The sequence below is a fragment of the Serratia sp. SA088 genome (assembly GCF_049065515.1).
Lineage (GTDB): Bacteria > Pseudomonadota > Gammaproteobacteria > Enterobacterales > Enterobacteriaceae > Serratia > Serratia nematodiphila.
The window spans coordinates 1-55909 of sequence record NZ_JBAKGW010000007.1 but is presented as its reverse complement, the minus strand read 5'-3'; the positions used below and the strand labels follow the sequence as shown (position 1 = coordinate 55909).

General features: G+C 60.0%; 56 protein-coding genes and 1 pseudogene (1 of these 57 cut by a window edge). 35 read left to right on the top strand and 22 right to left on the bottom strand.

All coding sequences use genetic code 11. The features are described 5' to 3' along the window. On the bottom strand, positions 1 to 734 hold the 5' portion of the coding sequence (gene ddlA, locus ACOWVD_RS17820) for a D-alanine--D-alanine ligase (protein WP_325994827.1). 370 nt of this gene lie to the left of the window's left edge; the window shows 734 of its 1104 coding nt (coding positions 1-734); it begins with the start codon at positions 732 to 734; its stop codon lies off the left edge, out of view. Positions 735 to 902: 168 nt separating this feature from the next. On the opposite strand from ddlA, the gene ACOWVD_RS17815 reads away from it, so the two are divergent. The 3 genes from ACOWVD_RS17815 (at position 903) to dld (ending at position 3728) form a co-directional block, all read left to right on the top strand. Continuing rightward, complete coding sequence (locus ACOWVD_RS17815; RefSeq protein ID WP_006324220.1) at positions 903 to 1106, top strand: ParD-like family protein; 204 nt, start codon at positions 903 to 905, stop codon at positions 1104 to 1106. Next, a complete protein-coding gene (map, locus tag ACOWVD_RS17810; protein WP_033642282.1) occupies positions 1103 to 1897 on the top strand; it encodes a type I methionyl aminopeptidase in 795 nt (264 codons plus the stop codon). Before ACOWVD_RS17815 ends, map begins: the two co-directional genes overlap by 4 nt. Positions 1898 to 2021: 124 nt before the next feature. Next, positions 2022 to 3728, top strand: a complete 1707-nt coding sequence (dld, locus tag ACOWVD_RS17805; protein ID WP_164095280.1) for a D-lactate dehydrogenase — start codon at positions 2022 to 2024, stop codon at positions 3726 to 3728. 63 nt (positions 3729 to 3791) lie between these two features. Here dld and ACOWVD_RS17800 read toward each other — a convergent pair whose 3' ends face one another. From ACOWVD_RS17800 to ACOWVD_RS17790, 3 genes are read right to left on the bottom strand one after another with little or no spacing between them, the layout of a single operon-like run. Then, positions 3792 to 4799: a FecCD family ABC transporter permease gene (locus ACOWVD_RS17800; RefSeq protein WP_015377058.1), complete on the bottom strand. Its 1008-nt coding sequence runs from the start codon at positions 4797 to 4799 to the stop codon at positions 3792 to 3794. Continuing rightward, complete coding sequence (locus tag ACOWVD_RS17795; protein WP_049239943.1) at positions 4796 to 5752, bottom strand: ABC transporter substrate-binding protein; 957 nt, start codon at positions 5750 to 5752, stop codon at positions 4796 to 4798. Before ACOWVD_RS17795 ends, ACOWVD_RS17800 begins: the two co-directional genes overlap by 4 nt. A gap of 16 nt (positions 5753 to 5768) precedes the next feature. After that, a complete protein-coding gene (locus ACOWVD_RS17790; protein ID WP_044031702.1) occupies positions 5769 to 6485 on the bottom strand; it encodes an ABC transporter ATP-binding protein in 717 nt (238 codons plus the stop codon). 598 nt (positions 6486 to 7083) lie between these two features. Here ACOWVD_RS17790 and ACOWVD_RS17785 point away from each other — a divergent pair. Beyond that, positions 7084 to 7935 (top strand): DMT family transporter, encoded by an 852-nt coding sequence (locus tag ACOWVD_RS17785; protein ID WP_049239944.1) that lies wholly within the window; start codon positions 7084 to 7086, stop codon positions 7933 to 7935. A gap of 56 nt (positions 7936 to 7991) precedes the next feature. Here ACOWVD_RS17785 and ACOWVD_RS17780 read toward each other — a convergent pair whose 3' ends face one another. After that, complete coding sequence (locus ACOWVD_RS17780) at positions 7992 to 8582, bottom strand: Yip1 family protein (RefSeq protein ID WP_004939641.1); 591 nt, start codon at positions 8580 to 8582, stop codon at positions 7992 to 7994. A gap of 205 nt (positions 8583 to 8787) precedes the next feature. Between ACOWVD_RS17780 and ACOWVD_RS17775 the strand changes: the two genes are divergently transcribed. The 6 genes from ACOWVD_RS17775 (at position 8788) to ACOWVD_RS17750 (ending at position 13143) form a co-directional block, all read left to right on the top strand. Further along, positions 8788 to 9255, top strand: a complete 468-nt coding sequence (locus tag ACOWVD_RS17775; RefSeq protein WP_325994829.1) for an acyltransferase — start codon at positions 8788 to 8790, stop codon at positions 9253 to 9255. Further along, positions 9255 to 9797 carry a GNAT family N-acetyltransferase gene (locus ACOWVD_RS17770; protein WP_015377053.1) on the top strand — a complete coding sequence of 181 codons (543 nt, stop codon included), beginning with the start codon at positions 9255 to 9257 and terminating at the stop codon, positions 9795 to 9797. Before ACOWVD_RS17775 ends, ACOWVD_RS17770 begins: the two co-directional genes overlap by 1 nt. A gap of 104 nt (positions 9798 to 9901) precedes the next feature. Beyond that, the gene (locus ACOWVD_RS17765) at positions 9902 to 10744 is read left to right on the top strand and encodes a DUF1460 domain-containing protein (protein WP_421105711.1); all 843 of its coding nucleotides are present in this window, start codon (positions 9902 to 9904) and stop codon (positions 10742 to 10744) included. A 130-nt stretch (positions 10745 to 10874) separates the two neighbouring features. Further along, positions 10875 to 11687 (top strand): MetQ/NlpA family lipoprotein, encoded by an 813-nt coding sequence (locus tag ACOWVD_RS17760; protein WP_015377051.1) that lies wholly within the window; start codon positions 10875 to 10877, stop codon positions 11685 to 11687. A gap of 152 nt (positions 11688 to 11839) precedes the next feature. Beyond that, entirely contained in the window at positions 11840 to 12289 is a 450-nt protein-coding gene (locus ACOWVD_RS17755) for a type II toxin-antitoxin system PemK/MazF family toxin (RefSeq protein ID WP_049239947.1), read from the top strand. 314 nt (positions 12290 to 12603) lie between these two features. Beyond that, the gene (locus tag ACOWVD_RS17750) at positions 12604 to 13143 is read left to right on the top strand and encodes a GNAT family N-acetyltransferase (RefSeq protein ID WP_197798573.1); all 540 of its coding nucleotides are present in this window, start codon (positions 12604 to 12606) and stop codon (positions 13141 to 13143) included. A gap of 229 nt (positions 13144 to 13372) precedes the next feature. Here the strand turns inward: ACOWVD_RS17750 and ACOWVD_RS17745 are convergent, their stop codons facing one another. The 3 genes from ACOWVD_RS17745 to ACOWVD_RS17735 form a co-directional block, all read right to left on the bottom strand. Then, on the bottom strand, positions 13373 to 14293 hold the full coding sequence (locus tag ACOWVD_RS17745; protein ID WP_004939666.1) for a DUF808 domain-containing protein: 921 nt from the start codon (positions 14291 to 14293) through the stop codon (positions 13373 to 13375). A gap of 102 nt (positions 14294 to 14395) precedes the next feature. After that, positions 14396 to 15322 (bottom strand): alpha/beta fold hydrolase, encoded by a 927-nt coding sequence (locus ACOWVD_RS17740; protein WP_273875082.1) that lies wholly within the window; start codon positions 15320 to 15322, stop codon positions 14396 to 14398. A gap of 116 nt (positions 15323 to 15438) precedes the next feature. Beyond that, a complete protein-coding gene (locus ACOWVD_RS17735) occupies positions 15439 to 15843 on the bottom strand; it encodes a VOC family protein (RefSeq protein ID WP_015377047.1) in 405 nt (134 codons plus the stop codon). A gap of 76 nt (positions 15844 to 15919) precedes the next feature. Here ACOWVD_RS17735 and ACOWVD_RS17730 point away from each other — a divergent pair, with 76 nt between their 5' ends. Further along, positions 15920 to 16375, top strand: a complete 456-nt coding sequence (locus ACOWVD_RS17730; protein ID WP_004939676.1) for a GNAT family N-acetyltransferase — start codon at positions 15920 to 15922, stop codon at positions 16373 to 16375. 34 nt (positions 16376 to 16409) lie between these two features. On the opposite strand, the gene pbpG is transcribed toward ACOWVD_RS17730, so the two are convergent. The 3 genes from pbpG to ACOWVD_RS17715 form a co-directional block, all read right to left on the bottom strand. Further along, positions 16410 to 17339 carry a D-alanyl-D-alanine endopeptidase gene (gene pbpG / locus ACOWVD_RS17725; protein ID WP_048322449.1) on the bottom strand — a complete coding sequence of 310 codons (930 nt, stop codon included), beginning with the start codon at positions 17337 to 17339 and terminating at the stop codon, positions 16410 to 16412. Between the two features lie 151 nt (positions 17340 to 17490). After that, a complete protein-coding gene (locus tag ACOWVD_RS17720) occupies positions 17491 to 18594 on the bottom strand; it encodes an adenosylhomocysteinase (RefSeq protein ID WP_049239950.1) in 1104 nt (367 codons plus the stop codon). A 45-nt stretch (positions 18595 to 18639) separates the two neighbouring features. Then, entirely contained in the window at positions 18640 to 19584 is a 945-nt protein-coding gene (locus ACOWVD_RS17715; RefSeq protein ID WP_049239951.1) for a GlxA family transcriptional regulator, read from the bottom strand. 91 nt (positions 19585 to 19675) lie between these two features. On the opposite strand from ACOWVD_RS17715, the gene ACOWVD_RS17710 reads away from it, so the two are divergent. Together ACOWVD_RS17710 and ACOWVD_RS17705 are read left to right on the top strand one after the other, a co-directional pair. Further along, the gene (locus tag ACOWVD_RS17710) at positions 19676 to 20353 is read left to right on the top strand and encodes a DJ-1/PfpI family protein (RefSeq protein ID WP_049239952.1); all 678 of its coding nucleotides are present in this window, start codon (positions 19676 to 19678) and stop codon (positions 20351 to 20353) included. Between the two features lie 50 nt (positions 20354 to 20403). Next, a complete protein-coding gene (locus tag ACOWVD_RS17705) occupies positions 20404 to 20967 on the top strand; it encodes a DedA family protein (RefSeq protein WP_421105710.1) in 564 nt (187 codons plus the stop codon). Between the two features lie 16 nt (positions 20968 to 20983). Here the strand turns inward: ACOWVD_RS17705 and ACOWVD_RS17700 are convergent, their stop codons facing one another. Beyond that, positions 20984 to 21877, bottom strand: coding sequence for a LysR family transcriptional regulator (locus ACOWVD_RS17700; RefSeq protein ID WP_004939692.1), 894 nt, complete (start codon positions 21875 to 21877; stop codon positions 20984 to 20986). A 112-nt stretch (positions 21878 to 21989) separates the two neighbouring features. On the opposite strand from ACOWVD_RS17700, the gene ACOWVD_RS17695 reads away from it, so the two are divergent. Together ACOWVD_RS17695 and ansP are read left to right on the top strand one after the other, a co-directional pair. Continuing rightward, on the top strand, positions 21990 to 22427 hold the full coding sequence (locus tag ACOWVD_RS17695; RefSeq protein WP_004939694.1) for a PACE efflux transporter: 438 nt from the start codon (positions 21990 to 21992) through the stop codon (positions 22425 to 22427). Positions 22428 to 22859: 432 nt separating this feature from the next. After that, positions 22860 to 24326, top strand: a complete 1467-nt coding sequence (gene ansP / locus ACOWVD_RS17690; RefSeq protein WP_049239954.1) for an L-asparagine permease — start codon at positions 22860 to 22862, stop codon at positions 24324 to 24326. Positions 24327 to 24364: 38 nt separating this feature from the next. Here ansP and ACOWVD_RS17685 read toward each other — a convergent pair whose 3' ends face one another. After that, a complete protein-coding gene (locus ACOWVD_RS17685; RefSeq protein ID WP_015377040.1) occupies positions 24365 to 25144 on the bottom strand; it encodes a HalD/BesD family halogenase in 780 nt (259 codons plus the stop codon). Positions 25145 to 25261: 117 nt separating this feature from the next. On the opposite strand from ACOWVD_RS17685, the gene ACOWVD_RS17680 reads away from it, so the two are divergent. Then, entirely contained in the window at positions 25262 to 26155 is an 894-nt protein-coding gene (locus ACOWVD_RS17680) for a LysR substrate-binding domain-containing protein (RefSeq protein ID WP_049239955.1), read from the top strand. A gap of 203 nt (positions 26156 to 26358) precedes the next feature. Continuing rightward, positions 26359 to 28179 (top strand): hypothetical protein, encoded by a 1821-nt coding sequence (locus ACOWVD_RS17675; protein WP_197763665.1) that lies wholly within the window; start codon positions 26359 to 26361, stop codon positions 28177 to 28179. Between the two features lie 32 nt (positions 28180 to 28211). Here ACOWVD_RS17675 and ACOWVD_RS17670 read toward each other — a convergent pair whose 3' ends face one another. Then, positions 28212 to 28964 (bottom strand): SDR family NAD(P)-dependent oxidoreductase, encoded by a 753-nt coding sequence (locus tag ACOWVD_RS17670; RefSeq protein ID WP_325994838.1) that lies wholly within the window; start codon positions 28962 to 28964, stop codon positions 28212 to 28214. Between the two features lie 304 nt (positions 28965 to 29268). Between ACOWVD_RS17670 and pyk the strand changes: the two genes are divergently transcribed. From pyk to ACOWVD_RS17655, 3 genes are read left to right on the top strand one after another with little or no spacing between them, the layout of a single operon-like run. Continuing rightward, a complete protein-coding gene (gene pyk / locus ACOWVD_RS17665; RefSeq protein ID WP_015377038.1) occupies positions 29269 to 30702 on the top strand; it encodes a pyruvate kinase in 1434 nt (477 codons plus the stop codon). Next, positions 30702 to 31436: a TSUP family transporter gene (locus ACOWVD_RS17660; protein WP_015377037.1), complete on the top strand. Its 735-nt coding sequence runs from the start codon at positions 30702 to 30704 to the stop codon at positions 31434 to 31436. Before pyk ends, ACOWVD_RS17660 begins: the two co-directional genes overlap by 1 nt. Before the next feature lie 7 nt (positions 31437 to 31443). Then, positions 31444 to 32376: an AEC family transporter gene (locus ACOWVD_RS17655; RefSeq protein WP_421105709.1), complete on the top strand. Its 933-nt coding sequence runs from the start codon at positions 31444 to 31446 to the stop codon at positions 32374 to 32376. Here ACOWVD_RS17655 and ACOWVD_RS17650 read toward each other — a convergent pair. Then, positions 32336 to 32956, bottom strand: a complete 621-nt coding sequence (locus ACOWVD_RS17650; protein WP_021503991.1) for an HD domain-containing protein — start codon at positions 32954 to 32956, stop codon at positions 32336 to 32338. The two genes, ACOWVD_RS17655 and ACOWVD_RS17650, sit on opposite strands and share 41 nt — an antisense overlap. A gap of 158 nt (positions 32957 to 33114) precedes the next feature. Here ACOWVD_RS17650 and ACOWVD_RS17645 point away from each other — a divergent pair, with 158 nt between their 5' ends. The 8 genes from ACOWVD_RS17645 (at position 33115) to ACOWVD_RS17610 (ending at position 43004) form a co-directional block, all read left to right on the top strand. Next, positions 33115 to 33879, top strand: a complete 765-nt coding sequence (locus ACOWVD_RS17645; protein ID WP_015377034.1) for an arylamine N-acetyltransferase family protein — start codon at positions 33115 to 33117, stop codon at positions 33877 to 33879. Positions 33880 to 34699: 820 nt separating this feature from the next. Further along, a complete protein-coding gene (locus tag ACOWVD_RS17640; protein ID WP_015377033.1) occupies positions 34700 to 35329 on the top strand; it encodes a response regulator transcription factor in 630 nt (209 codons plus the stop codon). Continuing rightward, on the top strand, positions 35329 to 36870 hold the full coding sequence (locus tag ACOWVD_RS17635) for an MASE1 domain-containing sensor histidine kinase (RefSeq protein ID WP_015377032.1): 1542 nt from the start codon (positions 35329 to 35331) through the stop codon (positions 36868 to 36870). Before ACOWVD_RS17640 ends, ACOWVD_RS17635 begins: the two co-directional genes overlap by 1 nt. 66 nt (positions 36871 to 36936) lie before the next feature. Beyond that, complete coding sequence (uhpC, locus tag ACOWVD_RS17630) at positions 36937 to 38259, top strand: MFS transporter family glucose-6-phosphate receptor UhpC (protein ID WP_274852001.1); 1323 nt, start codon at positions 36937 to 36939, stop codon at positions 38257 to 38259. Further along, positions 38256 to 39287 (top strand): ABC transporter substrate-binding protein, encoded by a 1032-nt coding sequence (locus ACOWVD_RS17625; protein WP_033633861.1) that lies wholly within the window; start codon positions 38256 to 38258, stop codon positions 39285 to 39287. The genes uhpC and ACOWVD_RS17625 overlap by 4 nt, the downstream gene beginning before the upstream one ends. Positions 39288 to 39354: 67 nt before the next feature. Further along, positions 39355 to 41433 (top strand): ABC transporter permease, encoded by a 2079-nt coding sequence (locus ACOWVD_RS17620; RefSeq protein WP_421105708.1) that lies wholly within the window; start codon positions 39355 to 39357, stop codon positions 41431 to 41433. Positions 41434 to 41444: 11 nt separating this feature from the next. Beyond that, entirely contained in the window at positions 41445 to 42491 is a 1047-nt protein-coding gene (gene fbpC, locus ACOWVD_RS17615; protein ID WP_049239959.1) for a ferric ABC transporter ATP-binding protein, read from the top strand. A 246-nt stretch (positions 42492 to 42737) separates the two neighbouring features. Next, positions 42738 to 43004, top strand: a complete 267-nt coding sequence (locus ACOWVD_RS17610) for a hypothetical protein (RefSeq protein ID WP_033642249.1) — start codon at positions 42738 to 42740, stop codon at positions 43002 to 43004. 41 nt (positions 43005 to 43045) lie between these two features. Here ACOWVD_RS17610 and dusC read toward each other — a convergent pair whose 3' ends face one another. The 3 genes from dusC to rhlE form a co-directional block, all read right to left on the bottom strand. Next, positions 43046 to 43978, bottom strand: coding sequence for a tRNA dihydrouridine(16) synthase DusC (gene dusC, locus ACOWVD_RS17605; protein WP_164095272.1), 933 nt, complete (start codon positions 43976 to 43978; stop codon positions 43046 to 43048). A gap of 84 nt (positions 43979 to 44062) precedes the next feature. Beyond that, positions 44063 to 45022, bottom strand: a complete 960-nt coding sequence (locus ACOWVD_RS17600; protein ID WP_049239961.1) for a D-2-hydroxyacid dehydrogenase family protein — start codon at positions 45020 to 45022, stop codon at positions 44063 to 44065. Between the two features lie 115 nt (positions 45023 to 45137). Continuing rightward, positions 45138 to 46493: an ATP-dependent RNA helicase RhlE gene (gene rhlE, locus ACOWVD_RS17595; RefSeq protein ID WP_048322434.1), complete on the bottom strand. Its 1356-nt coding sequence runs from the start codon at positions 46491 to 46493 to the stop codon at positions 45138 to 45140. Between the two features lie 297 nt (positions 46494 to 46790). On the opposite strand from rhlE, the gene cecR reads away from it, so the two are divergent. From cecR to ACOWVD_RS17570, 5 genes are read left to right on the top strand one after another with little or no spacing between them, the layout of a single operon-like run. Continuing rightward, positions 46791 to 47489, top strand: coding sequence for a transcriptional regulator CecR (gene cecR / locus ACOWVD_RS17590; RefSeq protein WP_015377023.1), 699 nt, complete (start codon positions 46791 to 46793; stop codon positions 47487 to 47489). An 18-nt stretch (positions 47490 to 47507) separates the two neighbouring features. Then, the gene (gene hlyD / locus ACOWVD_RS17585; RefSeq protein WP_234722040.1) at positions 47508 to 48494 is read left to right on the top strand and encodes a secretion protein HlyD; all 987 of its coding nucleotides are present in this window, start codon (positions 47508 to 47510) and stop codon (positions 48492 to 48494) included. An 8-nt stretch (positions 48495 to 48502) separates the two neighbouring features. Continuing rightward, entirely contained in the window at positions 48503 to 50239 is a 1737-nt protein-coding gene (locus ACOWVD_RS17580) for an ATP-binding cassette domain-containing protein (RefSeq protein WP_021503997.1), read from the top strand. Next, entirely contained in the window at positions 50236 to 51390 is a 1155-nt protein-coding gene (locus tag ACOWVD_RS17575) for an ABC transporter permease (protein WP_049239964.1), read from the top strand. Before ACOWVD_RS17580 ends, ACOWVD_RS17575 begins: the two co-directional genes overlap by 4 nt. A gap of 12 nt (positions 51391 to 51402) precedes the next feature. Next, a complete protein-coding gene (locus ACOWVD_RS17570; RefSeq protein ID WP_044031722.1) occupies positions 51403 to 52509 on the top strand; it encodes an ABC transporter permease in 1107 nt (368 codons plus the stop codon). Between the two features lie 6 nt (positions 52510 to 52515). On the opposite strand, the pseudogene ACOWVD_RS17565 reads toward ACOWVD_RS17570, so the two are convergent. Beyond that, positions 52516 to 52716, bottom strand: a pseudogene (locus ACOWVD_RS17565) (transposase); the annotation flags it as partial. A 310-nt stretch (positions 52717 to 53026) separates the two neighbouring features. Between ACOWVD_RS17565 and ACOWVD_RS17560 the strand changes: the two are divergent. Both ACOWVD_RS17560 and ACOWVD_RS17555 read left to right on the top strand, forming a co-directional pair. Beyond that, positions 53027 to 53623 carry a hypothetical protein gene (locus ACOWVD_RS17560; RefSeq protein WP_049239965.1) on the top strand — a complete coding sequence of 199 codons (597 nt, stop codon included), beginning with the start codon at positions 53027 to 53029 and terminating at the stop codon, positions 53621 to 53623. Positions 53624 to 53687: 64 nt separating this feature from the next. Next, positions 53688 to 54197: a hypothetical protein gene (locus ACOWVD_RS17555; RefSeq protein WP_075201871.1), complete on the top strand. Its 510-nt coding sequence runs from the start codon at positions 53688 to 53690 to the stop codon at positions 54195 to 54197. Positions 54198 to 54492: 295 nt separating this feature from the next. Here ACOWVD_RS17555 and ACOWVD_RS17550 read toward each other — a convergent pair whose 3' ends face one another. From ACOWVD_RS17550 to ACOWVD_RS17540, 3 genes are all read right to left on the bottom strand, one after another. Beyond that, a complete protein-coding gene (locus tag ACOWVD_RS17550) occupies positions 54493 to 54669 on the bottom strand; it encodes an RHS repeat domain-containing protein (RefSeq protein WP_233494381.1) in 177 nt (58 codons plus the stop codon). A 205-nt stretch (positions 54670 to 54874) separates the two neighbouring features. Continuing rightward, complete coding sequence (locus tag ACOWVD_RS17545; RefSeq protein WP_049239966.1) at positions 54875 to 55102, bottom strand: hypothetical protein; 228 nt, start codon at positions 55100 to 55102, stop codon at positions 54875 to 54877. 6 nt (positions 55103 to 55108) lie between these two features. After that, the coding region (locus ACOWVD_RS17540; protein ID WP_421105707.1) for an RHS repeat-associated core domain-containing protein at positions 55109 to 55909 on the bottom strand (801 nt) is incomplete at its 5' end.

The following is a 55909-nucleotide window of genomic DNA, read 5'->3' as shown; positions in this document are numbered from 1 at the left end:
CCGCATACGCTGGCCTGCGGATCGTCGTTGCCCAGCACCGCACACTCGATCTCGCGGCCGACGATCGCCGACTCCACCAGCACCTTGTGATCGAAACTGAAGGCCAGCGCCACCGCCGCGTCAAACTCGGCGCGGTTTTCCACCTTGCTGACCCCGACCGACGAGCCCTGGTTGGCCGGCTTGACGAACAGCGGCAGGCCGAGGCGCTCGCTCAGTTGCTCAAACGTGAACCCGGCGCGATTGGCGCGCGTCAGGGTGACGAACGGCGCCACCGCCAGCCCGGCGTCGCGCAGCAGGCGCTTGGTCACGTCTTTATCCATGCTGACCGCCGAGCCGAGCACGCCGGTGCCGACGAACGGCATATTGGCCATGCGCAGCAACCCCTGCAGTGAGCCGTCCTCTCCCAGCGTGCCGTGCACGATCGGGAAGATGACGTCGAGCTGGCCCAGCGCGCCGGCGCTGCCCGCTTCGATCAGCTGCTGTTTTTCCTGGCCCGGGATCAGCGCCACGTTCTTGTTCGAGCGGTTCAGCGCGATCAGCGCCGGGTTCTCGGCATTGAGCAGATAGTTGGAGGCGTCGTTGATGTGCCACTGCCCCTGTTTGTCGATCCCCAGCAGCGTGACGTCAAACTTCTCTTTGTCGATTGCATCCACAATGTTTTTGGCCGACTGCAGCGACACCTCATGCTCCGCCGATTTACCGCCAAAAATCACCCCAACACGTAGTTTAGTCACGCCTTAAATCCTTCTGAAAAATCATGGCAAAAAAGTCGTTTATCACAATAAACGCATTGCCTGGCGGCGGCAATCGTTGTTGCCAGAATCTTCTTACGCCACAGAATGCCACATCGCGACCATCCAAAACGTATACACTTCGTATATTGTTCATTTATGGAGACGCCGATGGGCATCGTAAAAATTTCGGACGCGCTGCATGACGATCTGCGCCTCGCCAGCCTGACCATGACGCGTTCGATCAACGCGCAGGCCGAGTACTGGATCAAGATCGGCATGCTGGCGGAGTTCCATCCGGAACTGACTTACCCGCAACTGGTAAAAAAAATGATGAAAGATAACGCGCTGACGCTGAAGGAGATTGTCGGGTGAAACAGATTGTGATTAAAACGCCGGAAGAGATTGCCAAAATGCGCCATTCCGGCGCTCTGTTGGCTAAAGTGTTTGCTATGCTCGATGAGGTCATCGTCGAAGGCATCTCCACCATGGAGATCAACGACCGCGCCGAGGCGTTTATCGTCGAAGAGCTGAAGTCGCGCCCGGCCAGCAAGGGGCAGTATGATTTCCCCTATGTGCTCAACACCTCCGTGGACGACGTGGTGTGCCACGGGGTGCCGTCGGCCAGCAAAATCCTGCGTTCCGGCATGATCGTCAACGTGGATATCACGCTGGAAAACGGCGGCTACATCGCCGACTCCAGCAAAATGTACTGCATCGGCCAGGTGACGCCGCTGGCCAAACGGCTGGTGAACAACGTCTATGAATCGATGTGGCAAGGCATTCGCGCAGTCAAACCGGGCGCCACTCTGGGGGATATCGGCCACGCCATCCAGCGACACGCCGAACAGGCCGGCTACAGCATCGTGCGGGAATATTGCGGCCACGGCATCGGCCGCGACATGCACGAAGAGCCGGCGGTGCTGCACTACGGTCAACCCGGCAGCGGCATGGCGCTGCAGGAAGGCATGGTGTTCACCATCGAGCCGATGATCAACCAGGGCGACCGCCGCATCAAGCAGAAGAAAGACGGCTGGACGGTGGTGACGCGCGACAAAAAACTGTCGGCGCAGTGGGAGCACACCGTGGCGGTCACCGCCGACGGCGTGGAAATCCTGACGCTGCGCGACGAAGAGCGCCGGGCCGGCTACGCCGAGCGCTACTAAACCCACAAGCCATTAGCTTAATAAGCTGATGGCTTAATAAGTTATTTAATTGATAGCCTCTTAGCTTATTGCGCGGCACCGGCGCCGCGGTTAAGGCGACGGGGATGACAGGGAGACAGGCAGCATGCAGTCAGGCAATCAGACGTTTATCAATCAGCTCAAGGACATCGTCGGCGGCCCGCAGCTGTTGACCGGCGATCGCAACACCGAACGGTATCGCAAGGGCTTCCGCTCCGGCGAAGGCCAGGCGCTGGCGGTGGTGTTTCCCACCAGCCTGCTGCAGCTGTGGCGCATTCTGCAGGCCTGCGTGGCCGCCGACAAAATCGTCATCATGCAGGCCGCCAATACCGGCCTGACCGAAGGCTCAACCCCCAGCGGCAACGACTATGATCGCGATATCGTCATCGTCAGCACCCTGCGCCTCGATCATATTCAGGTGCTGGACAACGGCAAGCAGGTGGTCGGTTTTCCCGGCAGCACCCTGCACCACCTCGAGAAATTGCTCAAACCCTACGGCCGCGAACCGCATTCGGTGATCGGCTCTTCCTGCATCGGCGCCTCGGTGATTGGCGGCGTGTGCAACAACTCCGGCGGCTCGCTGGTGAAACGCGGCCCGGCCTATACCGAAATGGCGCTGTACGCCCAGTTAGGGGAAGACGGCCAGCTGCGCCTGGTGAACCATCTGGGCATCCGGCTTGGCGACACGCCGGAAGAGATCCTCACCCGGCTGGAAAAAGGCGACTATCGCCCGGAGGACGTCGAATACGGCGAGCTGCGCGCCTCGGATAACGAATACGCCAGCCGGGTGCGCGACGTCGATGCCGACACCCCTTCCCGCTTCAACGCCGACAAACGCCGCCTGTACGAGGCCTCCGGCTGCGCCGGCAAGCTGGCGGTGTTCGCGGTGCGGCTTGACACCTTCGAGAAAGAGGGCAAAGAGCAGGTGTTCTATATCGGCACCAACGACACCGCGGTGCTGACCGAACTGCGCCGCCACATGCTGAGCAAATTCGAAAACCTGCCGGTGGCCGGTGAATACATGCACCGCGATATCTTCGACATCGCCGAGGTGTACGGCAAAGACACCTTCATGATGATCGACAAGCTCGGCACCGATCAGATGCCGCGCTTCTTCACCCTGAAAGGCCGCATGGACGCCAGTCTCAACAAGCTGCCGCTGCTGCCGCACAACCTGACCGATCGGCTGATGCAGGGCCTGAGCCATCTGGCGCCGAGCCACCTGCCGAAACGCATGAAGGAATACCGTGAACGTTTCGAACACCATCTGCTGCTGAAGATGGCCGGCCCCGGCGTGGAAGAGGCCCAGCGCTACCTGACCGACTATTTCGCCCAGGCCGAAGGCGCCTTCTTCGCCTGCACGCCTGACGAAGGCAAAAAGGCCTTCCTGCACCGCTTCGCCGCCGCCGGCGCCGCGGTGCGCTACCACGCGGTGCACGCCGACAAGGTGGAGGATATTCTGGCGCTGGACATCGCCCTGCGCCGCAACGACACCGACTGGTTCGAAACGCTGCCGCCGGAGATCGACAGTCAGTTGGTGCATAAGCTGTATTACGGCCACTTTATGTGCCACGTCTTCCACCAGGACTACGTGGTGAAAAAAGGCGTGGACAGCCATGCACTGAAAGAAAAGATGCTCGAGATCCTCAACCGGCGCGGCGCCGAGTACCCGGCGGAGCATAACGTCGGCCACCTGTACCACGCCAAACCGGATCTGCAGGCGTTCTACCGCACCGCCGATCCGACCAACAGCTTCAACCCCGGCATCGGCAAAACCAGCAAACGCAAAGGCTGGGCCGAAGACCCCCGCTAAGAGCGCCCGATTGGCCTGCCGAGGCGGGCCACCTCACCTTCCTGTTGACCTTCAATGGCCCATTCAGCGTTCCGCACGCAGCAGCAAGGAGACGATGAACGCGCCCCCCAGCCCCGCCGTAATGATGCCGATGGGCAGCTCCTGATTGGGGATCAGGCTGCGGCTGAGCATGTCGCCGCCGGTCAGCAGCATCGCCCCCAGCAGGCCGCACATCGGCACGGACAAGCGGTGGCGCACGCCCACCAGGCGCCGTGCCAGATAAGGCACCATCAGCCCGACAAAACCGATCACGCCCGTCAGCGAAACGAGAAACGCCGTGGACAGTGCGCAGCACAGAAAGGTCTCGGTGCGCAGGCGCGCGACGTTGACCCCCATCGAATGGGCGGTGTGCTCGCCCGCCAGCAGCGCGTCCAGCGCCCGCCAACGCAGCGCCGTAAACCCGGCCAGCAGCACGAAACTCGCCAACGGAATGAACAGATTATCCCAACGCGCCAGCCCCAGCCCGCCCAGCGACCAGAACAACACCGAGCCGGCCGCCCGCTGATCGCCGGAAAACACCAGGTAGCTGGTGAGCGCGCTGAACAAAAACGAGACCGCCAGGCCGCAGACGATCAGCTGCTCGGCGCGCCTGACCCGGCTGACGCGAAACAGGATCATCACCGCCATCGCGGACAAAATGCCGCCGGCGAAAGCGGACAGCGGCAACGTCAGCGCGCCCAGCGCATCGCCGAAGCGCGTGATGACCAGCACCGCGCCGGCGGAGGCGCCGGAGGAGAGCCCAAACAAAAAAGGATCGGCCAGCTCATTGCGGGTGGTAGTCTGCAGCAACGCGCCGGTCATCGCCAGCCCGGCGCCGGTCAACGCCGCCAACAGGGCTCTGGGCATTCGCAGTTGCACGACGATGGTATCCAGCATGCCGGAGAGGGGCGCCGAACCGAGCCCTAACGCCGCCAACGCCTGCCGCCATGACAGCGCGACACTGCCCAGCTGCAGGCTCCAGATCATTAGCCCACACAATACCGACAGCGCCAGCGGCGCGAGCAGCATAAATCGCCGGGTCGGCGAGTTCATTCAGCCTCCGGCGCGTACAGCGCCCGCGCCAGCTTTTCCACCGCGCCGATGTTGGCCGGCCCCGGCGTCAGCTCCGCATACTGCAGTTTCAGATAACGGTGGTGCCGTACCGCGGGGGTCAATTTCATCAACGGGTGAGACTCGAGGAAACGCCGCAGCGCATCGGCCCCCGAACCGGTCTGGTAATCCAGCAGAATAATGAAGTCGGGCTCGGCCGCCGCCACCGCCTCCCAGGACGCCGTCGTCCAGCTCGCCGGCAAACCGTCCATCACGTTGCGGCCGCCCGCCGCTTCGATGATCGCCGTCGGCATGGCGTATTTGCCGCTGGTAAAAGGCTTCTCCTCCCCCGAGTCATAGACGAACACCTTGAGCGGCGTCTGACCCGCCGTCCTGACTGGCAGCGCAGCCAACCGGCGGCGCCAGCCTTCAACCAACGCGGCTGCCTCTTGCGGCTTGCCGAAAATCTTGCCGAGCTTTAGCTCATCGTCATACAGCAGGTTCATATCGGCCTTCTGCGGCCGCCCGCCGGCCTGCACGCAGCTCTCGCTCAACACCAGCGTTTTGATGCCGAACGGGGCGAGCTTCTCCGGCGTGACGTCGCCGCCGATCTTCATACCGTAATTCCAGCCGGCGAAGAAGAAATCCGGCTGCGCCGCCAGCAACGTTTCCAAAGCGGGATATTTCGGCGCCAGTTCAGGAATGGCGCCCATCGCCGCCTTGAAGTCGGGCGTCAGTTTGTACCAGCCGGTGATGCCGGTCAGCCCGACAATGCGATCCTGCAGATGGAGCGCAAAGACCATCTCGGCCATGTTGATGTCGTTGATGACGGCGCGTTGAGGCGCCTGGTTGAAGGTGATCGGCGAACCGCAGCTGTCTACGGTGACGGGAAATTTTTCGGCCGCCGCCGCCCCGCCGGCCAGCAGCAGGAGCAGGGGGAATACGCGTGTGTTCATATTTCTCTCTGGTTTATCAAGCGCAATGGGGAACGTCAAAAATACGCAGCGTTTTCCCGCTGACGGGGTGCGCCACCTTGAAACTGTTCATGCCGAACACCGGCAAAATCACCGGGGTCTGCAACACCGCCTCGGGCGTACCACAGGCTACCTGGCGGCTTTCGTTGAGCACCAGGATCCGATCGGCAAACGCCTCCGCCACGGGCAAATCGTGCAGCACCGCAATCACGGCGATATCTTTATTTTTCACTAACGACAGCAGCGCCGAGCGCCCGGGCGGATCGAGGTGATTGGTCGGTTCATCCAGCAACAACAAGTCGGGAGACTGCGCCAACGCCCGGGCCAGTGCGGCGCGCTGGCGCTGGCCGCCCGAGAGCCGCCCCAACGGGTGGTGCCTGAGCGGCGCCAGCCCGGTTTCCCCGATGGCCTCATCAACGATGCGCTTTCCCGTCGCAGAGCGTTCGCCATGCGGTAAACGGCCCAACGCCACGTAATCCTCAACCGACAGCCGCAAATCCGGCAGATCGTTTTGCGCCAGAAAGGCGATGCTTCTGGCGCGCTCCGCCGCCGGCCACGCGGACAAGGCGCGCCCTCGCCAGTAAATGCCGCCGCTGTCCGGCCGCGTTTCGCCGATCAGGGTGCGCAACAGGCTGGACTTGCCGCTGCCGTTGGGGCCGATCACCGCCAGCTTCTCACCGGCGCGGAGCGCGAAATGGATGTTGTCGAGTATCAATGCCCCGCCGTGTCCGGTCAGGCTAACTCCATCAACATGGAGGATGTCGTGAGCTGAATTCATCATGCACAAATTGTTACATTATAACATATCAGTATTTTTACCACGATTGCTCGCCTTCTGCAAAAGCGAATCGCAAACTCTTATGCCGCACGCGCTGCGTGAAGCAAGGCAGAGGGCAAGCCGCGCCCTGCGTCAAAACGGCGTGGTTAAAGCAACATAGCACACCTTTTTATTAATGATAATGATTTTCATTATCATTAATGTCTCTGTGATTTCCGATTGCACGCCCCGCTGAACTTGGTTATGTTTAAAGCGACTGGTTTCATTCACGGTTTTCAGGAACTCACATGACCTATCTGGCGCACAGCACAGATCCGACAAACGCGACCGTTCCGGCCGTCGTTTTGCTGTGTGCTTCCTCCGCCCCACCCGCCGTTTCTTCTGTCGTTTCTGCGGTTGCCGCTTACCCGCCACGCCTTGTGGTTGTGCGTTAAGCCAAACCGACTTTTTACCTCCGGCTTAGTGATCTGTTGCGTTCAGGCGTAGACCGCCGCGCGCGCCGGAGCCTGTAATTTTCACGACAGGTGAAATTGATATGCGATTACCTTCTCTCTGGGCCAATGCCGGCCTGGCTACGCTGTTCGTCCTGCTCTGGAGCAGCGGCGCGATCATCTCCCGTTGGGGGTTGGAGCACGCCTCCGCCTTCGCTTTTCTGTTCTTCCGCTGCGCCATCGCGCTGGCGGTGCTGTTGGCCATCGGCCTGTGGCGGCGCCAGTGCCTGCCCGCCGCCGGCACCCGCCGGCGCGTCGCGCTGATCGGCGTGTTGATGATCGGCAGCTATCAGATCTGCTATCTGCTGGCGTTGGAACAGGGCATTACGCCCGGCGTGCTGGCCACATTGCTCGGCGTACAGCCGATCCTCACCCAGTTCATCACCGAACGGCGCTGCACCGGGCTGCGCGCATTCGGGCTGGCGCTGGCGATGGCCGGGCTGACGCTGGTGGTGTACCAAAGCCTGATGGTGGCCCATTTCTCGCCGAGCGGCATGCTGTTCGCCTTTATCGCATTGGGGAGCATGACCGCCGGCACCCTGCTGCAAAAGGGCATGACGCAGCCGCCGCTGGCGGTCTTGCCGCTGCAGTATGCCATCGGGCTATTGATGTGTACGCTGGCGCTGCCGTTTGAGCCGCTGCGGGTCGACTGGCGGCCTGAGTTCGTGCTGCCGCTGCTGTGGATGGCGGTGGTGATCTCGGTGCTGGCGACGTTCTTGCTGTATCGCCTGATCCAGCGCGGCAACCTGGTGCAGGTCACCAGCCTGTTCTATCTGATCCCGGCGGTGACCGCCCTGCTGGATTATCTGCTGCTCGGCCACGCGCTGGCCGCGCTGAGCCTGTTGGGGATGGCGGGCATCGTGCTCGGCGTGATGCTGGTTTTCCGCCGCGCATAAAAGCAAAAGCCCCCGCGCCGTTCCACCGGCCGGGGGCGACAACAACAGCCGTTAACTCAGAATAACCAGGAACCGTACCCCCACAGCAGCACCGTCACCCCAAGCAGCAGCTCGAGCAACAGAATGCCGATAGCGAAGGTCGAGCTGGAGAAGATGAACCCTTCCTTACTGTCGATATTCAGGAAGTGCGGGATCCCCAGATTCAGCAGATAGCCCGAATAGCACAGGCCGATAATGCCGACAAACAGACACAGCCAGACGACCGGATAGAGCGCCACAATCCCGCTGAGGAACATCGGGGTCGCCACATAGCCGGCGAACACCATGCAGCGGTGCAGGCTGGGGCGCGATTCATAACGCCGCGCCATCCAGTGAATGACTTTCCCCATGGCCGCTACGCCCGCCAGCATCAGCAGGTAGAACGCCACGGCGGTATAAAGCGCGGTAAACATGTCGAGCCTGATGGCATGTCCCTCGCCGGAGAGCCAGCCCAACTGGGTGGTGCCGATAAAGGCGCAGACCACCGGGATGGCTGCCAAGAGCAACACGTGATGGGTGTATAGGTGCGAGACGCTTTCATTCTCGCTTTTGATCTGTTCGAACTCGGCGCTGGGATGCGCCAGAAGTCCCCAAACATGACTGACCATGAGACACCTCCAATCTCGCCGTAGGCCGCGATCGGCGAACGAATTTCACACCTCTGACGGACTGCTACCCGTGCGAGGATTGCGGCCACGGGGCTCTCTCCCCTGTACTCATTATAGTCTTTCGGCGAAAAAACGTGCGGAAAGCGCAACGCCGCGGCGCTTTGTCTTATACTCCCACCATGAAAACCAGGCTGTGAGGAAGGTCATGTCATCCGTTATCACCACCCGCCAGGCGGGGATCGTCGACGTCGAAGCCGGGCGCAACGTTACCGTGATCGAACCCTGCAATCTGTACGGTTGCCGGCTCGGTGACGATGTCTTCGTCGGCCCGTTCGTCGAGATCCAGCGCCACGTCAGCATCGGCGCGCGCAGTAAAATTCAATCGCACAGCTTTATCTGCGAATACGTCACCCTCGGCGAAGCGTGCTTTGTCGGCCACGGCGTCACCTTCGCCAACGATCTGTTCAAAGACGGCGCGCCCAATGCCGATCCGGCCTGCTGGGGGCGCACCTGCATCGGCGATCGGGTGTCCATCGGCTCCGGCGCCACGATCCTGGCGGTGGAGATCTGCAGCGATACGGTAATCGGCGCCGGGGCGGTCGTGACCCGCGACATCACCCGCAAGGGGATTTATGCCGGCAATCCGGCGCGCCTGCTGCGGGAGCTGCCGTAATGATCCCGGCCATCCGCATCGCGGCCATTGAGGCGCTGCCCGATGATTACCTGACGCGCGGCGATTTCGGCTTTACCATCGCCTGTTACGCCCTGCCGCAGTTCGACAGCCCGGTCGACAGCTGGCCAACCCGCCCGGTGGCGCCATTTCGCAAGCAGTATCCGCTGGCGCCGTTCGCCAACGAAGACAGCGTGACCTTCCTGGCGTATCGCCAGGACGACGCCGTTGGCCATATTACGCTGAGCAAAAACTGGAACGGCTACACCCTGATCGACGAGATCGCGGTCAGCGCTGACGCGCGCCGCCAGGGCATCGCCGGGGCGCTGCTGGACTGCGCCAAACAGTGGGCGCGGCAGCAGGAAACCTCGGGTATGATGCTCGAAACGCAGAACAACAATCTGGCGGCCTGCCGCTGCTACCAGCATTACGGGTTTATTCTCGGCGGCATCGATCGTTTGCTGTACCGCGCCGAGCCGGAGATCGCCGATCACGAAATCGCGCTGTTCTGGTATTTGCCGTTCAATAGCGAAATCGGTTACTGATTTATCGATTGCCATTGAGGCTATGTTTACTTTTTAACCCCTACCATCGGATGAGAACTGTTATCACTTACTCTGATAAGCCAGCGACACCCAGGGAGGGCCGTATGAACCAGAACAAGGCTGTTTTACTGATGTTAGCTATCGCCATGAGCGGATGCGCCGAGCGCCCCACCCCGGCAACGCCGCCGACCGACGCCGCCGTTGCGCCGCCGAGCGTGCAGCCGGAGATGGACGCCAGCACCCGCAGCAAGCTGCGTGAAATCCTCGCGCTGCGCGCCGGTTGGCCCGCCGCGCAGCCGCATGGCCGCACCGTCGATTTGATTTCGCGCGAGTTTCTCGGCACCCCCTATCTCGCCAATCGCCTGATCGGCTCGCAGAACACGCCCGAGCAGCTGGTGATCGACTTCCGCGGGCTGGATTGCTTCACCTACATCGATTATGTGGAAGCGCTCAGCACCGCCCACAGCGAGGGCGAGTTCGTACAGCGGCTGATAGACATCCGCTACGTCGACGGCAACATCGCCTTCCCGCAACGCAAGCACTTCTTCACCGACTGGGCGCAGCGGCCGCACCAGGTGGCCGAAGACATCACCGCGCAGCTCAGCCCGCACGCCGTCACCCTCGTGAAAAACCTCAACCAGAAGGCGGACGGCAGCAGCTACCTGCCCGGTTTGCCCAACGTACAGCGCAGCGTGACCTACATTCCCAGCGACCGCGTCGACGACAAGGTGCTGGCCCAACTGCGCACCGGCGATTACATCGGCATTTACACCAACCTCGCCGGGCTGGACGTGACCCACACCGGCATCTTCGTGATGACCGACAACGGCCCGGTGCTGCGCAACGCCTCTTCGCGCAAAGCCAACATGCGGGTGGTCGATTCGCCCTTTATGGATTACGTGATGGCTACGCCGGGCATCGTGGTGCTGCGTTCACTCAGCCGATAATCCCCCATCGCATAACGGCTATAAGCTATAGCCGTTTATGCTGAACGAGCGTTTGACTTCATCGGCGGTTCAGGCTTAGCTGTAAGAACAAAAACCAACTGATTTTATTGTTCTTTTCAGGGAGACTTCGATGACCTTACGCTGGCGTATCACCCCTCTGGCGGCGGCCTTCGCCGCCGTATTGGCGCTGCAGGGCTGCGATCAAAAAACCGACCAAAACCATATCAAAGTCGGCGTCATCAACGGCGCGGAACAGGACGTGGCGGAAGTCGCCAGGCAGGTGGCGAAAGAGAAATATGGGCTGGACGTCGAGCTGGTCGGCTTCAGCGGCTCGCTGTTGCCGAACGACGCCACCGACAAGGGAGAACTGGACGCCAATGTGTTCCAACACCGCCCATTCCTCGAACAGCAAAACAAAGATCACGGCTATAAGCTGGTGGCGGTCGGCAATACCTTCGTCTTCCCGATGGCCGGCTACTCCAAAAAGATAAAATCGCTGAAAGAGCTGCCGGACGGCGCGGTGATCGCCATCCCGCTCGATCCGACCAACCTGGGGCGCGCCCTGCTGCTGCTGGAAAAAACCGGGCTGATTAGCCTGAAGCCTGGTAAGGGGCTGCTGCCTACCGCCCTGGACATCAGCGCCAACCCGCATCGTTATCAGATCATGGAGCTGGAAGGCGCGCAGCTGCCGCACGTGCTGGACGATCCGAAAGTCACCGTCGCCGTCATCAGCACCACCTACATCAACCAGACCGGCCTGTCGCCGACCAAAGACGGCATCTTCATCGAGGATAAAGACTCGCCGTACACCAACATCATCGTCACGCGCGAAGACAACAAGGACGCGCCGAACGTGCAGAACTTCATCAAGGCCTATGAGTCGGATGAAGTGGCCAAAGCCGCCGAAAAAATCTTCAACGGCGGCGCGGTGAAAGGCTGGTAAATTCGGCCACCATCAAGGCGGATTCTGCATACGAATCCGCAATATTTCACTTCCATTCCCCGTTTCCTTACGCCACACCTTTCTCTAAAAGCAAAACGCCCGCATGCTCATTCCTCCATAACACGGATTGTTCACAACAAAGGAGTGTCTCGATGCCGATCAAATTTGCCCCCAAGGTCGGGGAAATTCTTGAGTGCAACTATGGCAACTATCCCCTATCAGTCTGCCAACCGCATGAAGCCGGCTTTTATGATGGCCACATTCCACCAGAAATGGTGAAGAACCGTTCAGTTGTTGTGTTAAATGGCAAAATTAACGGCAACGCCTGCATTATCGTACCGCTGTCGACCACCAGAGATTCGAGTAAGATCGAACGGGGATTGCACATCGAAATTACGCGTGAACTCATCGAAGATATGAGATTCTTTCATCCGCAAACCCGCTGGGCAAAGGGCGATCTGGTGCAGCAAGTCAGCCGCCAACGGCTGAACAGAGCCCGTAAAGAGAGAGGCTTTCTTACCCAGTGTCTGTCGCGCGAGCTTGTTGCTGACATACAACGCGCCGTCATTAAGTCGATCAACGCCAAAAATATGCTGTTCTGACCAGTACGCTGTTGTTGACAAAACAGACAAATCAGGTGAAATTGTCGCCGTAGCCGATAAAGGCTCTTATGCTATACCCTCCCTTTCAGGGACCTGCGAAGCCCAGCCATCCAGCTGGGCTTTTGCCTATCAAGCGCCCACCGATTTCTTATCTTTCCGCTCTTGCCCCCTCAGCCTTTCTACCCTGACCGATGCGCGGCGAACGTTCCCATAGGGTTTTCTTATCTCACCATAAGAAAACCCGATTTACCCCGGCGGCGAGCGGCGCGCATAATGCCGTTTATCCGCTGATTTTCAAGGTGAACAGACCCGCCATGACGCTCTCCGCTCCCGTACTCAGTCTCCTTGACGCCACGCCGGACGATATGGCCGCCGTGCAGCATATTTACACCCACCACGTGCTGCACGGAGCGGCCTCGTTTGAAGAACAACCGCCGACGCGGGCGGAAATGCAGCTGCGCCTGAGCAAGGTGCGGGAGGCCGGCCTGCCCTGGCTGGTGGCGAAAAGCGAAGGCCGTATTGTGGGCTACTGCTATGCCACGCCGTATCGCCCCCGGCCGGCCTATCGCTTTACCGTGGAAGACTCGGTGTACATCGCCGAAGGGCAGCAGGGCAAAGGCGTCGGCAAGGCGCTGCTGAGCGCGCTGATCGCCCGCTGCGAGCAAGGCCCCTGGCGCCAGATGCTGGCGATCGTCGGCGATTCCGCCGCCAACCGCGGCTCGCTGGCGCTGCACCAGTCGCTCGGCTTTACCAGCGTCGGGACGTTAAAGGCCGTGGGATTCAAGCTGGGGGAATGGCGCGACACCCACATCATGCAGCGCGCGCTGGGCGCGGGCGACAATCAGCATCCTTGAAGGCATGGCGACGCACGATAAGGAGTTAGCGTCTATAGTGAAGAGTGATTTCATTGAGTTAGCGCCAATCGCGCGCCACCTTTAACCGGTAAGGGAGAATCAAATGAAAATTATTCTGTGGATAGTCGCCATCATCTTTATCGTGGGTTTGTTGACGATTACCGGCGTTCTCAAACTGATCTTTTAATGCGCTTAATACGTCCCGCCCCTTCCGGGGCGAGACTTTTCATCATGCCTTGAAACGCGCGCGTACCGCCCCCAGCGCCGATACCACCGCCAGCACCACGCCGCCGGCCACCAGCCCGAACGCCACGTTCAGCAGGGCCGGAACCACACCCTGCAAAAGATGGCCAAACGTCGGCACCACGGTGGTGTATGAGGCCCAATCTTCGAACAGGTGATGCACCGGCGGCAAACCGTGGGTCAGAATACCGCCGCCGACCATAAACATGGCGACAGTGCCGACGATCGACAGCGTTTTCATCAGATAAGGCGCGGCGCGCACGATGCCGCTGCCGATGGCGCGCGCCAACGCGCTGCCTTTGCGGCTCAGATACAGCCCCAGATCGTCCAGCCTGACGATGCCGGCGACAATGCCGTACACGCCGAGCGTCATCACGACGGCGATGCCGCACAAGACGATCACCTGCTGGCTGAAGGTGGCGCCGGCGACGGTGCCCAAGGTGATGGCGATAATCTCGGCGGACAGCACAAAATCGGTGCGTATCGCCCCTTTCACCTTGCGCTTCTCATAGGCTGCGGCATCCTCATTGGCGCCGGGCCCGTCCGATTTTTCCTCCTGCGCCGCCTTGCCGTGGCTCAGGCTGTGAAACACCTTTTCGAACCCTTCGTAACACAGGTAGGCGCCGCCCACCATCAGCAGCGGCGTAATCGCCCAGGGCGCGAAGGCGCTGATCAAGAGCGCCAACGGCACCAGGATCGCCTTGTTGATCAGCGAGCCTTTGGCGACGCTCCACACCACCGGCAGCTCGCGGTCGGCTTTAACGCCGGTGACCTGCTGCGCGTTGAGCGCCAGATCGTCCCCCAGCACCCCGGCGGTTTTTTTCGCCGCCATCTTGCTCATTAAAGAGACATCGTCCAACAACGAGGCGATGTCGTCGATAAGGGTAAGTAAACTACTTCCTGCCAAAATGATTCATCCTTTTCATATTCACGGGCCATTCTATGTTTAGCATAGCGGTAAAGCGTCATAAAAGGATATGGGAGGATCGCGGAAAACGCCGGGTGGACGTTAAAACCTCTCGCCTGGCAGCCCCTCATCGGATCCGATAGCGAACGCGCGCGAGATATGTTGAAGGACAAGGCGATGGGCATCAAAGACGCACGATAAATGCGTACTCCCCTCAAGCAAACCCAATGCCACATGCACGCTGCCATGCTGTTCAACGAAACGCTGCATCGCTTGCGCATTGAACAACTCGTCCTGCGCGGCCGCCAGCAGCAAAGTCGGTAATCGCAGCGCCGCCAGTTGCTTGGCCGGGGCGCGAGGCGTCAAGGCGTTAGCCATATTGACGCTGTATTGGCAGACAAAATCGGGGGAGGTGGCCAGCACGGCCGGGGGAAAATTCAGGCTGACCGCCCGAGATTGCCCGAACCATCGCCCACCGCTGAGCGCATTGGCCACAAAAGGCCATTGACGCACCTGGGCAAAACGAGCCGCCGCCAGATCGCGGGCTATGCCGGAAAATGGCCCCAGCTCGGGCGCCAGCAGGATCAGGCTATCCGCCTGCTGCTCGCAAGGATAGCGGGTCAGGTAGTTGAGCAACATCCCGGCGCCGCTCGAATGGCCCAGCAGGTGCCTGCGCGCCAACGGAAACCGGCGGCGCATTTCCGCCAGGATGACATCGACATCGCGCCAAATACGCTCAGGCCGCTCAACCGTCCCCCGCTCTCCCGTGGAATCGCCATGTCCGCGAATATCGACCAGGCACACCGCGAGCGTTGGCTCGGCCGCCAACTGGCGCGCAAGAACGTCATACCCGGCGGCGCTGTTAACCCCGCCGCCGTGATACACCACCATCACGTCTGCACTCGCGGCAGTTTGCCGATACAGGAGATAGCTCAATCCCTCAACGCGACCGGACGACATCTCCACGTGCCCGCCCGGCCACTCGCCGTAAGACTTCGCTTGCTCAACATAGCGGTCAAAATCAATCAAAGCGCACCTTTCCATGAATGTTGTCGGTATTGCCCACGGCAGAATTCCCTGCCACCACGGGGGTAAGCATATGAAACAACCGCAGGCGCTACCATCCCTTTTGCACGCCCTTGGCGTCAGGGCAGATCCCCCGCCGGCACATTGAGCTGCCAAGAGAGGCCGAAACGATCGTTCAGCCAACCGAACCGGGCGCTGAAGCCGTAGTCATCGAGCGGCATCAGCACCTTGCCGCCTTCCGCCAGCCGGTGGAACGCCCGCTCCAACGCTTCTTCGTTAGGCAGGTTGATGAACAGCGACACCGCCGGGGTGAAGCTGAAGTCATGGCTGATCGGGCTGTCGATGAACACCAGGTTCTGCCGGTCGAAATCGATGGACGCATGCTTGATCAACCGCCGGCCGTCCGGCGTCGGATCGTAATGCTGCACCTGCATGAGCCGAAAACGCTCGAACACCTGGCTGTAAAGGTCGATCGCCCGCTGCGCCTCTCCCTGGAACATGACAAAGGTCGAAACCTGACTCATAACATCCCCTCCGACAATCGTTGTGGTATTAATGGAGGATAGCGGATTACCGTTGAAGCGGCGGAAAGGAGCAATCATGAGCATCATTCATCGCCTGGCGCAGCCGGACGATCTCAACGGCCTGTTAGCCTTGTATCGCGAGCTGCGCCCGCAGGACGCGCCGCTGCGCGCCGACGACGCGCGCCGCGCCCTGCAACGCCTGCTGGACGATCCGGCGATCCGCCTGGTGGTAGCGGCGGACGAGGAACAGCCGATCGCCACCTGCATGCTGGCGCTGATCCCGGGGCTGGCGCACCAGGCGCAGCCGTTCGGCGTCATCGAACACGTGGTGACGGCGGAGCCCTACCGCGGCCACGGCGTAGCGCTCGCCATGATTGAATACGCGCTGCAGCTGGCCTGGCGTAAAGGCTGTTACAAGGTGATGCTGCTGTCGGGGCAGCAACGCACCGGCGCGCACCAGCTTTATCTCAAAGCGGGTTTCGACGGCGATCGCGAGCGGGGATTTGTCATCAGACGGCCCGAGGGCCGATAGCGGCCTGCTGCAAACGAGCAGGCCGTCAGGCGGGTTATTCGCTGTCGTTCTTCGCCAGACGGGCGTCTTTTTGGCGGCGATAGTCACGGGCGGCGGCCGGGATCGGCGTCACCTTGCCGGTTTCAATCCAGCTGCGCAGACGGTTGGCGTCGGCGAAATGGGTGTATTTGCCGAAGGCGTCCAGCACCACCAGCGACACCGAGCGGTTACCGATCACGGTGCGCATCGCCAGGCAGTGCCCCGCCTGGTTGGTGAAGCCGGTCTTGGTCAGCTGAATGTTCCATTTCGGGTTGTACACCAGGTGATTGGTGTTGCGGAACGGCAGCGTGTAGTTCGGATCCTTGAAGCTGGCCATGCGCTCAGTGGTGGTGCTGAGCTGGCCGATCAACGGATATTGCTTGGTGGCGATCAGCAGTTTGGTCAGATCGCGCGCCGTCGACACGTTATGAATAGAGAGCCCGGTCGGTTCCACGTAATGGGTGTTGGTCATACCCAGCGCCCTGGCCTTGGCGTTCATCGCTTTGATGAAGGCGTTGTAGCCGCCCGGATAGTGGTGCGCCAGGCTGGCGGCCGCGCGGTTTTCCGACGACATCAGCGCCAGCAGCAGCATATCCTTGCGGCTGATTTCGCTGTTCAGCCGCACCCGTGAATACACCCCTTTCATCTCCGGCGTCTGGTGGATGTCCACCGACAGCATCTCGTCGAGCGGCAGGTGCGCGTCCAACGTGACCATGGCGGTCATCAGCTTGGTAATCGAGGCGATCGGCACCACTTCATCCGGGTTGCGCGCGTACATCACCTTATGGGTTTGCATATCGACGACCATCGCGCTGCCGGAGGCCAGCTCAGGCTGGGTGGCGTGCAGGGCGGCAGCGTTGTCGCTGGCCAGCGCGCGCGGCGCAAAGCCTGCGCCCGCCTGCAAAGCGAGCAGGGTCAGAACCAAAACACGTATTTTCACAGGCATTACTCTGAAATGGGGGCTTGAACTCAGCGAATTATATGTGAGGGTTCAGCGCTTGGCACTGGGATTATAGGGCGGATTTGTGACAAATTCTGTCGGCCGAAAAACGACGCAGCCCGCGGGCGCTCTGGGATGAACGCCCGCGTAGAAAAAGTTACAGCGCCGGCTGCCACGCCGATTGCGGCAGCAGGTACAGCCCCGGCGTTTGCCGCGCCCCTGCGCCGACGATATGGCCGATGCCGGCCGCCATCACCGCCAGCGTGACGTCGAAGGCGTTGAGGCTGTCGCCGTAGCCGGCGGTCAGGTTGAACATCGAGCCGTTGGCCAGCAAATAAACCGTCTTCTCATTGAGTTGGTAAGCGTTCACATAAGGCATCGGCTCGTGGTGCTGCAGGCCCTTGAGGAAGCCGACGTCGATCTCTTCCGCCACGTGGCCGACGTTGAGGATAAATACGCCGTCCTGCGCCTGTTGCAGATGCTGCGCCGAAAGCACGTTTTTCGCGCCGGTCGCGGTGGCGATCACGTCCGCCTGCGCGACCCCGCTCGCCAGATCCACCACCTGCCAGCCGTCATAACGCGCCTGCAGCGCACGCGCCGGATCGATTTCCGCCACCATCACCTGGCCGCCGTAGGCCCTGGCCGCGGCCGCCGTCCCCTGCCCGACCAGGCCGTAGCCAATCACCAGCACGCGCTTTTCATGCAGCGTCAAATGGGTGGTCTGGAAGAAGGTGTGCCAGGCGGTCAGCCCAACCATATGCCGATTGTGCAGCCCTTCTTTCACCGGCAGATCGTCCCAGTTGAAGATCGGGTAGCGCGGCGCCACGCCGTTTAACCGATTGATGCCCGATCCGGTGGCCTCCAGCCCGGCGACGATCTGCGGGCCGTTCGGCGATTGGTGCAAACGGGTGGTCAAATCCGCTCCCATTTCGCACAGGTGGGTCGGCTGCCAGGCCAACGCGCGATCGAAAGATTCCGACCATTCGCCGGCGCTCATGTCACGCCAGGCATAGGCCTGCGCGCCCCGCCGTTCCAGCCAGGCCACCACGTCGTCCTGCACCGTAGTGGGATTGCAGGTGGTCAGGAAGATCGCTGCGCCCTTGTCCAGCAGGCCGGCCACCAGCGGCGCCATTTTCAGATCCAGGTGCATATTGCACGCCAGCCGCACCCCGTGCAGGTCCGGCAACGCCGCCACCGCCGCCCGGGTGCGCGGCATATGACGCGTCGCCCAGCTCAATTCACTGTCAAAATCCTGATACATCCGTTGCTCCTCTGGTGCGCCCCGCCGCCAGGCGTGGCAAAAAAGTTATCCCGCGCGGCCGAGCCGGCGGATCGCCTGCGGCGACAGGCCAAATACGCGGATAAACGCCCGCCTCATGCGTTCCGGATCGCTGAACCCCACCGAACGGGCGATCGCTTCCAGCGGCTCGGCGCTCTCTTCGATGCGCACCCTGGCCGCCTCGACCCGCAATTGCTCGACCACCTTGGCCGGCGTCTGCCCGGTTTCAGCGCGGAACAGCCGGCCGAACTGACGCTCGCTCAGGCACGCGGCGTCGGCCAGATCCGCCACCGACAGCGGCTGGTGCAAATGCTCGCGCGCGTACGACAGCGCGGCGCGCATGCGATCCGACGACGGATTCAGCGCCAGCAACAGCGAATACTGCGACTGCCCGCCGGGGCGTCGGTGATAGACCACCAGCTGCCGCGCCACGGCCGCCGCCAGGGTGGCGCCCAGGTCGTCTTCGATCAGCGCCAACGCCAGATCGATGCCGGCGCTGATCCCGGCCGAGGTCCAGATATCCCCGTCGCGAATGAAGATGCGGTTGCTGTCGACGCGAATGCGCGGGTAGTTCTGCTGCAGCCGCGCCGCATGATACCAGTGAGTGGTGGCGCGCTTGCCGTCCAGCAGCCCGCAGGCCGCCAGAATAAACGCGCCGGTACATACGCTGGCGATGCGCCGCGCTCGTCGGCTTTGCTTGGCCAGGAACGCCGCCAGCGCCGGTGATTGCGCCGCCATCACATTGCCGCTGCCGCCGGCCACCACCAACGTATCGAAACGCTCGCCGCCGCACGGCTGCGTGGCGATTTCCACCCCGGCCGAGCTGGCGACCATGCCGCCCTGCGGCGAGATCGCCACACAGCGGTAGGCCGGCGGGTCGGTGAACTGGCTGACGTTATCGAACGCCGCCAGCGGCCCGGCAAAGTCCAGCAGGTTAAAACCGGGAAAAACCACAAAACCGATCGTTTTCATGATGGCGCTTTTTGAGGGTTATCTGTCATATCAGCCAAAAACAGGGCGGCTATTATGGCCCAGGTCCAACGATAAAAATGAGGCGAATATCATGTCTGAATCACTGGTGATTGTATTTCCCATCTATCAAGGCGTCACCCAGCTCGACTTCACGGGCCCACTGCAGTTCCTGCGCCGCATGCCAGGCGCGGAAATCATCGTCGCCTCGGTAGACGGCGCGGATGTCGAGTCGGAAGGCTTGCACTTCACCCAGCTGCGCCCGCTGCCGGAGATCGCACGCTGCGATGTGCTGTGCGTGCCGGGCGGCAGCGGCTGCACCCAAGCGCTGCAGGATAAAGCATTCATGCAGCAAATCCGGCGGCTGGGCGCCGATGCCCGCTATCTGACTTCGGTATGCACCGGTTCGCTGATCCTGGCCGCCGCCGGCCTGCTGCCGGGCAAACGCGCCGCCTGCCACTGGTCGATGCGCGACAGCCTGAAGCTGTTCGGCGCCATACCCAGCGCTGCACGCGTAGAGCGTGACGGCAACGTGATCAGCGGCGGCGGCGTTACCGCCGGCATCGATTTCGCGCTGGCGCTGATCGCCGAACTGCACGGCGAAGACACTGCCCAAACGATCCAACTCTATCTGGAATACGCCCCGGCCCCGCCGTTCACGGGCGGCACGCCGGAACTGGCCCCGCCGCACATTTACGCCAGGGTACAGGCACAAATGGCGGAAAGTCTGGCGCAGCGCAGAGCGTTGGTGGCCCAGATCGCCCAAGGCTAGCGATCGGGCGTATACTTGCCCTTATGCGTCAGCCACATAAGGAGTAAGGAATGACCGATTTGGCTCACTACATTACGGACTATGGCTACTGGGCGTTGTTTATCGGCTGCCTGGCTGAGGGGGAAACCATCACGCTGCTGGGCGGCATCGCCGCCCATGAAGAGCTGCTGCACTGGCCGTGGGTGATCGCAGTAGTGGCGCTGGGCGGCACGCTGGGGGATCAGTTGCTGTACTTCGCCGGCCGCCGGTTCGAAGGCCGCGTCATCTCGCGGCTCAAGGGGCAGGAAAAGCGCATCGCGCGCGCCAGAAGGCTGATCGCCCGCCACCCGATGCTGTTCGTTATCGGAGTGCGTTTCATGTACGGTTTCCGCATCATCGGCCCGGTGCTGATCGGCGCCAGCCGCCTGCCGCCGTCGCGCTTCGTGCCGCTGAACATCCTCGGCGCCATTCTCTGGGCGACGATCTTCGTCATGCTCGGTTATTTTGGCGGCCAGGCGCTCGAACGCTTCGTTACCGGCTTCGACAAAAAGCTCTCCAGCCTGCTGTTTGTCGCGCTGGCGATCGCCGCTATCCTGCTGGTGCGTTTCTGGTGGCGTAAACGCCACCCGGAGTAAGCAAACGCAGCGGGCGTCAGCTTTCCTGCGGCGCCGCGCGCATCAGTTCGACCAGCTCGCGCGCCGCCTTGTCCAACGGGCGATTCTTCAGCCAGATCAAATGCATCGGCAAGCGCAGCTCGTTCTTGGTGTTTTTGAATTTCAGCCGCACCAGACGCCCCTGCGCCAGCAGCGGCTCGGCCAGCGACAGCGGGAAGTTGCCCCAGCCCAGGCCCGCCTCCACCATGTTCAGCGCCATCGGCAGGCTGTCGGTGCGCCAGTACGCCTCCGCCACCTGCGGACGCAGATCGCCGATCGGCAGATCGCGGCTGGCCACCATGATCTGCCGCACGTTGACCAGATCCTCGAGAAACAGCTCACCCGCCGCGCCGTCCAGCGCCGGGTGCTGCGGCGACAGCATCGCCACCAGCGACTCCGCGCCGACGAAGTGGAACTGCTCCGCGCTATTGACGTTCAGCCCGCCGAACGCCAGACAAACACCGATGCGCCCCTCGTGCAGCATGTGCAGCACGTCGTCCTGCGGCGCGCTGAGCACTTCGATGTTCAGCAGCGGATAACGCTGCGACAGCGTTTTCACCGCCGCCAGCAGGCCGGCGCCGTTGATATCCGACGCCACGCCGATCGAAAGCCGACTCTCCAGCCCCTGAGACAGTTCGATGGCGTGCACCTGCAGCTGCTTGAGCTGCCCGGCGATCAGGCGGGCGTGCGGCGCCAGGGCCAACGCCAGCGCGGTCGGCGTCGGTTCACGGTGAGAACGGTCGAACAAGGCGAAACCGAGCTCCGCCTCCATGTTGGCGATGGCCATGCTGACGGCGGAGGGCACGCGCCGCAGCGCGCGGGCGGCGGCGGAAAACGAGCCGCGATCGAGCACCGCCAAAAACAGTTCGATATTGTCGCTGGAGAAATTCATTGTTTTATCTGTCAGTAAAACTGACAACTCCTGACTTTTTCTATCAATGTGGTTGACGTTATCTTAGCCGCCGTCGCCACAGAGGCAACTAAAAACAGATCGGGAGAAAACGATGCAAGGCGTCAAACGCAAACTGGTGTATGTCACCGCTTATGAAATCATCGGCATGGCGATCTCGGCGCTGGGGTTGGCGCTGCTGTCGGGCCATGCGCCGAGCAGCACCGGGCCGCTGGCGGTGGTGATCACCACCATCGCGGTCAGCTGGAACTTTATTTACAACTATTTATTCGAGTGGTGGGAAAGCCGCCAGGTGTCGCGCACCCGCACGCTCAAACGCCGCATTTTGCACGCCGTCGGCTTTCAGCTAACGCTGGTGGTGTATCTGATCCCGCTGATCGCCTGGTGGATGGGCATCACGCTGTGGCAGGCGCTGCTGCTGGATATGGCGCTGATCGTTATCATTCCTTGCTACACCTTCCTGTTTAACTGGGCGTTCGACAAGCTGTTCGGCCTGCCCGCATCGGCACTGCCGGCCGGTGAATCGGCCTAAGACTCGTTACGCGCCAACCGACCCGCTGCTTTATCCCATTTTCTGCGCGGGTCGCCATTTCCTTCCTCTTATTTCTCGCCGCGAAATATAAGAACAACACCCTGTAATTTGCACGGTAATTATTATTTTGTGATTTTAATCACTTTTTATTCCTCGATATTTCCGTCTTGATAAAACATCACATCTTTTTGAATAATATATTCTTTTATATTTGGATTAAAAAATAAACACACTTGTTCACGTTTTATGCGCAGTATTTTTTGCCACCATTACGGAGAAAAGGTAGCATGCTTCGCCGTTATTTTAATGATGGCTGTATACACAATAAACAGCGGAATGATGCCACGACCTCATTCTCATAACGATTGGTCATAGCAATCGTTTGCTCTCATTAAGAGCAGGGTTAACATAGACAGGTAAACAGGACGGATAATGCACTCACAAAAAAAGTCGGCGGATGACAAACACGCCGCCAGAAGACGCTGGCTAGACTCTCATGAATCCGGTTATCACAAAAGCATGGGCAACCGGCAAATCCAAATGATCGCCATCGGCGGCTCCATCGGCACCGGTTTGTTCCTCGGGACCGGGGGCCGTCTCGAACTGGCCGGGCCGGCGCTGGCGCTGGTCTATCTGGTGTGCGGGATCTTCTCTTTCTTCATCCTGCGCGCGCTGGGCGAACTGGTGCTGCATCGCCCTTCCAGCGGCAGCTTCGTTTCTTACGCCCGCGAATTCCTCGGTGAAAAAGCCTCTTATGTCGCCGGCTGGATGTATTTCCTCAACTGGGCAATGACCGGCATCGTCGACATCACCGCCGTGGCGCTGTACATGCACTACTGGGGCACCTTCGCCGACGTGCCGCAATGGCTGTTCGCCCTCGGCGCGCTCGGTATCGTCGCCACCATGAACATGATCGGCGTGAAGTGGTTCGCCGAGATGGAGTTCTGGTTCGCGCTGATCAAGGTCGCCGCCATCGCGCTGTTCCTGATTGTCGGCGTCGTCTTCCTCGGCACCGGCACCCCGGTCGCCGGCCACACCACCGGCATGCACCTGATCACCGAAAACGGCGGCATGTTCCCGCACGGCCTGCTGCCGGCGCTGGTGCTGGTGCAAGGGGTGATCTTCGCCTTCGCCGGCATCGAGCTTATCGGCACCGCCGCCGGCGAGTGTAAAGATCCGGCCAAAATGATGCCCAAAGCGATCAACAGCGTGATCTGGCGTATCGGTCTGTTCTACGTCGGCTCCGTGGTGCTGCTGGTGCTGCTGCTGCCGTGGAACGCCTATCAGGCCGGCCAAAGCCCGTTCGTCACCTTCTTCAGCAAGCTGGGCGTGCCTTACATCGGCACCATCATGAACATCGTGGTGTTGACCGCCGCGCTGTCCAGCCTCAATTCCGGCCTCTACTCCACCGGCCGCATCCTGCGTTCGCTGGCGATGGGCGGCTCCGCGCCGAAGCTGATGGCTAAAATGAGCAGCCAGCAGGTGCCTTACGCCGGCATCCTGGTCACCTGCGGCATCTATGTGATCGGCGTGGTGCTCAACTACCTGGTGCCGGCGCAGGTGTTCGAGATCGTGCTGAACATCGCTTCGCTGGGCATCATCGCCTCCTGGGCGTTTATCATCGTTTGCCAGATGCGCCTGCGCAAAGCCGTGCGCGAAGGCCGCGCGCAGCCGGTGTCGTTCAGAATGCCGGGCGCGCCGTTCACTTCGTGGCTGACGCTGGCGTTTCTGCTGATCGTGGTGGTGATGATGGCCTTCGACTACCCGAACGGCACCTGGACCATCGCCACCATTCCGGTGTTGGCGGTGCTGCTGACGCTGGGCTGGTTCGGCCTGCGCAAACGCGCGCAGGAAGTGAAGCTGGAACAGCAGGCTCACGAAGAACAGAGCCAACGCTGAATCGACAAACCGCCCTCCGGGGCGGTTTTTTTTATCCGCTATAACCGCCCGTAGAACGTCATTCTGGCGCTTTCCGACAGCATCACGTCCGGCTGCGCATTGTAGGCCAACACCACCAGCATGCGCGTGGTGTCGCCTTCGGTCGGCGTCACCCGGTGCATGGCGTTGCGCCCGCGAAACAGCACCAAATCCCCCTCCTCCATCGCCAGCCGTTTGACCGCCCGCTCGCCGTCCAGCACCTGCGTGACCCCGGCATAGTTCATCTCGCCGCGATCGGCGTCGCGCAGGTTCTCCACGTATTCGAAGCGCCCGCCCGCCTGCGGTTTCTGGATCAGCAGCGTGATGGCGAACGAGGAGTTGTCAAAATGCCAGCCCAGCTCCTGACCGGTATGGGCGTAATGCAGATTGATCGACGACAGCCGATCGGCGTAGGGGTAGAGCTGCGCCTCGCCCAGCACCGCACACAGGAACGCGCGAAACGCCGGGGCGTCGTACAGCGCGCGCAGCGGCGACTGCGGCGGAATATCCTCGTCGGTAATGCACCCCTTGGACGACACCACCAGCCGGTTGCGCGCGTGATCGGCCGGCAGCGCGTCGTCCTGCGGCCGTAGATACACGTTGTGTTTGCTGGTGGCGTAAAACGCCGCATGGTGCTGTTCAGCGCCCTCCAGCCGCACCGTCGCCAGCGCGGCTTCACGCAGAAATCCCGGCAGCACCAGCGCGCCGGCGCGCGCCAGCGTTTGTCGGCAGCGGGCGCGGAACGCGGCGTCATCGATGGGATGGGCGGACAGATCGATAATATCGGCAAGTGGCGGCATGACGTTCCCCTCGTGTGCGAAAGCCGGATGCCTCTCACTGTAGCGAATGCCGCATTGCCGCCATAACAAAAATACGTTATGGATAAGCTAACGAATTATTAGCGATAAGCCCTGCTCATGCACTCACCGTCCCGTGCGCGCTTGCCCAAGCTGAGCGCCATTCTGGCGTTCGAAACCGCCGCTCGCACCGGCAGCCTGGCCCGCGCAGCGGATGCGCTGGCGCTGACCGCCGCCGCCGTCAGCCAACAGATCCGCCAGCTCGAACAACATCTGGGCATCACATTGTTCATTCGCGCCAAAAGCGGCGTCACGCTGACCGAACAGGGCTCGGACTACCTGGCCTACGTGCAGGAGGCGTTTGAAACGCTGCGCGTGGCGCAGCAACACGTCGAACGCCAGCGCGGCAAGCAGACGCTGACGGTGTTCACCTTGCCGGCGTTGGCCTCCAAATGGCTGAACCCGGCGCTGGGCGACTGGCTGGCGCAGTGCCCCGACGGCGATCTGCGGCTGCACGCGACCCATGCGGCGGTCGATTTCGCCCATTCGGCGGCGGATTTCGCCCTGTGCTTCGGCGATCAGGATTACCCGCTGCTGGAAAAGGTGCAGCTGTTTCAGGATCGGGTGCAGCCGGTATGCAGCCCGGCGCTGCGCGATCGCGGCGACTGGACGCAGCTGCCGCTGATCCACGTCGACTGGGGCAAGGAGAGCCAGTTTCTGCCGGGCTGGCACGAGTGGTTCACCGCCGCCGATCGGTCGCCGCCGCCGCGGCGCGGGCTGACCTATAACCTGACCTCGCTGGCCATCGACGCCGCCGTACAAGGGCGCGGGGTGCTGCTCGGCCAGCGGCGGCTGATCGCCCGTGAACTGGCGGAGGGCCGGCTGGTCACCCTGGCCGAACCGGCGCTGCCGCTCAGCAAACCCTACTACGTGGTTTACCCGCCGCGCACGCTGGAAAAACCCGGCGCAGCGGCGTTTCTCCGCTGGCTGCAAACCCTCGCACCTACAGACTAAGCCGGAACCCCGGCGGCGATGTTTGCTAGCGTCAGGCACAACCCCGCACGCTTAAGCCTCTTGCCTTAGCCTGTTAATTTATCTCTGCCGACCGGGATCGCGAACCGATTCGCCCTGCGGTCGCACTGCCATTTCCCTATGCCGTCGCCTCTGCAATCGCCACATTGCACCGGCCTCTTATTGTCCAAAACGAGGGTTATTCCATGATTTCATTAAATGATTACGCCAACCTACGCAGCTATGCCGGTAGCGAAACCGCAGTGATGCTCGAAAACCGCTACCACCACGGCGTATTTGCCCGAGACGATGCGGATGTCACCAGCCAGGACAATGGCGTCACCCTGCTCGTCGACGCGCAGAACCGCCGCTGGAAGCGCATCATCAATGACGGTGACTACAGCATCGATTGGTGGCACCTGCCGGGTGACGAACTGGATTACTCTCTGACCATCACCCGCGCATGCAACTTCTTGCAGGTCAAAGGCGAAGAGTGGTGGCAACTGCCGATCCCGACCACCCCGGCGGGGATCACCCTGGTTGGCCCCGGCGGCGTTCGCCCTTGTAAAACCACTGCCAACCTGAAGCTGTGGAAAAACGCCGTCGATTTTAAAGGCACCATTCTGGATTTCAGCGGCGCCGCCAACATCGAGTGCGTGCGCGTGCAATACTCTCTGGGAGCGCCGGCGATTTATAACCTGCGCATCGTGGGTGCCCCTGGCGCGGCGGCCAACCTGCGCGGTCTGTGCGTCTACAGCGATGCCTCAAACATGCATGGCCTGCCGGCCTGCCAGCTGCTGGTGCAAAACGTCTGGCTAACCAACCTGTACAAAGGCATCGTCTTCGGCAATAACGCCTATATCCAGAGCTGGCACAGCATCATGGTGCGCGGCTGTTTCTGGCCGATCTGGTCTGAAACCACCGCCAACGCCGGCGAAAAAATCGTCTTCTACAAATGCCTGTTCGGCGACAGCAGAAACTATTATCAGGGGGTGCATGCCCTGGCCTTCCGCGATTGTTCGTTCGACTACAGCGGTTTTAGCAATGAAACCGAACAGTTGGCCAACACCGACTATGGCTTGTTCGATCTTAAAGGCGGCATGCTAGACTTTAAAAACTGCCACTTCGAATGGGGCAACGCCAACTGCCGCAACTACCGGCCGGTCTTTACCAGCGACAACGGCGGTACGGTAAAAATCAAAGACAGCCAATGGCACAGCGTGATGACCAACAACACCGATGCCGGCAGCAGCGTGCCTTACCAATACGTCGAGTATTTCTACTTCGACAAATCCAGCGACCTGATCGGAAAATGTTATATCGACGGTTTCGATCTGGTGAACGCCGACATTAAAAAAGGCTGGTCCAACAACCATATTGAGATGAAAAAGATCGTCGCGCCCGGCTACATCAACATGTGGCGCCTGCTCTATCTGGGCGATGGCGTCAACCATCTGCCGGAGCCCACCTGGAAAGAGAGCAGTGCGCTGGCGCTGAATAATGTCTACGCCTTCGACGGCGCACGCGTTTCACAAACGGAAACCGCCGATTTGGCGGTAACGCTGCAAAACGGCGTGCTCACCGCCACCACCAAAACGGCGACAACGGCCGACAAGCGCATCGAGATCTACTTCCCCATCGCGAAAAACGATCTGGTGCTGTGGCGCGCCACGTTAGCAAACCTAAAAGGCCAGAACAGCCTTGATGTCACAATCGGCACCTACCAAGGAAAGTATGTGCTGAACGGCGATGCCGGCGTCACTACCCTACTGGAAAAAGCTTGCCAGTGGGGGCGCACCGGCACGGTAACGCCGGCCGCTTCGGCAACGATGACCTCGGATCGCATCACTGCGCTTAACTCGTCGGAATATTTGCCGTTGCCTGAGGGCTATGTCAATTATGCTCGCATCGCCATCGTACTGAAAAACTTTGTCGGTAGCGCCGCTCAGCCCACCTCGGTGGACATCACCCAACTGTTGTGCCAAAAGATCGATATCGTCTCCCGCAACCCGCGTAAATCCTGGTAACCGAACGGGCCCCGTCAGGGGCCTGTTTTCCATTAACGCGCGGTATAACCGCCGTCGATGCTGTAAAACGCACCGGTGGTGAAACTGGTGTCGTCCGAAAGCAGGAAAGCCACCGTTTTCGCCACTTCTTCCCGCGTCGCCATTCTCCCCATCGGGTGCGAAGCGGCCATCTGCGCCCGCGCCGACGCCGGCAGTTCCCCCATCGCCGGCGTATCCACATAGCCCGGCCCGACGGCATTAACGCGCACGCCGCGCGTAGCGAATTCCAGCGCCGCCGAGCGCGTCAGGCCCAGCACGCCATGCTTGGCGGCGGTATAGGGCGCAATCCCGGCAATGCCCACCACGCCGTTGGCGGAAGAGAGGTTCACCACTGCCCCGCCGCCGCCGGCGACGATCGCCGGCAGGCCGTACTTCATGCCGAAAAACGTGCCGCTCAGGCAAGTGGCGATCACCTCATGCCAATCTTCGACCGCGTACCGATCGATATCCACCTCGTGCGGGCCGGTGATCCCGGCGTTGTTGACCAGCAGATGCAGCGCGCCGCAGCGCCGCACGATCTCTTCAATACCCTGTTGCACCGACTGCGCGTCGCGCACGTCCATTCGCAACGTCATCAACCGCCGGCCGTCGGGATCGAGCCGCGCGGCGGCGGCGGTGAGAGGCGCTGTGTGGCGGCCGGTCATCACCACCGTGGCTCCGCGCCGAAACAGCTCGGCGGCGATCGCTTCGCCAATGCCGGTGGACGCGCCGGTCACCAGCGCCACCCGATGTTTGAAATCTTGCATAGCCGTTCTCCTGCAACGTTGAACTCAGGGGGACAGGCTAGCGCCGGCAAGTGACAGTTTGCGGCAGCAGTGATGCCCAACACGGCGAGGAATAAAAGGAATAATTCTTATCAATATTTTATCTATACGATGGAAGTAAATTGTATAACCATTTTATTTTCATCATTAAATGTATAAGGCGCACCCGATCTGACGCCAAAACTCATTATAACTTTTTATATATTAGTTAGATTAAACCCCTATTTTCCCCGCTGTCACAAAACTGTCATAGATAAATGCATCTTAACTTTTCGGAGCATTTATCATGGCAAAGACTCGCATTATCGCTACCATTGGCCCCGCCTCTCGCCATATCAACACGTTGGCAGCGCTGGAAAAAGCCGGCATGTCCGTCGCCCGATTGAACGGTTCGCACAACACGCTCGACTGGCATGCGGAAACCATCGCCCTGCTGCGTAAAACGTTGCCGGATACGCCGGTGCTGTTGGACATTCCCGGTAGAAAAATCCGCACATTGCAACTGAAACACGAACCCTCATTCACTAAAGGGCAAACGCTGATCCTCACGACCGATACCTCACATAACGGGGAGGAAAAAGTCCCGGTGGGGTACGGCCGGTTGCATGAACGGCTGACGGTGGGTGATAAGGTTTTCGCCGATGATGGCACCCTCTCGTTCCAGGTCGTTAACATCGTCGATCGGGACATCTACCTGCAGGCCGACATGGACGGCCAACTGAAAAGCCGCAAAGGCATCAATGTGCCTGGCATCGATCTCGGGCAGGCGCTGATAACGGAGAAAGATCGCGACATGATCGCCTTCGCCAAAGCGCATCAAGTGGACTACATCGGCATAAGCTTCGTCGAAAGCGCGGCACACATCAACGCGATCAGAACGCTGATCGGAGGCGATACGCCCCGCATCGTGGCGAAAGTGGAAAACAGCGGCGGCATAGAGCATCTGGAGGAAGTCATCGCCGCCGCCGACGTTATCATGATCGATCGCGGCGATCTGGCGGTGGAAACCTCGATCGACCGCGTTTCTCTCTACCAAAAACAGATCCTCCGAGCCGCCTCCCATGCGGGCAAACCCACCATCGTAGCGACGGAATTGCTGCACAGCATGATAGAGAACCCGCTGCCAACCAAAGCGGAGGTCAGCGATATCACCAACGCGGTGCTGGATGGCGCCGCGGCGGTGATGCTCTCCGGTGAAACCGCCGTAGGCCGCTATCCTCTGGAGGCCGTTGCCCGTATCGCCAGCGTAGCCCATCAGGCGGAACAGCATTTAGCGCATGCGCCCCACTCATCCCCCCCTGCGCAGGTTGACGATATTCGACAGGCTGTCGGCGCCCTTATCCGCGCCTTGCCGATCTCCCGGGTGGTGGTGTTTTCTCGCACAGGTTACAGCGTGCGCATCGCCGCCATGGCCAACATCGGCATCCCGATCGTCGCATTCGGCAACGATGCGGCGACGGTGCGCAGCTGGAATATGCTGCCAGGCATCACCGGCCTGACATTGCCTCGGATCGATCTGACACAGCCGGAAACCGAACGTTTGGCTCTGAATGTCCTGTCAGACAATGGATTGATAAATCGGCACGATGTTTTGCTGCTGGTCAGCGCCCAGCAAGACAATCAGCATATCAGCGGGAATATCTTGCGCACGCTCAGCGCCGATGCCTACCTGCAATCTGACGCGGCGCGGGAACCCTACCGGAAAGAAGAGGTGGCCTGATGGATAATCATGCGTTGTTCTATCTGGTGATTGCGCTATTTGCCGTGATCCAATCGGTTTTCGGCATGGGCATCTTGGTATTCGGTACACCGACGCTATTAATGCTGGGCGTTGATTTCTCCTCCGTACTTGGGCTGCTGCTGCCGTCGTCGGTGCTGATCTCTCTGACGCAGACGCTTGGCGCCCGACGAATTGCTTTTCCCGCTCGCGAAAAGGTCAATATGCTGATTTGCGCCATTTTCGTCATTCTGGCGCTGAGCCTGGTCTTGCATTCGACGGTGAAGATGAATGTCGATCTGCTGGTGGGCGCCATCCTGCTGTTTTCCGCCTTGATGCGCTTTCGTCTGTCACTGCAGGAAACCGTGAAGCGTTATCTCGGCAAACATCAGCGCGCTTATATCGCAGTCATGGGCCTGATACATGGCGTCACCAACATGGGTGGCGCCTTGCTGGCACTCTACGCTACCGCCAGCCATCGCGAGAAACTGGAGATAAGAACCACCGTCTCCCGTTATTACCTGATGTTCGGTTTAATCCAATTAGCCACGCTGGCCTGCATTAAATGGCAAGCCCTGAACCTCGACGGTTTCGCCGCGGCACCGCTGGCTCTGCTGGTGTATCTGGTCGTCGGCAATCTGCTGTTCAAGAGAACCAGCGCTCCCGTTTATGAAAAAATGGTAACCGGCTTTATTGCCTTCTATGGCGTGGCCGTTCTCACTAAAGGCTATTTATAGGCTCCCCATGACGACGACTCTCTTTTCTCTGATCCCGGTGATATTTTTAATCGCCATGGGATTCACTCTGCGGCACAAAAACCTGATCGATCGGGCTTTCTGGCTGCCCTGCGAGAAGCTGAACTACTTTTATCTCTTCCCGGCGCTGATGTTTATTCAGGTCGGCAAAGCCGACCTGAGCCAGTTTCCGGTACGGCCGATCGCCCTGTCGGTCCTGGGCGCCGTGTTGATCGGCGCCTTGTCGTTGTACCTCTGGCGAATCTGGCTAAAACAGCCCGGGCCGGTTTTCTCTTCCGTCATACAGGGCGCTCTGCGCCCCAATACCTACATCGGGGTTGCCGCAGCGGCGGCGACTTTCGGCCACACCGGCCTGACGGTGACCTCAATCAGCATCGCCGTCGCCATCCCGCTGTTGAACGTGGCCTCGATTGTCATACTGATGCATTACGGCCAGGGCTCCCGCCCCGGCGGCAGACAGATCGCCAAAGCGCTGGGGAAAAACCCAGTGCTCCTTTCGGTCTTGGCCGGTCTGGCCTTCAATGCCAGCGGCTGGTCGCTCGGCACGGCGCTGGAGAACATTCTCACCATTCTCGGCGGCGCCTCTCTGCCGTTGGGGTTGCTGGCGGTCGGCGCGGGGCTGGATATCAAAGCGGCGCGTACGGCACAGGGCCCCGTACTGCAATCGACCTTCGTCAAGTTACTGCTGGTACCGCTGTTGACGCTGGGAATCGGCATCACCCTGGGCATCTCCGGCCCGGTGCTGGCGACTATCGTCCTGTTTAACGCCTTACCCTGTACACCTTCCGCCTACATCATGGCGAAACTGCTGGGCGGCGATCATCGCTTGTCGGCCGGTATCATCACGATCCAAACGTTGCTGGCGGCGGTCACCATTCCTGTTATTTTGCTGCTGACCCAGTTTTCAGCTCATCCAGCTTAAGATGGGCCTCATACTTCCGCCACAACGCGTCGAACCAGCCGTCGTCTCCATGACGATCGTTGATGCGCTCGATCGCTTCCGCACACTGTCGGCGGGCCAAGGCCAACAGGCCGGCCTCGCCCGCCGATAAAACAGCCAATAAGCGCGCCATTTCCACCAGATAGTGACGGGCAAAGGAGACATCGTAATCGGTAATGTTTTTGCTGTTGTCAATCAAGTCGCACAGTTTGATGGTCTGCGCTTCCGCACAGGCCTGCGCGCTGTGCTGCAGATTGGCATTTTTACGGTGCAGACGCTCACCGCCGTAGCTGCGAGGCTGCACGTCGGTCAACATTTCCACATAACGCTCGACCGTCGGACCGAATTCTCGCCGGATATCCGCCAGGGTCACCGCCGTATCTTCTACCGTATCATGCAGCCAGGCAGCGGCGACCATTTCTGGCGTCGGCTCAGCCCGCTGCAGCAAATCCACCACCGCCGCGGGGTGCACGATATACGGCTCCCCGGTGAACTTGCGCCGCTGATTGCAGGCATGGTGAGCGTCATTGGCAAATCGCTGCGCTTTCAAGGTTAAATCCATACTTTCTCCTTATCCATATCGATTCAGTGTAACGGCAGCCATGCTGACATCTGAGTCGATTTGGTTATGAGTTATGCCAACAACGCAGCACGTAATGCGCTCACAAACGCCGCAAAGCCCGCTATTTTATGCCTACTTTTTCTCATGCGAGACACCCTGTGGATACCCAACGCTACCTGCAGCATATCGGCTTTGCCGGCACCGCCCGCCCTGACCTCCCCACGTTGCAACAGCTGCACCATCGCCACATGCTGAGCGTACCGTTCGAGAACCTGAGCATTATTTATCATCAGGGCATTCAGCTGGCGCCGGAGGCGCTGTTCAGCAAGGTGGTCGAGCGTAACCGCGGCGGTTTCTGTTATGAGCTGAACACGCTGTTCGCCCTGCTGTTGCGGGAGATCGGTTTCAAGGTGAGCTTCATCTCCGGCGAGATCCGCACGCGCGACGGCCATTTCGGCCCGCCCTACGACCATCTGGCGCTGCGGGTGGATCTGGCGGGGCAGGCCTGGCTGGTGGATGTCGGTTTCGGCGATTCCTTCCTGACGCCGCTGAAGATCGTCGTCGCCGAGCCGCAACCGCAGGCCAGCGGCACCTTCCACCTGGAGCGGGAAGGCGAGTATTACCTGCTGGAGCGCCGCAACGGCGACCAACGCTCGCATGCCAAAACGCTGTATCGCTTTACCGTTCAGCCGCGCGAGTTGCACGAGTTCGATGAGATGTGCCGATTCCACAGCACCTCGCCGCAGTCGCACTTCACCCAGCGCCTGGTGTGTTCACGGCCGACGGACCACGGCCGGGTGACCCTCAGCGACATGAAGCTGATCGTGACCGAAGATCACCAGCGCCACGAAACGACGTTGCATTCGGAAGAGGAACGGCGCGCCGTACTGTGGCAGCATTTCGCCATCGATGTGGATCGTTAACGCCGCCAGCGGCGTAATGCTGATCAGTTAGCGTTTTTCTGAACGTATTTGTGCAGTTTTCGGTCGATAAAGGTGAGATGCGCCATGAGGCTCATACGCCTCGACCGAGCCAGGGGCCGAAGGCGCGGCCCCTGGCAACCCGCGCCTTTGCCCTATCAGACGGTTGGCTTTGCCAACGTCCCTCTCTCCGCCATACCGCATTGAGGCCGGTTGCGACAGGCGTCCCTGCCTGTCTCACCTGAAACCGCCGTCCATGGCGGTTTCGCCTAATACGCTATGCCTGCGTTCGGCGTCTTCAAGGGCATCCAATACCGCGCTCATCTCCGATTCCTCTTCTCTGCCATGACCTCATAAAGGGCGGGAGCTGCTAGCACGGGGTTGACCTTTGGCGCGCATCACCGGCTGCCGAGCAAGACAGCATTGTCAGGGGCAACCGGCCAGGGAAGGCCGGTTGAGGCGAGACTAACAGGGACGTTTGTCGCAGCCGACCCGCCCGACAATGCAGACGCTGCGAGGGTATCCGCGCAGCGGACAGACGGTGTTAAGCGAAGGCGCGGGTGGAGGGGCCGCGCCTTCGGCCCCTCCAATTGCCGTTCATTGTGGTAACAGAAAAATTCAGGGTATTTACGGCAATTCATCCTGCACATCACGTAAAGATACTGGATAAAAAATACCAGTCAGGCTTAAGTAACCAGCATTACACCGGCGGCGCCCTTTTATTACGATTCTGTTACACCGATTGCATAACCGCGCTTGGCTGATTGCCAGCACCGCGGCGGCAGGCATCATAGGGCCATGATTCGGCAACAGAGTGCGAAAAATGATCCGTGTGATACTGGTGGATGACCATGTGGTGGTGCGCTCCGGCTTTGCGCAATTGCTCAGCCTCGAGGACGATCTCGACGTGGTGGGGCAATACAGCAGCGCGGCGGCGGCCTGGCCGGCATTGCTGCGCGACGACGTCAGCGTCGCGGTGATGGACATCGCCATGCCGGATGAAAACGGCCTGAGCCTGTTGAAACGCCTGCGGGCGCAGAAGCCGCAGTTTCGCGCGATCATCCTCAGTATCTATGACTCCCCGACCTTCGTTCAGAGCGCGCTGGATGCCGGCGCCAGCGGCTATCTGACCAAACGCTGCGGGCCGGAAGAACTGGTGCAGGCGGTGCGCTCCGTCGATATGGGCGGCCATTACCTGTGCGCCGACGCGCTGCGGGCGCTGCGCGGCGGCGAGCAGCCGGCCACGGCGCTGGAAGCGTTGACCCCGCGCGAGCGCGAGATCTTCGATCTGCTGGTCAAAGGCGACAGCGTAAAGGAGATCGCTTTCAAGCTCGATCTCAGCCACAAAACGGTGCACGTGCATCGCGCCAACGTCCTGGGCAAGCTGCAATGCAGCAGCACCATTGAACTGGTGCATTTCGCCCTCGACCATCAGCTGCTGGCGGGGCATTGATGTCGCCCCGCTTCCGGCCCTGGGTTATCTCGCTGTTTATCCTGTTGGCCTGGGGCAGCGGCTGGCTGATGCTGTGGACGCTCGGTTTCTACCTGACCCACAACGGCAATCAGGCGGCGCTGTTTCTGCCTCACGGCGTCTATCTCGCGCTGCTGATCCTGCTGGCGCGCCGCTATTGGCCCGCCCTGATAATACCGCCGGTGCTGCTGCTGTTCTGGCTACACGGCGAACGCCTGCTGAGCGGCTACAGCCTGCTGGCCGCGCCGTTCATCACCCTGCTCCCGGCCGCGCTCGCACAGCGATTCTGGCGCCGTTTTCCACTCTACTGGCAGCGGCTGACGCTGCTGCTGGCCGCAGTGACCGCCGCCTCGCTGCTCAATACCGCCCTGCTTGCGCCTTTCGCGCACAGCCCGGCGATGCTGCTCGGCCTGGCGTCATTTACCGGCGGCGTCTTGCTGACCCCGTTCGTCTACCTGATTTTTGAATTTCTGCGCCAGCAGCACCGTTACCATCTGCTGGGGCTGGACACCAGCAACCCGCCGCTGCGCGCGTCCTTAATCATCTGGTGCAGCCTGTTTTTCGTTATCGGCATCGGCACCCAGATGGTGCTGTCGCCGGAAATCGAACGCCTGCTGCTGATCGTGGTGTTTTTGCCGAACGTAGTGATGGCGTGGAAATTCGGCTGGCAGGGCGGCGTGCTGTCCGGCCTGCTCGGCAGCATGATGATCACCCTCGCGCGGCAGGTCGGCGTGGGGTTCGGCAATCTGGTCGAGCTGGAAATCTTTCTGGCGACGCAGGCGCTGCTCGGCATCGGTCTGGGCATCGCCATCAGCCGTCAGCAGCACCTGGCGCAAAACCTGCACCACTATCGCCGACGGCTGGAAGAAGAGCTGGCGGCGCGGCGGGCGTTGACCGAAAAACTGATCCACACCGAAGAAGACACGCGAAAGAACCTGGCGCGCGAGCTGCACGATGAAATCGGCCAGAACATCACCGCGATTCAAATTCAGTCGCAGCTGGTCAAGCGGGCGCGCGATCCGGCGCAAACCCAGGCCGCCGCGAACCAGATTGCCGATCTCGCCCGGCGCATACATCACTCCACGCGCCAGCTGCTGCGCCAGCTGCGCCCGCCCGCGCTGGACGAGCTGGCGTTCAAAGACGCGCTTCACCACCTGCTGAATGAATTCGCCTTCAGCGAACGGGGCATCCGTTGCCGTTTCGACTACCGGCTCATCGACACGCCCGCCGGCGAGACGGTGCGCTTCACCCTCTACCGGCTGCTGCAAGAGCTGCTCAACAACGTGTGCAAACACGCCGAAGCCAGCGAAGTCGCCATCGTTTTGTATCAACAGGGGGCACTTTTGCACCTCGAGGTACGGGACAACGGCATCGGCATCCGGGCGGACAAGGCGCCCGGCCTCGGCATTCAGGGGATGCGCGAACGGGTCAGCGCGCTCGGCGGCGAACTGACGCTGGACACGCAGCGCGGCACGCGGGTAATTGTTAACCTGCCCACAAATTTGCAACAAACCGCCGACTAACTAGGAAAAAGTCTTAGCCAGTCCGGACTTTCTCTCATCCCCTTTCCCTCTCACCTTCTTATAGTCATCACCAGGGAGACGGCTATGCAGACACGCTCGGCATCTGAAATCGATCATCGTTACCGCGCGCTGCGCCCGCGACTGCTGCTGTACATGGTCATCGGCTACGCCGCCTTTTACCTGACGCGCAAAAGCGTGAATTACGTGCTGCCGGCGCTGCAAATGGATTTGGGGCTGGATAAAGGGGACATCGGCCTGCTCGGCTCGCTGTTTTATCTGAGCTACGGCCTGTCGAAATTCAGCGCCGGGTTGTGGCACGACGGCCACGGGCAGCGCGGGTTTATGGGGATCGGCCTGTTCGCCACCGGCGTGCTGAACGTGGCGTTCGCCTTCGGCGAATCGCTGACGCTGCTGTTGGCGGTCTGGGCGCTGAACGGCTTCTTTCAGGGCTGGGGCTGGCCGCCCTGCGCGCGGCTGCTGACCCACTGGTATTCGCGCAACGAGCGCGGCTTCTGGTGGGGCTGCTGGAATATGTCGATCAACCTCGGCGGCGCGATCGTGCCGCTGATCAGCGCCTTCGCCGCCCAGCGCTGGGGCTGGCAGGCGGCGATGTTGATCCCGGGGGCCGTCAGCATGGTGTTGGGCCTCTGGCTCACGCGGCGGCTGACAGGCACGCCGCAGGAAGAAGGCCTGCCGTCGGTCGGCCGGTGGCGCCACGATCCGCTGGAGCTGCGCCAGGAACAGCAAAGCCCGCCGATGGGGCTGTGGCGGATGTTGCGCACCACGATGCTGAAGAACCCGATGATCTGGCTGCTGGGCGTCTCTTACGTGCTGGTCTACCTGATCCGCATCGCCTTGAACGACTGGGGCAATCTGTGGTTGACGGAAAGCCACGGCGTCAACCTGCTCAGCGCCAACGCGACGGTGATGCTGTTCGAGATAGGCGGCCTGCTCGGCGCGCTGTTCGCCGGCTGGGGATCGGATGTGCTGTTCGGCGGGCAGCGCGCGCCGATGATTTTGCTGTTCACGCTCGGGCTGATGGTTTCCGTCGCCGCGCTGTGGCTGGCGCCGGTGCATCACTACGCGCTGCTGGCGGGCTGTTTCTTTACGGTGGGCTTTTTTGTCTTCGGCCCACAGATGTTGATTGGCCTCGCCGCCGTGGAATGCGGGCACAAAGGCGCCGCGGGCTCCATCACCGGCTTTCTCGGCCTGTTCGCCTACCTGGGGGCGGCGCTGGCGGGCTGGCCGCTGTCGCGGGTCATCGAAGGCTACGGTTGGTCGGGCATGTTCAGTTTGCTGTCCATCGCCGCCGTTCTTATGGGTTTATTGCTGATGCCGCTGCTGATGGCGAGCGTTACCACCTCTACCGAGAGAAGGATAAAACAATGAAAAAAACGTGGGTCACTACCCTGATAGCGTCCGGCATCGCGCTGGCGACTCTGAGCGGCGGCGCGCACGCCAAGGGCCGCCTGGTGGTCTACTGCAGCGCCACCAATGAAATGTGCGAAGCGGAAACCAAAGCCTTCGGCGAGAAATATGACGTGAAAACCTCGTTCATCCGCAACGGATCCGGCAGCACGCTGGCGAAAGTGGATGCCGAGAAGAAGAACCCGCAGGCGGACGTCTGGTACGGCGGCACGCTCGATCCGCAATCCCAGGCCGGTGAAATGGGGCTGCTGCAGCCGTACAAATCGCCGAACCTCGAACAGGTGATGACGCAATTCCGCGATCCGGCCAAGCTGAAAGGCAACTACTCCTCGGCGGTCTACGTCGGCATTCTCGGCTTTGGCGTCAACACCCAGCGCCTGAAAGAGAAAAACCTGCCGGTGCCAAAATGCTGGAAAGACCTGACCAAGCCGGAATACAAGGGCGAGATTCAAATCGCCGATCCGCAAAGCTCCGGCACCGCCTACACCGCGCTGGCGACCTTTGCCCAGCTGTGGGGAGACGATCAGGCGTTCGATTACCTCAAGCAGCTGAACGCCAACGTCTCGCAGTACACCAAGTCCGGCATTGCCCCGGCGCGCAACGCCGCCCGCGGTGAAACGGCGATCGGCATCGGTTTCCTGCATGACTACTCGCTCGAAAAGGAACAGGGCGCGCCGCTGGAGCTGATCTCGCCTTGCGAAGGCACCGGCTATGAAATCGGCGGCGTCAGCATCCTCAAAGGCGCGCGCAACCTCGACAACGCCAAGCTGTTCGTGGATTGGGTGCTGTCGAAAGAGGCGCAGGAGCTGGCGTGGAAGCAAGGCAAATCCTATCAGATCCTGACCAATACCACCGCCGACACCTCGCCGAACTCGCTGAAGCTCGACGACCTGAAGCTGATCAACTACGACATGGACAAGTACGGCTCGACCGAGGTCCGCAAGGCGCTGATCAACAAATGGGTCAGCGAAGTCAAGATGGGTAAATAAGCCCACATTCTGCGCCTGTTGCCGGGTAAGCCTCACGGTTTGCCCGGCCTGAACATCCGGGAAACTTATGTCACATACACATGCACTCCATCTCGTGAAAAAACGAGATGCGATATTCCTTTGGGTTTTGCTCGGCTGGCTGGCGTTCGCCCTGCTGCCGAGCTGGAGCCTGGATTACGGCCTGCTGGAGTCCACCGGCGAAGAGATCCTCGCGGCCTACGGCTGGTCAAATCGCAATATCAGCTGGCTTTGGTGCCTGCTGCCGAGCCTGCTGCTGCTGCGCCCTTACGCTGCGGCGGGCGGTGAACGGCGGCGGCGCCACGCGTTCGACGCCGGCTGGGCGCTGCTGTGCATGGCCTTTATCGTCGTCAGCGCCACGCTGGCGGGACGCGGTTTAGGCTACGCCACCCTGGTGCAGTTGACCGCGCTGGGCGCCATCATGACGTTGGCGCTGACCCGCCTCGACTGGCTGGGCGGCGACCGTTTCGTTATCGGCGCGCTGGTCACCATCGTGGCGCTGATCGGCGTCTTCATCGTCTGGCCGAGCATCGCGATTTTCATTCCGATGTTCACCGACCAGACGGGCGCTTTCGCGCCGCTGGCGTTTATGAACGTGCTGTCGCAGGCGCACATCGTCCAGGTGATCCTCAACTCCATCGCCCTGTCGATCGCGGTAGGCGCCGGCTGCACCTTCTTCGGCCTGGTGCTGGCGATTTACACCACCCGCATCGCCAGGCGCAGCGCCATTATCGGCCGCATCTTCTCCATCCTGCCCATCGTCACGCCGCCGTTCGTCGTCGGTCTGGGCGTCACGCTGATGATGGGGCGCTCCGGCTACGTGACCGAGTGGATGGTGGCCTGGTTCGGCCTGACCAACACCAACTGGCTGTACGGCTTTACCGGCATCTGGCTGGCGCAGGTGCTGGCGTTCACCCCGATGGCGTTCATGATCCTCGACGGCGCGATCAAGACCATTCATCCTTCGCTGGAAGAGGCCTCCTACACCCTGCGCGCCAGCCGTTGGCAAACCTTTAACGGCGTGTTCGTGCCGCTGCTGAAACCGGCGCTGGCCAACGCGTTTCTGATCGTGGTGGTGCAATCGCTGGCCGACTTCAGCAACCCGCTGGTGCTCGGCGGCAACTTCGACGTGCTGGCGACGCAAATCTATTTCTACATTACCGGTTCACAGCTCGATTATCAGGCCGCCAGCACCCTCGGCGCCTTCCTGCTGCTGTTCTCGCTGTTGGTGTTCTGCATCCAGTATATGTGGATCGGCAAACGTTCCTACGTCACCGTGTCCGGCAAATCCTATCGCGGCGACGTACAACCGCTGCCGGTCACGCTGGTATGGAGCGTGATCGCGCTGCTGGCGGTGTGGATAGCCTTTAACGCCCTGCTTTACGGCAGCATTTTCTACGGCAGCTTCACCGTCAACTGGGGGGTGGATTACACGCTGACGCTGGATAACTTCATCAAGCTGTTCGGCCAAGGCATGAGCGACGGCGCGTGGCCTTCGCTGCTCGATACGCTGCTGTACGCCGGGATCGCCGCGCCGATCACCGCCGCGTTCGGCCTGCTGATCGCCTGGATCGTGGTGCGCCAGCAGTTCAAGGGCAAAAAGACCATCGAGTTCACCACCATGCTGTGCTTTGCGGTGCCGGGCACCGTGGCGGGCGTCTCTTACATTCTCGCCTTTAACGGCGCGCCGGTGTACCTCACCGGCACGGCCGCCATCGTGATTATCTCGATGGTGATGCGCAACGTGCCGGTGGGCATTCGCGCCGGGATCGCCGGGCTGGGCCAGATAGACAAATCGCTGGACGAAGCCTCGCTCAGCCTGCGCGCCGGCTCGCTGCGCACCATCACGCACGTCCTGCTGCCGCTGCTGCGCCCGGCGATCCTGTCGGCGCTGATCTACAGCTTCGTGCGCGCCATCACCACCGTCAGCGCCATCGTCTTCCTGGTGACGCCCGATACCCGCGTGGCCACCGCCTACATCCTCAACCGCGTGGAAGACGGCGAATACGGCGTGGCGATCGCCTACGGTTCAATTCTGATCATGGTGATGCTGGCGATTATTTTCCTCTTTGACTGGCTGATCGGCGAGGCACGCATCTCCCGTTCAAAAGCCAAAAACCAGGCGTAATGGAGCCCATGATGAGCCAGAAAAATTTCGTTGAACTGCGCAACGTCTCCAAACGGTTCGGCAACAACACGGTAATCGATAACATCACGCTCACCATCCCGCGGGGGCAAATGGTGACGCTGCTCGGCCCTTCCGGCTGCGGCAAGACCACCATTTTGCGCCTGGTCGCCGGGCTGGAAAAGCCGAGCGACGGGCAGATATTCATTGATGGTGAAGACGTTACCCATCGTTCCATCCAGCAGCGTGATATCTGCATGGTGTTCCAGTCTTATGCCCTGTTCCCGCATATGTCGCTGGGGGAAAACGTCGGCTATGGCCTGAAGATGCTCGGCATCCCGCGCGCCGAAGTGAAAGCGCGCGTGCAGGAAGCGCTGGCGATGGTGGACTTGGCAGGGTTTGACGATCGCTATGTCGATCAGATCTCCGGCGGCCAACAGCAGCGCGTGGCCCTGGCGCGCGCGCTGATCCTCAAGCCGAAAGTGCTGCTGTTCGACGAGCCGTTGAGCAACCTCGACGCCAACCTGCGCCGCAGCATGCGTGAAAAGATCCGCGAGCTGCAAAAGCAGTTTGATATCACGTCGCTGTACGTCACCCACGATCAGAGCGAGGCTTTTGCGGTCTCCGACACCGTGCTGGTGATGAATAAAGGGCATATCATGCAGATGGGCTCGCCGCAGGATCTCTATCGGCAGCCCGCCTCGCGCTTTATGGCGAGCTTTATGGGGGACGCCAACCTGTTCCCGGCCAGCTTCAGCGCCGACCATGTCGATATCAGCGGCTATCGTCTGCCGCGCCCCGCGCACTTTGCCGCCCAGGGCGCCGGCACGGTGGGCGTGCGCCCGGAGGCGATCACGCTGAGCGAGCATGGCGATGAAAGCCAGCGCTGCGTGATCGAACATGTCGCCTACATGGGGCCGCAGTATGAGGTAACGGTGGCGTGGCACGGGCAGCAGATTTTACTGCAGGTCAACGCCACCCGCCTGCAGCCGAACGTCGGCGAGCGCTATTATCTGGAAATTCACCCCTACGGCATGTTTATGCTGGCGGACGCGGCATAATAAGCATCACTCTTAAGCGTTAGAATAACGGTCATCCCGTATGGGATGGCCGGAAATAATCGCCAAAAATACCGTATTTATCTATTTTTACAATTCCACCCAAGTCCTTGTTCAGCCAAAAAATAAATATAGCCACACCCACTCAAAAATAACCACCCAGACCACTCAGGGTGATATTTTTATTTAAATAGGGTAAGCTTGATCCCGCAGTCGAAATTATTTAACGGCCAACTCAAGGAGAAATTCATGAGCAACAATGCAAATGCACAGGCGCAGCTGGATAATTTACGCAATGTCGCTTCCCAGCTGAAGGAAATGCGCCACTACGCGCAGTCGAATATCGAGACGCTCTCCGCACACTGGCTGGCCTTCGATCAGGGGGAATGCAAAAATAAGGCATTCGCCGAAGCCATTAACGACCTGTTGAATAAACAGGGCGCCTGTTTGGAAGGACTGGAAAAAACCATTCAGGATATCGAGATAGAATTAAACCGTCTTGATAAAGCCGCCTGATAATGCCGATTTAAATAAACCCGCCGCACGCGGGTTTATTTTTAGCTGAGGCAGATGACGCGCGCAATATCCCCGGACGTCGTCAGCGCGCGTATTTCGCTGAACAGTTCGGTGGCTTCATCATATTCTTTACGCAAATAGCCCAACCACTGTTTGATGCGCGCCACGTGATACAGGCCGGTGTCGCCCTGCTTTTCCAGATGGACGTATTTTTGCAGCAGCTCAACCACCTGCGGCCAGGGCATGCGCGGTTCGTTGTACTTCACCACCCGGCTCAGATTCGGCACGTTGAGCGCGCCGCGCCCCAGCATGATGGCGTCGCAGCCGGTCGCCTGCAGGCAATCCTGCGCGCTCTGGTGATCCCAGATCTCGCCGTTGGCGATCACCGGGATGCTCAGCCGCTGACGGATCTCGCCGATCGCCGCCCAGTTGATGCGATCCGCCTTGTAGCCGTCCTCTTTGGTGCGGCCGTGCACCGTCAGCTCACTGGCGCCCGCCTGCTGCACCGCATCGGCGATTTCAAAGCTGCGATTGGAGGAGTCCCAGCCCAGGCGCACCTTCACCGTGACCGGCAGATGGGCCGGCACCGCCGCGCGCATCGCTTTGGCGCCCTGGTAGATCAATTCCGGATCTTTGAGCAGCGTCGCCCCGCCGCCGCTGCCGTTCACCAGCTTGGACGGGCAGCCGCAGTTGAGATCGACGCCGTAAGAGCCCAATTCCACCGCACGCGCGGCGTTTTCCGCCAGCCACTGCGGATACTGCCCCAGCAGCTGTACCCGCACCAGCGTGCCCGACGGCGTGCGGCTGGCGTGACGCAGCTCCGGGCACAGCCGGTAGAACGACTTGGCCGGCAGCAGCTGATCGACCACGCGCAAAAATTCGGTGATGCACAGATCGTAGTCGTTCACTTCGGTGAGTAACTCACGCACCAAAGAATCGAGAACGCCCTCCATCGGAGCCAATAATACGCGCATGACCAATCCCAGCTAAAAAAAGACCCGCAATGATACGGGTGAATGCCCGCGCCAGACAAGCCTCAGCGGGCATTAAAAATGCCGTCAGCCCAGTCGGCGGATCGGTTGGCCGGCAAGGAACGCCGCAATGTCCTCGACCGCCTCGGTGAAGTAGGCGTGGTAATTGTCGTCCGCCACATAACCCACATGCGGCGTCGCCAGCACGTTGGGCAGCTGGCGAAACACGTCGTCGGCCGGCAGCGGCTCCGTCTCGAACACGTCCAGCCCGGCGCCGGCGATCTTCCGCTGTTGCAGGACGTCCACCAACGCCGCCCGATCGACGATGCCCGCGCGCGAGGTATTGATCAGGTATGCGGTGGGCTTCATCGCCGCCAATTCATCACGCCCCACCAACCCGCGGCTGCGCTCGCTCAGCACCAGGTGAATGGAGACAAAGTCGCTCTGCTCAAACAGCGCCCGCTTGGACGGCGCCAGCTCAGCGCCCTCCTGCGCCGCCCGCTCCGCCGTCAGGTTCTGGCTCCAGGCCAGCACCCGCATGCCGAACGCCTGCGCTACCCTGGCCATCTGGCCGCCGATCTTGCCCAGCCCCAGCAGCCCCAGCGTTTTTCCTTGCAGCGTGACGCCTAAGCCCAGCTGCCACGGGCCGTTGTTTTGCAGCCCGACGCTTTCCGGCACGATATGCTTCGCCAGCCCGAGCAGCAGCGCCCAGGTCAGTTCCATCGGCGCGGCCGAGCCGCTGGCGGTGCCGCACACCACCACGCCGCGCTCGGCGGCGGCGGCCAGATCGATAGCGGCGTTGCGCATGCCGGAGGTGATCAGCAGCTTCAGCTTCGGCAGCCGCGCCAGCAGCGAGGCGGTCATCGGCGTGCGCTCGCGCATGATGACCAAAATGTCGCACTCCTGCAGATGCACCGCCAGCTCCGCTTCATCGGTAAAGTGCGCGCTGATGGCCGACACCTCCACCCGATCGGCCAGCGCCGACCAGTCCGCCATCTTGAGCGCCACCTGCTGGTAATCATCGAGAATTGCGCACTTCAATTTCATCTCCGTCTCCTGGAATCTAGGGGTAGCCACCGTCCAGCCTAGTACGAAAATGCCGTTCCGCCAGGCAAAAAAAAAAGCCGCCCGTATCGGCGGCTTACTCTTTGAGCAATCAGGCTTATTCGGCCGGTTTGCGGTTGCGCGGGCGGCGCGAAGACGGCGCACCGGAACGACGCTGGCCATCACCCTGCGGGCGGGCGTTACCGTTAGCGTTGCCACGGTTTTCACGCTGGCCGCCGTTCGCGTTACCGCTGCGCTGACCGCCGCCGTTGCCGCGCGGCGCGCCGCGCCCGCCACCCTGACGGCCGTTGATGATCGGCTCGGCCTTGATGGTCGGATCCGGCTCGTAGCCCGGCAGCGCAATGCGCGGAATTTCACGCTTCAGCAGACGCTCGATGTCGCGCAGCAGCTTGTGCTCATCCACGCACACCAGCGAGATAGCTTCGCCGGTGCGTTCCGCACGGCCGGTACGGCCGATACGGTGCACATAGTCTTCCGGCACGTTAGGCAGCTCGTAGTTCACCACGTGCGGCAGCTGGTCGATATCCAGACCGCGCGCCGCGATGTCGGTCGCCACCAGCACGCGAATGCGGCCGTCTTTGAAATCGGCCAGCGCACGGGTACGGGCGCCCTGGCTCTTGTTACCGTGGATCGCCGCGGCGGTGATGCCGTCTTTGTTCAGCTGTTCCGCCAGGTGGTTGGCGCCGTGCTTGGTGCGGGTAAACACCAGCACCTGTTTCCAGTCGCCTTCGCCGATCATCTGCGACAGCAGTTCCCGCTTACGCTTCTTGTCAACGAAGTGCACGCTCTGCTCAATCTGCTCGGACGCGGTGTTGCGGCGCGCCACTTCCACCGAGGCCGGGTTATGCAGCAGCTTGTTGGCCAGCGCCTTGATGTCGTCGGAGAAGGTCGCGGAGAACAGCAGGTTCTGGCGCTTGGCCGGCAGCTTGGCCAGCACGCGGCGAATGTCGTGGATAAAGCCCATGTCCAGCATGCGGTCCGCTTCATCCAGCACCAGAATTTCGATTTTGGACAGGTCAACCGCGTTCTGATGCTCCAGATCCAGCAGACGGCCCGGCGTCGCCACCAGGATATCGACGCCGCCGCGCAGCTTCATCATCTGCGGGTTGATGCTCACGCCGCCAAACACCACCAGCGAACGCAGGCGCAGGTGTTTGCTGTAGGCATCGACGTTTTCGCCGATCTGCGCCGCCAGCTCACGGGTTGGCGTCAGGATCAGCGCGCGCACCGGGCGACGGCCCTTGACCGGATGGTCATGCTTGCTCAGCAGTTGCAACAGCGGCAGGGTAAAACCGGCGGTTTTACCGGTGCCGGTCTGGGCGCTGGCCATCAGGTCACGACCTTCAAGCACGACAGGGATAGCCTGACGCTGGATTGGCGTCGGTTCGCGATAGCCCTGTTCTTCAACAGCGCGCACAATTTCAGCACTTAAGCCGAGGGTTTCAAATGACATAAAGAGAAAAACTCCAGATCCCCCCTAACCTAACGGTGTTCGGTGCAGTTTCCTGGGAGGATGATCAGACGGGGCATTAAGCATGACCACGAGGGATTGGCACAAACTGCAGTGCACCAGGCGGCGATTGTAACAGAAGTCGCGCAATAAAAAGCACTTTTACGCACCCAGAGCACAATCTGCCGTAAATTCAGCATTGTCTGAAGCCGATCACATAACTCATTGTGGTTAGCGGTTGCGTTTTAGACAATCTGGCATAAAGTTAATCATATGATTGATTAACTTCGAGCGTGACCCATGCCAGCTTCCGTACCTCATCAGGCCGCCGGCCGGGCGCGTGGCGAGCAAACGCGCCGGCAACTGCTCGCCGCGGCGACCGAACTGTTCGGCGAATTCGGCCTGCAGGGCGCCACCACGCGCGATATCGCCCAGCGCGCCGGCCAGAACATCGCCGCCATCACCTACTACTTCAGCTCCAAAGAGGGGCTGTATCTGGCCGTAGCGCAGTCGCTCGCCGATTTCATCCAGCAGGCGTTCGCCCCGTTGGCCGAAGAGGTCGATCGCTTTGGGCAAGAAGTGCCCGAACAACGCTCACCCGACGCGGCGCTACGCTTGCTGCAGCGTGGCCTGCTGGCCTTCAGCGAGCTGATGACCCAGCCGCACACGCTGAACCTGAGCAAAATCATGTCGCGCGAACAGCTCGCCCCGACCGAGGCCTATCCGCTGATCCACCGCCAGGTGATCGCGCCGATGCACGAGCGGCTGTGCCGCCTGCTGTCGGCCGCCACCGGCATTGACGAGCACGCCACTCGCCTGGTGCTGCATACCCACGCGCTGATCGGCGAGGTGCTGTCGTTCCGCGTGGCGCGAGAGACCATCCGCCGTCAGGCCGGCTGGCAAGAGATTGGTGAAAGTGAAGCGGCGCAAATCGCGGCGGTGCTGAGCGAGCATATCGAGATTTTGGTTATTGGGCTGCGCCAACGTCACGGCGCGTAAATTCAGGCAGGGAGTGTTATGAACAAAAAACGCAGTGCCTTGATCGTGTTGTTAATTCTGCTGATCGCGGCCGCCGCTTACGCGGTCTGGCATTACCAACAGCAGCAGGATAAGCCGCTGACGCTGTACGGCAACGTCGATATCCGCACGGTCAACCTCGGCTTCCGCGTCGACGGCCGCCTGGCGTCGCTGACGGTGGATGAAGGCGATGCCGTTCAGCCGGGCCAGCTGCTCGGCAAACTGGACGATGCCCCCTATCGCAACGCGCTGCAGCAGGCCGAGGCCAACGTCGGCAGCGCGCGTGCCAAACTGTCGCTGCTGCAGGCCGGCTATCGCAGCGAAGAGATCGCCCAGGTGCAGTCAGAAATGGCGCAGCGCCAGTCCGCCTTCGCCTACGCCGACAGCTTCCTGAAGCGCCAGCAAGGGCTGTGGGCGAAAAACGCCACGTCCGCCGACGCGCTGGAAGATGCGCGCACCGCCCGCAATCAGGCGCAGGCCAATTTGCAAGCGGCGAAGGACAAGCTGTCGCAATACCGCAGCGGCAATCGCCCGCAAGAGATTGAACAGGCCAAGGCCGAGGTGGCGCAAAGCGAAGCGGCGTTGGCGCAGGCGCAATTGAATCTGCAAGACGCCACGCTGGTCTCCCCGTCCGCCGGCACGGTGCTGACCCGCGCGGTAGAGCCGGGCACCATGCTCGGCGCCGGCGGCACGGTGTTCACCCTGTCGCTGACCCGGCCGGTGTGGGTGCGCGCCTACGTCAACGAGACCAGCCTGAACCAGGCGGTGCCCGGCACCGAGCTGGAAATTTACACCGACGGCCGCCCCGGCAAGCCTTACCACGGCAAGATCGGTTTCGTCTCGCCGACCGCGGAATTCACGCCGAAAAGCGTTGAAACGCCGGATCTGCGCACCGATCTGGTGTATCGCCTGCGGGTGATCGTCACCGACGCCGACGACGCGCTGCGCCAGGGCATGCCGGTCACCCTGCGCTTCGCCAAACCCTGAGGCCGGCCATGGAACAGGCGCACACCATCGAACTGGAAGGGCTGGAAAAGCGCTTTCCGTCGCTTGAGAAACCGGCGGTCGCCAGCCTGACCACCACCCTGCGCAGCGGCGCGGTCATCGGGCTGGTCGGCCCGGACGGCGCAGGCAAAACCACCCTGCTGCGCATGCTGGCCGGGCTGCTGCAGCCCAGCAGCGGCAAATTGCGGGTCGCCGGGCTGGATCCGATCGCGCAGGATCGCCAACTGCATGCGATCCTCGGCTACATGCCGCAGAAGTTCGGGCTGTATGAGGATCTGACGGTGATGGAGAACCTGACGCTGTACGCCGATCTGCGCGGCGTTACCGGCGATCTTCGCCGCCAGACCTTCGAACGGCTATTGAAATTCACCGATCTGACGCGCTTCACCGAGCGCCTGGCGGGCAAGCTGTCCGGCGGCATGAAACAGAAGCTCGGCCTGGCCTGCACGCTGGTCGGCGAACCCCAGGTGCTGTTGCTGGACGAGCCGGGCGTCGGCGTCGATCCGATCTCGCGCCGCGAGCTGTGGCGCATGGTGCACGAGCTGGCCAACGACGGCATGTTGATCCTGTGGAGCACCTCTTATCTCGACGAGGCCGAGCAGTGCCGCGAAGTGCTGTTGCTCAACGAGGGTGAGCTGCTGTTCAGCGGCGCGCCGCAGGATCTGACCCAGCGCATGGCCGGGCGCACGGTGTTGATCGCCGCGCCGCCGGGCAGCCATCGATCGTTGCTGCAGCGGGCGATCTGCCTGCCGGCGGTCACCGACGGCGTGATCCAGGGCAAGTACCTGCGCCTGATCCTGAAAGAAGGCGAAGATCACCGGCAGCTGCTGCAGGCGCTGGATCTGCCGGACGCCGAACTCGACGAGGCGGATCCGCGCTTCGAAGATGCGTTTATCGATCTGCTCGGCGGCGGCCCCAACCATCGCTCGGCGCTGGCGGAGATCATGCCGACCGTCGACGGTGAAAGCGGCGAAACGGTGATCGAAGCGGTGCAGCTGACCAAAAAATTCGGCGACTTCGCCGCCACCGATCACGTCGACTTTCAGGTGCGGCGCGGAGAAATCTTCGGCCTGCTCGGCCCGAACGGCGCCGGCAAGTCCACCACCTTCAAAATGATGTGCGGCCTGCTGGTGCCGTCCGGCGGCAAGGCGCTGGTGCTGGGGATGGATCTGAAGACCAGTTCCGGCAAGGCGCGCCAACGCCTCGGCTACATGGCGCAAAAATTCTCGCTGTACGGCAACCTGACGGTGGCGCAGAACCTGAAGTTCTTCTCCGGCGTCTACGGCCTGAGCGGCAAGGCGCAGCGCGACAAAATCGACGAAATGTCGCGCGCCTTCAACTTCGCGCCGATCCTCGATCAGACGCCGGACGCGCTGCCGCTCGGCTTCAAACAGCGCCTGGCGCTGGCCTGCGCGCTGATGCACGAACCGGATATTCTGTTCCTCGACGAACCGACTTCCGGCGTCGATCCGCTGACGCGGCGCGAGTTCTGGCTGCACATCAACGGCATGGTCGACAAGGGCGTCACTGTGATGGTGACCACCCACTTTATGGACGAGGCGGAATACTGCGACCGCATCGGCCTGGTGTATCGCGGCAAGATCATCGCCGCCGGCACGCCGGACGATCTCAAACAACAGGTGGCGCGCGACGACAATCCCAGCCCTTCGATGGAGCAGGCGTTTATCGAGCTGGTGCAGGGCTACGACGAGGAGGAAACGCGGTGAGCGATAACCGACCCCCATTCGACGACGGCGGCTTCTCCTGGCGCCGGCTGCGCGCGCTGTGCCTGAAGGAGACGCGGCAGATACTGCGCGATCCCAGCAGCGGCCTGATCGCCTTCGTTATCCCGCTGATGCTGCTGTTTATCTTCGGCTACGGCATCAACCTGGACTCCAGCAAGCTGCATCTGGGCATTCTGATGGAACAACAGAGCGAAGACGCGCGCGATTTGGCCCACGCCTTCGCCGGTTCGCCCTATATCGAACCGATCATCAGCGACAACCGCCAGCAGCTGATCCAGCAGATGCAGGCCGGCACGATCCGCGGCCTGGTGGTGATCCCGGTGGATTTCGACCAGCGCATGGCGCGCCCGCACGACAGCGCCCCTATCCAGGTGATCACCGACGGCAGCGAGCCGAACACCGCCAACTTCGTGCAGGGCTATGCCCAGGGCGTATGGCAAGTATGGCAGCAGCAACGCGCCGCCGATCGGGGGAGCAGCGACCAGCCGCTGATTGACGTGCAGATGCGCTACTGGTTCAACCCGGCGGCCATCAGCCGGCACTACATCATTCCCGGCGCCATCACCATCATCATGACGGTGATCGGCGCCATTCTCACCTCGCTGGTGATCGCCCGCGAATGGGAACGCGGCACCATGGAGGCCCTGCTGTCCACCCAGGTGACGCGCAGCGAGCTGCTGCTCTCCAAGCTGATCCCATATTACTTCCTCGGCATGATCGCCATGGCGCTGTGCATGGCGGTGGCGGTGTGGGTGCTCGGCGTGCCCTATCGCGGTTCGCTGCCGATCCTGCTGCTGATCAGCAGCCTGTTCCTCGCCAGCACCCTCGGCATGGGCCTGCTGATCTCCACCCTCACCCGCAACCAGTTCAACGCGGCGATGGTGGCGCTGAACGCCGCCTTTCTGCCGTCGATCATGCTGTCCGGCTTCATTTTCCAGATCGACAGCATGCCGGCCATCGTGCGCGCGGTGACCTACATCATTCCGGCGCGTTACTTCGTCAGCACGCTGCAAACGCTGTTCCTGGCGGGCAACGTCGGCACCGTGCTGGCGATCAATCTGCTGTTCCTGATCGCTTCCGCCGTGGTGTTCATCGGCCTGACGGCCTGGAAAACCCAGCGCCGGCTGGATTAAGGAGAAAGAGCGATGTTTCACCGTCTGTTGACGCTTATCATCAAGGAAATGCAGGCGCTGCTGCGCGATCCGCAAACCCGCGCCATCCTGATCATGCCGGTGATCCTGCAGGTGCTGCTGTTCCCGTTCGCCGCGACGCTGGAAGTCACCAACGCCACCATCGCGGTCTACAGCGAGGACAGCGGCCAGGCCTCGGTGGAGCTGACCCAACGCTTCGCCAAGGCCAAAGCCTTCTCCCATGTGCTGCTGCTGCGCAATCCGCAGGAGATAAAGACCACCATCGACAACCAGCGGGCGCTGCTGCTGATCCGCTTCCCGGCGCAGTTCTCGCGCGATATCGCCGCCGGCCACACCGCGCCGCTGCAGCTGCTGCTCGACGGGCGCAACTCCAACAGCGCGCAGATCGCCGCCAACTACGTGCAGCAGATCGTGCAGGAATATCAGAACGAGCTGCTCGGCAACCGCGCCAAACCCAACAACAGCGAACTGGTGGTGCGCAACTGGTATAACCCGAATCTGGACTACAAATGGTTTGTGGTACCGTCGCTGATCGCCATGATCACCACCATCGGCGTGCTGATCGTCACCTCGCTGTCGGTGGCGCGCGAACGCGAACAGGGCACGCTGGAACAGCTGCTGGTCTCGCCGCTCACCACCTGGCAGATCTTTATCGGCAAGGCGGTGCCGGCGCTGATCGTCGCCAGCTTCCAGTCCAGCATCGTGCTGTTGATCGGCATCTTCCTGTACCAGATCCCGTTCGCCGGATCGCTGCTGCTGTTCTACGCCACCATGTTGATCTACGGGCTGTCGCTGGTCGGTTTCGGCCTGCTGATCTCGTCGCTGTGCGCCACTCAGCAGCAGGCGTTTATCGGCGTGTTCGTGTTCATGATGCCGGCGATCCTGCTCTCAGGTTACGTCTCGCCGGTGGAGAATATGCCGGTGTGGTTGCAGGATCTGACCTGGGTGAACCCGATACGCCACTTCACCGACATCACCAAGCAGATCTACCTGAAGGACGCCAGCTTCAGCATCATCTGGCGCAGCCTGTGGCCGCTGCTGGTGATCACCGCCACCACCGGCAGCGCCGCCTACGCGCTGTTCCGCCGCAAGATCGCATAAAAAGGTTCATAACGCTTTACCGGGAAACGCTGCTTTGATTTTCAAAAAGAAGTAATCGCTATCCCGGTATCTCTAGGCCATTCTTTTTATCGTCTTAATTTTATTATTTATTCCTTCCAGAACGCTGGTACTCCGACGATACATGGGACTCACGAATATGCCATTGACATAACCTCTCAGCTTATTGACAAACTGCTGTTTGAAGGGATTATGCTCGCTATAGCTTGATTTAACGGTCTGTGACGGCTCACGTCTGAGAGAAACTAATCAAGATATTGATCAAATTATCGATGTAAATAAGGTATTTTTATACTGAATAATCTTGAAAGACAAAGCATAAATAATTTATAAAAACAATAGTGAAAATGATGGAGATTCAAGTGAAAAAAGAGATTCTTGCCGTTCCGGGTATGCCTCCATCCCCCTTGTTCAAAAGGACGTATAAAGCCGTTCAAGATATTGATGAAGAATAACCAAATTGATTCGTAGATGGCGATTCCTCCATGCAGGACCACCTATGAAAGTTACTGCATATGATGGAACAGAAATCTGCTATCAAGGTGTAGCATTTAAAGGTTCTCCCGTTCAGGTTTTTTGGAATGGATTTATCGAACCTTACATTGAAAATTACTCAATAAATGTATTTGAGCAAACCTCAGCGTTGGCAATCGAATGCCAATATTCAACAGAGAAATCCATTGAAGAAGCTAAAATACTATTGCTGGTGATGATTCGTAGGCTTTACCATGAAATGGCCGAAACAGATAAAATATTAAGAGGGGATGGATTTTCATTTCCACAAAAGAAAGATGTTAGCGGCCATATTGAAAGTATGTCTCAAAAGATTATAGAACATGCAGAAATTGAGAAGTTAAAAAAGCCACTGGCGAACCAGAGTATATTCAATATAGAGAATGTAAATAGCAAATATGCGCAATTTGGCACAAGTAATAGCATCAGTATTCAAGAGTTAAGTGACTTTTTCAGAATGATTGCTTCTTCTGGTGAGGATGAGATTATCGTTCTCTCGAAAATACTTCTGAGTAGCGCCCACTCAAGAAAATTACTAAGTAAAGAAAAATATGATTTTTTAATATCTATTTTTAAAAAGTAGCTTATGCTCATATTTATGAATCAGAAAACCTAATCACAAAACAGAAATCTAAAGGAGTAACATGATGGATTTTGATGCTATGGCATACCCTGAAACATTCACAATCGCTGGAGCTGAATATAAAGGGCGACGGAATTCAGCTGAAAAAAAAGTACTAATCCCTTACACTGAAGAGCCCAACATTAGTATTGGCGATAAAATAAATCAAAAACTAGGAAAGGGCGAAATATCTTTAAAAGTACTTGATATGTCATTCTTACCTGGAGGCACACTCAATGTTGGTACTAATCACCCACACATGCTTACATTAAAGGTTGAGAATTTAACTGCCAATGAACAAAAACCTAAGCAATCTAGCCAAAATACATTCAACATAGGAAGCGTATCAGGCTCACAAGTTCAAATCGGTGAACATAACCATCTTATTTTAAATATCAGCATAACTGAACTTGTTGAAAAAGTATCTCAATCACAGGACCCTCAGGCAAAATCTTTACTTAAGAATTTGCTAAATAATAGCACTGTAGCTAGTCTCGTTGGTGCTGGCGCATCAGCCTTATTAGCTATGCTTTGAAGAAATGGCCTGGCAAAAACCAGGCCAAAAGTATCATCTCTCACTCATCTATTTTGGAGATAGTGGCATTTTTTCTCTATAGCCCTCAGGGGTTCAATCAAAGCATCAAGCTGCTCTTTGTTTGTTGCAAGATTTTCATCTGATAGAGAACTATGAGCAAAGTCATGATGGTCTATCCAGAACAGTGATCTTACCCAGCAATAGTTGTCACACGACTAAATGAGTAAGCTCTAAATCAGACGTGACTCACATGACAAAACCCGTATCAAGCAGTAAGAAAAGCACGCTCCTCGAGTCATTTGAGTACTTTATCCCTGGCTTTTTCATAAGAATATTCTGGCGCTTTCTCTGTTTTACATGGCTTACTACTCAGTCCCAGCGGATCCAACCACATCAGCGGGTTCGCCGCATACAGATAAAGGTTCAGCCCGCCGAGCCCCCTTACAGGATCCTGTGTGGTAAAACGTCCCACCTCGGGCAGAACAGGTTGTCATTGCGAAATATAATTTTTTCATGATTTATCCACTACATTTACCAGGTGTTCATATCACTGCCATATGCCTCTATCCTTGTCCGACCTTCCCCCCTCATGACTTGTCTTTAACACGAAGAGGGGCTCAGTCAGTTTAGTACTATATAGTAGCCGGGTAGGTTTAACCATTCCGGATTTCAATTTATCATTTAAGATTTAGCTTGATGAAAGATATTACTTCATCTTTGCTCATTTCAAATTCTGGGCCAGCATCAATTCCTTTTAAATAATCTACTACATATGAGAGTTCTTCGTCAGGAATATCATAGTCCAGATAAAATCTATAGGCGTAGTCCGCCACTTTAGATGAACTATAATCATCATCAAGAAGACAGTTCAATCCATTTAAAAAAAGCGTTCTCATCTCATTCATATTAAATCACCATCCTATTCCTGTTGCCTTACCTGAAGGAGTTGCGATTCCTGCATCGATATCAGCTTTAGTTGGTGGATAATGGGGCAGGTTTAACACTTCACCATTTTTCATTTTTGGATGAACTCGATTGACCTCTCCTGCATGATTATAAGTCTCTTCCCAAGATCTTACATTCCCTGTTTTAGGATCCCATTCTGTAACATGGGAGCGTCCTCTTGTTGGCCCCTGAGTTCTAGCTAATGCCTCTTTGTCATAATAGCGAATGCGGCCATCAGGTAGATGTCGAGTATTTACTGCCGTTTTTTGAGCTTTTTCTAAAGCCCTAAACTTTCGGTTCAACTTCGTTGATGGCGAGCAACTTAGCCCATACGGATCCACCCACATCAGCGGGTTCGGCGCATACTGATAAAGGTTCAACCCACCGCGCAACCCTATCGGATCCTGCGTGGTAAAACGCCCCACCTCGGGTTCGTAGTAGCGGAACAGGTTGTAGTGCAGGCCGCTTTCGTCGTCCTGATATTGCCCGGCGTAGCGCAGCGGCTGCTGGTATTGCGCGCCCTGCCGCTGCGCCGCGCCGGCCACCGTCTGGCCCTGCAGCTTGCCGAAGGTGTCATATTGCCCGGACCAGCACAGGTTGCCCGCCGCGTCGGTCACTTCCAGCGGCGCGCTGTTCAGATCGGTGTGATACCAGTAAATATCCGCCGAGCGGCTGTCGCCCGCCTGCTCCAGCGCCGCCAGCGGGCTCCACGGGCTGGCCGGATCGTAGCTCCAGCTGCGGCGGCTGCCGTCGTCGCGCTGCTCCTG

What these genes read in the sequence shown, in the direction of transcription:
- ACOWVD_RS17775 (WP_325994829.1), top strand. Translation starts at nt 8,788, where the DNA reads ATGTCATCCGTTATCACCACCCGCCAGGCGGGGATCGTCGACGTCGAA.
- ACOWVD_RS17560 (WP_049239965.1), top strand. Translation starts at nt 53,027, where the DNA reads ATGAAAGTTACTGCATATGATGGAACAGAAATCTGCTATCAAGGTGTA.
- ACOWVD_RS17715 (WP_049239951.1), bottom strand. Translation starts at nt 19,584, where the DNA reads ATGAAAACGATCGGTTTTGTGGTTTTTCCCGGTTTTAACCTGCTGGAC.
- ACOWVD_RS17720 (WP_049239950.1), bottom strand. Translation starts at nt 18,594, where the DNA reads ATGTATCAGGATTTTGACAGTGAATTGAGCTGGGCGACGCGTCATATG.
- ACOWVD_RS17650 (WP_021503991.1), bottom strand. Translation starts at nt 32,956, where the DNA reads ATGGATTTAACCTTGAAAGCGCAGCGATTTGCCAATGACGCTCACCAT.
- ACOWVD_RS17800 (WP_015377058.1), bottom strand. Translation starts at nt 4,799, where the DNA reads ATGAACTCGCCGACCCGGCGATTTATGCTGCTCGCGCCGCTGGCGCTG.
- ACOWVD_RS17760 (WP_015377051.1), top strand. Translation starts at nt 10,875, where the DNA reads ATGACCTTACGCTGGCGTATCACCCCTCTGGCGGCGGCCTTCGCCGCC.
- pyk (WP_015377038.1), top strand. Translation starts at nt 29,269, where the DNA reads ATGGCAAAGACTCGCATTATCGCTACCATTGGCCCCGCCTCTCGCCAT.
- ACOWVD_RS17735 (WP_015377047.1), bottom strand. Translation starts at nt 15,843, where the DNA reads ATGAGTCAGGTTTCGACCTTTGTCATGTTCCAGGGAGAGGCGCAGCGG.
- ACOWVD_RS17610 (WP_033642249.1), top strand. Translation starts at nt 42,738, where the DNA reads ATGAGCAACAATGCAAATGCACAGGCGCAGCTGGATAATTTACGCAAT.
- ansP (WP_049239954.1), top strand. Translation starts at nt 22,860, where the DNA reads ATGCACTCACAAAAAAAGTCGGCGGATGACAAACACGCCGCCAGAAGA.
- ACOWVD_RS17795 (WP_049239943.1), bottom strand. Translation starts at nt 5,752, where the DNA reads ATGAACACACGCGTATTCCCCCTGCTCCTGCTGCTGGCCGGCGGGGCG.
- ACOWVD_RS17640 (WP_015377033.1), top strand. Translation starts at nt 34,700, where the DNA reads ATGATCCGTGTGATACTGGTGGATGACCATGTGGTGGTGCGCTCCGGC.
- ACOWVD_RS17580 (WP_021503997.1), top strand. Translation starts at nt 48,503, where the DNA reads ATGGAACAGGCGCACACCATCGAACTGGAAGGGCTGGAAAAGCGCTTT.
- ACOWVD_RS17750 (WP_197798573.1), top strand. Translation starts at nt 12,604, where the DNA reads ATGACGCTCTCCGCTCCCGTACTCAGTCTCCTTGACGCCACGCCGGAC.
- ACOWVD_RS17685 (WP_015377040.1), bottom strand. Translation starts at nt 25,144, where the DNA reads ATGCCGCCACTTGCCGATATTATCGATCTGTCCGCCCATCCCATCGAT.
- dld (WP_164095280.1), top strand. Translation starts at nt 2,022, where the DNA reads ATGCAGTCAGGCAATCAGACGTTTATCAATCAGCTCAAGGACATCGTC.
- ACOWVD_RS17710 (WP_049239952.1), top strand. Translation starts at nt 19,676, where the DNA reads ATGTCTGAATCACTGGTGATTGTATTTCCCATCTATCAAGGCGTCACC.
- ACOWVD_RS17695 (WP_004939694.1), top strand. Translation starts at nt 21,990, where the DNA reads ATGCAAGGCGTCAAACGCAAACTGGTGTATGTCACCGCTTATGAAATC.
- ACOWVD_RS17555 (WP_075201871.1), top strand. Translation starts at nt 53,688, where the DNA reads ATGGATTTTGATGCTATGGCATACCCTGAAACATTCACAATCGCTGGA.
- ACOWVD_RS17545 (WP_049239966.1), bottom strand. Translation starts at nt 55,102, where the DNA reads ATGAATGAGATGAGAACGCTTTTTTTAAATGGATTGAACTGTCTTCTT.
- ACOWVD_RS17780 (WP_004939641.1), bottom strand. Translation starts at nt 8,582, where the DNA reads ATGGTCAGTCATGTTTGGGGACTTCTGGCGCATCCCAGCGCCGAGTTC.
- ACOWVD_RS17660 (WP_015377037.1), top strand. Translation starts at nt 30,702, where the DNA reads ATGGATAATCATGCGTTGTTCTATCTGGTGATTGCGCTATTTGCCGTG.
- rhlE (WP_048322434.1), bottom strand. Translation starts at nt 46,493, where the DNA reads ATGTCATTTGAAACCCTCGGCTTAAGTGCTGAAATTGTGCGCGCTGTT.
- ACOWVD_RS17680 (WP_049239955.1), top strand. Translation starts at nt 25,262, where the DNA reads ATGCACTCACCGTCCCGTGCGCGCTTGCCCAAGCTGAGCGCCATTCTG.
- pbpG (WP_048322449.1), bottom strand. Translation starts at nt 17,339, where the DNA reads ATGCCTGTGAAAATACGTGTTTTGGTTCTGACCCTGCTCGCTTTGCAG.
- ACOWVD_RS17620 (WP_421105708.1), top strand. Translation starts at nt 39,355, where the DNA reads ATGTCACATACACATGCACTCCATCTCGTGAAAAAACGAGATGCGATA.
- dusC (WP_164095272.1), bottom strand. Translation starts at nt 43,978, where the DNA reads ATGCGCGTATTATTGGCTCCGATGGAGGGCGTTCTCGATTCTTTGGTG.
- cecR (WP_015377023.1), top strand. Translation starts at nt 46,791, where the DNA reads ATGCCAGCTTCCGTACCTCATCAGGCCGCCGGCCGGGCGCGTGGCGAG.
- ACOWVD_RS17785 (WP_049239944.1), top strand. Translation starts at nt 7,084, where the DNA reads ATGCGATTACCTTCTCTCTGGGCCAATGCCGGCCTGGCTACGCTGTTC.
- ACOWVD_RS17675 (WP_197763665.1), top strand. Translation starts at nt 26,359, where the DNA reads ATGATTTCATTAAATGATTACGCCAACCTACGCAGCTATGCCGGTAGC.
- ACOWVD_RS17765 (WP_421105711.1), top strand. Translation starts at nt 9,902, where the DNA reads ATGAACCAGAACAAGGCTGTTTTACTGATGTTAGCTATCGCCATGAGC.
- ACOWVD_RS17730 (WP_004939676.1), top strand. Translation starts at nt 15,920, where the DNA reads ATGAGCATCATTCATCGCCTGGCGCAGCCGGACGATCTCAACGGCCTG.
- ACOWVD_RS17655 (WP_421105709.1), top strand. Translation starts at nt 31,444, where the DNA reads ATGACGACGACTCTCTTTTCTCTGATCCCGGTGATATTTTTAATCGCC.
- ACOWVD_RS17770 (WP_015377053.1), top strand. Translation starts at nt 9,255, where the DNA reads ATGATCCCGGCCATCCGCATCGCGGCCATTGAGGCGCTGCCCGATGAT.
- ACOWVD_RS17600 (WP_049239961.1), bottom strand. Translation starts at nt 45,022, where the DNA reads ATGAAATTGAAGTGCGCAATTCTCGATGATTACCAGCAGGTGGCGCTC.
- ACOWVD_RS17625 (WP_033633861.1), top strand. Translation starts at nt 38,256, where the DNA reads ATGAAAAAAACGTGGGTCACTACCCTGATAGCGTCCGGCATCGCGCTG.
- ACOWVD_RS17570 (WP_044031722.1), top strand. Translation starts at nt 51,403, where the DNA reads ATGTTTCACCGTCTGTTGACGCTTATCATCAAGGAAATGCAGGCGCTG.
- ACOWVD_RS17705 (WP_421105710.1), top strand. Translation starts at nt 20,404, where the DNA reads ATGACCGATTTGGCTCACTACATTACGGACTATGGCTACTGGGCGTTG.
- ACOWVD_RS17670 (WP_325994838.1), bottom strand. Translation starts at nt 28,964, where the DNA reads ATGCAAGATTTCAAACATCGGGTGGCGCTGGTGACCGGCGCGTCCACC.
- ACOWVD_RS17635 (WP_015377032.1), top strand. Translation starts at nt 35,329, where the DNA reads ATGTCGCCCCGCTTCCGGCCCTGGGTTATCTCGCTGTTTATCCTGTTG.
- hlyD (WP_234722040.1), top strand. Translation starts at nt 47,508, where the DNA reads ATGAACAAAAAACGCAGTGCCTTGATCGTGTTGTTAATTCTGCTGATC.
- ACOWVD_RS17815 (WP_006324220.1), top strand. Translation starts at nt 903, where the DNA reads ATGGGCATCGTAAAAATTTCGGACGCGCTGCATGACGATCTGCGCCTC.
- fbpC (WP_049239959.1), top strand. Translation starts at nt 41,445, where the DNA reads ATGAGCCAGAAAAATTTCGTTGAACTGCGCAACGTCTCCAAACGGTTC.
- ACOWVD_RS17700 (WP_004939692.1), bottom strand. Translation starts at nt 21,877, where the DNA reads ATGAATTTCTCCAGCGACAATATCGAACTGTTTTTGGCGGTGCTCGAT.
- ACOWVD_RS17755 (WP_049239947.1), top strand. Translation starts at nt 11,840, where the DNA reads ATGCCGATCAAATTTGCCCCCAAGGTCGGGGAAATTCTTGAGTGCAAC.